Annotated in this window: 49 protein-coding genes (2 of these 49 only partly in view); 45 read left to right on the top strand and 4 right to left on the bottom strand. The window is 30.4% G+C overall.

Annotated features, from left to right (window positions below):
- The 12 genes from rpsM to O9267_RS07010 form a co-directional block, all read left to right on the top strand.
- Positions 1-337: the 3' portion of a 30S ribosomal protein S13 gene (gene rpsM, locus O9267_RS07065; protein ID WP_298177555.1), read on the top strand. Its footprint begins 38 nt before the window's first position; the window shows 337 of its 375 coding nt (coding positions 39-375); its start codon lies beyond the left edge, outside the window; the stop codon is at positions 335-337.
- 8 nt (positions 338-345) lie between these two features.
- Positions 346-729, top strand: a complete 384-nt coding sequence (rpsK, locus tag O9267_RS07060) for a 30S ribosomal protein S11 (protein WP_298177553.1) — start codon at positions 346-348, stop codon at positions 727-729.
- Between the two features lie 87 nt (positions 730-816).
- Positions 817-1,422, top strand: a complete 606-nt coding sequence (gene rpsD, locus O9267_RS07055) for a 30S ribosomal protein S4 (protein WP_298177551.1) — start codon at positions 817-819, stop codon at positions 1,420-1,422.
- Positions 1,423-1,442: 20 nt separating this feature from the next.
- On the top strand, positions 1,443-2,435 hold the full coding sequence (locus O9267_RS07050; protein WP_298177549.1) for a DNA-directed RNA polymerase subunit alpha: 993 nt from the start codon (positions 1,443-1,445) through the stop codon (positions 2,433-2,435).
- 62 nt (positions 2,436-2,497) lie between these two features.
- Positions 2,498-2,995 (top strand): 50S ribosomal protein L17, encoded by a 498-nt coding sequence (gene rplQ / locus O9267_RS07045; RefSeq protein ID WP_298177547.1) that lies wholly within the window; start codon positions 2,498-2,500, stop codon positions 2,993-2,995.
- 86 nt (positions 2,996-3,081) lie between these two features.
- The gene (locus O9267_RS07040; RefSeq protein WP_298177545.1) at positions 3,082-3,774 is read left to right on the top strand and encodes a hypothetical protein; all 693 of its coding nucleotides are present in this window, start codon (positions 3,082-3,084) and stop codon (positions 3,772-3,774) included.
- Between the two features lie 323 nt (positions 3,775-4,097).
- Positions 4,098-5,219: a glutamine-hydrolyzing carbamoyl-phosphate synthase small subunit gene (carA, locus tag O9267_RS07035; protein WP_298177543.1), complete on the top strand. Its 1,122-nt coding sequence runs from the start codon at positions 4,098-4,100 to the stop codon at positions 5,217-5,219.
- Between the two features lie 267 nt (positions 5,220-5,486).
- Positions 5,487-6,776, top strand: coding sequence for a phosphopyruvate hydratase (gene eno, locus O9267_RS07030; RefSeq protein ID WP_298177540.1), 1,290 nt, complete (start codon positions 5,487-5,489; stop codon positions 6,774-6,776).
- A gap of 347 nt (positions 6,777-7,123) precedes the next feature.
- Complete coding sequence (locus O9267_RS07025) at positions 7,124-7,831, top strand: T9SS type A sorting domain-containing protein (RefSeq protein ID WP_298177539.1); 708 nt, start codon at positions 7,124-7,126, stop codon at positions 7,829-7,831.
- Between the two features lie 188 nt (positions 7,832-8,019).
- Entirely contained in the window at positions 8,020-9,990 is a 1,971-nt protein-coding gene (locus O9267_RS07020; RefSeq protein ID WP_298177537.1) for a tetratricopeptide repeat protein, read from the top strand.
- 19 nt (positions 9,991-10,009) lie between these two features.
- Positions 10,010-10,777, top strand: coding sequence for a LytTR family DNA-binding domain-containing protein (locus O9267_RS07015; RefSeq protein WP_298177535.1), 768 nt, complete (start codon positions 10,010-10,012; stop codon positions 10,775-10,777).
- Between the two features lie 55 nt (positions 10,778-10,832).
- A complete protein-coding gene (locus O9267_RS07010; protein ID WP_298177533.1) occupies positions 10,833-12,773 on the top strand; it encodes a T9SS type A sorting domain-containing protein in 1,941 nt (646 codons plus the stop codon).
- An 82-nt stretch (positions 12,774-12,855) separates the two neighbouring features.
- Here the strand turns inward: O9267_RS07010 and O9267_RS07005 are convergent, their stop codons facing one another.
- Entirely contained in the window at positions 12,856-15,042 is a 2,187-nt protein-coding gene (locus O9267_RS07005) for a tetratricopeptide repeat protein (protein WP_298177531.1), read from the bottom strand.
- A 333-nt stretch (positions 15,043-15,375) separates the two neighbouring features.
- On the opposite strand from O9267_RS07005, the gene O9267_RS07000 reads away from it, so the two are divergent.
- The 5 genes from O9267_RS07000 (at position 15,376) to ctlX (ending at position 22,152) form a co-directional block, all read left to right on the top strand.
- A complete protein-coding gene (locus O9267_RS07000) occupies positions 15,376-16,659 on the top strand; it encodes a citrate synthase (protein ID WP_298177529.1) in 1,284 nt (427 codons plus the stop codon).
- Positions 16,660-16,800: 141 nt separating this feature from the next.
- Complete coding sequence (locus O9267_RS06995) at positions 16,801-18,420, top strand: hypothetical protein (protein WP_298177526.1); 1,620 nt, start codon at positions 16,801-16,803, stop codon at positions 18,418-18,420.
- A 20-nt stretch (positions 18,421-18,440) separates the two neighbouring features.
- Positions 18,441-20,141, top strand: coding sequence for a 3-coathanger stack domain-containing protein (locus O9267_RS06990; RefSeq protein WP_298177524.1), 1,701 nt, complete (start codon positions 18,441-18,443; stop codon positions 20,139-20,141).
- 80 nt (positions 20,142-20,221) lie between these two features.
- The gene (locus O9267_RS06985; RefSeq protein WP_298177522.1) at positions 20,222-21,136 is read left to right on the top strand and encodes an arginine deiminase family protein; all 915 of its coding nucleotides are present in this window, start codon (positions 20,222-20,224) and stop codon (positions 21,134-21,136) included.
- Positions 21,137-21,213: 77 nt separating this feature from the next.
- Positions 21,214-22,152: a citrulline utilization hydrolase CtlX gene (gene ctlX, locus O9267_RS06980; RefSeq protein ID WP_298177520.1), complete on the top strand. Its 939-nt coding sequence runs from the start codon at positions 21,214-21,216 to the stop codon at positions 22,150-22,152.
- Positions 22,153-22,233: 81 nt separating this feature from the next.
- On the opposite strand, the gene O9267_RS06975 is transcribed toward ctlX, so the two are convergent.
- Positions 22,234-22,869: a MarC family NAAT transporter gene (locus O9267_RS06975; RefSeq protein ID WP_298177518.1), complete on the bottom strand. Its 636-nt coding sequence runs from the start codon at positions 22,867-22,869 to the stop codon at positions 22,234-22,236.
- Positions 22,870-22,957: 88 nt separating this feature from the next.
- On the opposite strand from O9267_RS06975, the gene O9267_RS06970 reads away from it, so the two are divergent.
- A complete protein-coding gene (locus O9267_RS06970) occupies positions 22,958-23,323 on the top strand; it encodes a CoA-binding protein (RefSeq protein WP_298177516.1) in 366 nt (121 codons plus the stop codon).
- A gap of 174 nt (positions 23,324-23,497) precedes the next feature.
- On the opposite strand, the gene O9267_RS06965 is transcribed toward O9267_RS06970, so the two are convergent.
- Positions 23,498-25,039 carry a sodium:solute symporter gene (locus O9267_RS06965; RefSeq protein ID WP_298177514.1) on the bottom strand — a complete coding sequence of 514 codons (1,542 nt, stop codon included), beginning with the start codon at positions 25,037-25,039 and terminating at the stop codon, positions 23,498-23,500.
- A 150-nt stretch (positions 25,040-25,189) separates the two neighbouring features.
- On the opposite strand from O9267_RS06965, the gene recR reads away from it, so the two are divergent.
- The 23 genes from recR to O9267_RS06850 all read left to right on the top strand — a co-directional run bounded on the left by recR (position 25,190) and on the right by O9267_RS06850 (position 52,825).
- Positions 25,190-25,810 (top strand): recombination mediator RecR, encoded by a 621-nt coding sequence (gene recR, locus O9267_RS06960; RefSeq protein WP_298177511.1) that lies wholly within the window; start codon positions 25,190-25,192, stop codon positions 25,808-25,810.
- Between the two features lie 71 nt (positions 25,811-25,881).
- Positions 25,882-26,667 (top strand): polysaccharide biosynthesis/export family protein, encoded by a 786-nt coding sequence (locus O9267_RS06955; protein ID WP_298177510.1) that lies wholly within the window; start codon positions 25,882-25,884, stop codon positions 26,665-26,667.
- 10 nt (positions 26,668-26,677) lie between these two features.
- Positions 26,678-29,122, top strand: a complete 2,445-nt coding sequence (locus tag O9267_RS06950) for a tyrosine-protein kinase (protein ID WP_298177508.1) — start codon at positions 26,678-26,680, stop codon at positions 29,120-29,122.
- Positions 29,123-29,125: 3 nt separating this feature from the next.
- Complete coding sequence (locus O9267_RS06945; protein WP_298177506.1) at positions 29,126-30,094, top strand: SDR family oxidoreductase; 969 nt, start codon at positions 29,126-29,128, stop codon at positions 30,092-30,094.
- Positions 30,095-30,110: 16 nt separating this feature from the next.
- Positions 30,111-31,502, top strand: coding sequence for a UDP-glucose 6-dehydrogenase (locus tag O9267_RS06940; protein ID WP_298177504.1), 1,392 nt, complete (start codon positions 30,111-30,113; stop codon positions 31,500-31,502).
- A 25-nt stretch (positions 31,503-31,527) separates the two neighbouring features.
- Positions 31,528-32,805 (top strand): nucleotide sugar dehydrogenase, encoded by a 1,278-nt coding sequence (locus O9267_RS06935; RefSeq protein WP_298177502.1) that lies wholly within the window; start codon positions 31,528-31,530, stop codon positions 32,803-32,805.
- Between the two features lie 10 nt (positions 32,806-32,815).
- Positions 32,816-33,862 carry a dTDP-glucose 4,6-dehydratase gene (rfbB, locus tag O9267_RS06930; protein ID WP_298177500.1) on the top strand — a complete coding sequence of 349 codons (1,047 nt, stop codon included), beginning with the start codon at positions 32,816-32,818 and terminating at the stop codon, positions 33,860-33,862.
- 24 nt (positions 33,863-33,886) lie between these two features.
- Positions 33,887-35,398, top strand: a complete 1,512-nt coding sequence (locus O9267_RS06925; RefSeq protein WP_298177498.1) for an oligosaccharide flippase family protein — start codon at positions 33,887-33,889, stop codon at positions 35,396-35,398.
- 140 nt (positions 35,399-35,538) lie between these two features.
- Positions 35,539-36,636 carry a polysaccharide pyruvyl transferase family protein gene (locus O9267_RS06920; RefSeq protein WP_298177496.1) on the top strand — a complete coding sequence of 366 codons (1,098 nt, stop codon included), beginning with the start codon at positions 35,539-35,541 and terminating at the stop codon, positions 36,634-36,636.
- 3 nt (positions 36,637-36,639) lie between these two features.
- Complete coding sequence (locus tag O9267_RS06915; RefSeq protein WP_298177494.1) at positions 36,640-37,773, top strand: glycosyltransferase; 1,134 nt, start codon at positions 36,640-36,642, stop codon at positions 37,771-37,773.
- 11 nt (positions 37,774-37,784) lie between these two features.
- Positions 37,785-38,873, top strand: coding sequence for a glycosyltransferase family 4 protein (locus O9267_RS06910; protein WP_298177492.1), 1,089 nt, complete (start codon positions 37,785-37,787; stop codon positions 38,871-38,873).
- Positions 38,870-39,994 (top strand): glycosyltransferase, encoded by a 1,125-nt coding sequence (locus tag O9267_RS06905; protein ID WP_298177490.1) that lies wholly within the window; start codon positions 38,870-38,872, stop codon positions 39,992-39,994. Before O9267_RS06910 ends, O9267_RS06905 begins: the two co-directional genes overlap by 4 nt.
- A 56-nt stretch (positions 39,995-40,050) precedes the next feature.
- Positions 40,051-41,094 (top strand): EpsG family protein, encoded by a 1,044-nt coding sequence (locus O9267_RS06900; protein WP_366521998.1) that lies wholly within the window; start codon positions 40,051-40,053, stop codon positions 41,092-41,094.
- A gap of 9 nt (positions 41,095-41,103) precedes the next feature.
- Positions 41,104-42,009 (top strand): glycosyltransferase family 2 protein, encoded by a 906-nt coding sequence (locus tag O9267_RS06895; RefSeq protein ID WP_298177489.1) that lies wholly within the window; start codon positions 41,104-41,106, stop codon positions 42,007-42,009.
- Positions 42,009-43,046 carry a GNAT family N-acetyltransferase gene (locus O9267_RS06890; protein ID WP_298177487.1) on the top strand — a complete coding sequence of 346 codons (1,038 nt, stop codon included), beginning with the start codon at positions 42,009-42,011 and terminating at the stop codon, positions 43,044-43,046. The genes O9267_RS06895 and O9267_RS06890 overlap by 1 nt, the downstream gene beginning before the upstream one ends.
- Position 43,047: 1 nt before the next feature.
- Entirely contained in the window at positions 43,048-43,998 is a 951-nt protein-coding gene (locus O9267_RS06885) for a polysaccharide deacetylase family protein (RefSeq protein WP_298177485.1), read from the top strand.
- Positions 43,999-44,092: 94 nt separating this feature from the next.
- A complete protein-coding gene (locus O9267_RS06880; protein ID WP_298177484.1) occupies positions 44,093-45,223 on the top strand; it encodes a glycosyltransferase family 4 protein in 1,131 nt (376 codons plus the stop codon).
- Between the two features lie 3 nt (positions 45,224-45,226).
- On the top strand, positions 45,227-45,829 hold the full coding sequence (locus O9267_RS06875; protein ID WP_298177734.1) for a sugar transferase: 603 nt from the start codon (positions 45,227-45,229) through the stop codon (positions 45,827-45,829).
- A 1-nt stretch (position 45,830) separates the two neighbouring features.
- Positions 45,831-46,439 (top strand): NeuD/PglB/VioB family sugar acetyltransferase, encoded by a 609-nt coding sequence (locus O9267_RS06870; protein ID WP_298177732.1) that lies wholly within the window; start codon positions 45,831-45,833, stop codon positions 46,437-46,439.
- Positions 46,432-47,565, top strand: coding sequence for an aminotransferase class I/II-fold pyridoxal phosphate-dependent enzyme (locus O9267_RS06865; protein ID WP_298177482.1), 1,134 nt, complete (start codon positions 46,432-46,434; stop codon positions 47,563-47,565). Before O9267_RS06870 ends, O9267_RS06865 begins: the two co-directional genes overlap by 8 nt.
- A gap of 58 nt (positions 47,566-47,623) precedes the next feature.
- Positions 47,624-49,621: a nucleoside-diphosphate sugar epimerase/dehydratase gene (locus O9267_RS06860; RefSeq protein WP_366521995.1), complete on the top strand. Its 1,998-nt coding sequence runs from the start codon at positions 47,624-47,626 to the stop codon at positions 49,619-49,621.
- A 46-nt stretch (positions 49,622-49,667) separates the two neighbouring features.
- Positions 49,668-50,438: a polysaccharide biosynthesis/export family protein gene (locus O9267_RS06855; protein WP_298177479.1), complete on the top strand. Its 771-nt coding sequence runs from the start codon at positions 49,668-49,670 to the stop codon at positions 50,436-50,438.
- Positions 50,438-52,825 carry a tyrosine-protein kinase gene (locus tag O9267_RS06850; RefSeq protein WP_298177477.1) on the top strand — a complete coding sequence of 796 codons (2,388 nt, stop codon included), beginning with the start codon at positions 50,438-50,440 and terminating at the stop codon, positions 52,823-52,825. Before O9267_RS06855 ends, O9267_RS06850 begins: the two co-directional genes overlap by 1 nt.
- On the opposite strand, the gene O9267_RS06845 is transcribed toward O9267_RS06850, so the two are convergent.
- Positions 52,815-53,552, bottom strand: a complete 738-nt coding sequence (locus O9267_RS06845) for a CpsB/CapC family capsule biosynthesis tyrosine phosphatase (RefSeq protein ID WP_298177475.1) — start codon at positions 53,550-53,552, stop codon at positions 52,815-52,817. The genes O9267_RS06850 and O9267_RS06845 overlap by 11 nt on opposite strands.
- Positions 53,553-53,686: 134 nt before the next feature.
- Here O9267_RS06845 and O9267_RS06840 point away from each other — a divergent pair, with 134 nt between their 5' ends.
- The 4 genes in view from O9267_RS06840 to asnB are tightly spaced (at most 1 nt apart) and all read left to right on the top strand, a layout consistent with a single transcriptional unit that may run on beyond the window.
- Positions 53,687-54,694 (top strand): N-acetylneuraminate synthase family protein, encoded by a 1,008-nt coding sequence (locus O9267_RS06840; protein WP_298177473.1) that lies wholly within the window; start codon positions 53,687-53,689, stop codon positions 54,692-54,694.
- 1 nt (position 54,695) lies between these two features.
- Positions 54,696-55,856 carry a UDP-N-acetylglucosamine 2-epimerase gene (gene neuC / locus O9267_RS06835; RefSeq protein ID WP_298177471.1) on the top strand — a complete coding sequence of 387 codons (1,161 nt, stop codon included), beginning with the start codon at positions 54,696-54,698 and terminating at the stop codon, positions 55,854-55,856.
- Positions 55,856-56,557 (top strand): acylneuraminate cytidylyltransferase family protein, encoded by a 702-nt coding sequence (locus O9267_RS06830; protein WP_298177468.1) that lies wholly within the window; start codon positions 55,856-55,858, stop codon positions 56,555-56,557. Before neuC ends, O9267_RS06830 begins: the two co-directional genes overlap by 1 nt.
- Before the next feature lies 1 nt (position 56,558).
- Positions 56,559-57,671: the 5' portion of an asparagine synthase (glutamine-hydrolyzing) gene (gene asnB, locus O9267_RS06825; protein WP_298177466.1), read on the top strand. The gene runs 585 nt beyond the window's last position; only the first 1,113 of its 1,698 coding nucleotides appear in the window; the start codon lies at positions 56,559-56,561; its stop codon lies off the right edge, out of view.

The raw sequence follows: 57,671 nt of genomic DNA, 5'->3' as shown, positions 1-57,671 counted from the left end.
AAGAGGTGTTATAGCACTTACCTATATCTTCGGAATAGGAAAAAGTAGAGCTATTGAGATTTTAGATAAAGCTCAAGTTAGCCAAGATATTAAAGTTCAAGATTGGAATGATGACCAAATCGGAGCAATTCGTGACGCGGTTTCTTATTACAAAATTGAAGGAGAGTTACGTTCTGAAACGTCACTAAACATCAAACGTTTGATGGATATTGGTTGTTACAGAGGTATTCGTCACAGATCTGGTCTTCCATTAAGAGGACAAAGAACTAAGAATAACTCAAGAACGAGAAAAGGTAAAAGAAAAACTGTTGCTAACAAGAAAAAAGCAACTAAATAATAAGTAATATGGCTAAGGCAACAACAAAAAAACGTAAAGTTATCGTTGAATCTACAGGTGAAGCTCATATTAGTGCCACTTTTAACAACATTATTATTTCTTTAACAAATAAGAAAGGTGAAGTGATCTCTTGGTCGTCAGCTGGAAAAATGGGTTTTAGAGGTTCTAAAAAGAATACACCTTATGCAGCTCAAATGGCAGCAGAAGATTGTTCAAAAGTAGCGTTAGAAGCTGGACTGAAAAAAGTTAAAGTGTATGTAAAAGGACCAGGAAACGGACGTGAGTCTGCTATCCGTTCTCTTCATAACTCAGGAGTTGAAGTTACAGAAATCATTGACGTAACACCAATGCCTCACAATGGATGTAGACCTCCAAAAAGAAGAAGAGTCTAATTTTTATTTAATAGTATAACCTAGGTAGAATACAGATTATCGGAGGATATGACCTGAATTCATAATCTCTACCTTAAAATTTTTAAAATGGCAAGATATACTGGTCCAAAAACCAAAATCGCTCGTAAATTTGGCGAAGCAATCTTCGGAGATGACAAAGCCTTCGAAAAAAGAAATTATCCTCCTGGACAACACGGGATGGCTAAAAGAAGAGGAAAAAAATCTGAATATGCTGTCCAATTAATGGAAAAGCAAAAAGCTAAATATTCTTATGGAATTTTAGAAAAACAATTCAGAAATTTATTCGAAAAAGCAGCTGCATCTAAAGGTGTAACTGGTGAAATCTTACTTCAATTATGTGAAGCTAGACTTGACAACGTAGTATTCAGAATGGGTATTGCTCCTTCTAGAAGAGGTGCGCGTCAAATCGTTTCTCACAGACATATAACTGTAAATGGTGAGTTGGTAAATATTCCATCTTACCACTTAAAACCTGGCGATAAAGTAGCCGTTCGTGAAAAATCTAAATCATTAGAATCTATCGAGCGTTCATTAGCTAATTCTAGTCATGTTTACGAATGGATTACATGGAACAACGATACTAAAGAAGGTGTTTTTGTTTCTGTTCCTGCAAGATTGCAAATTCCAGAAAACATTAAAGAACAACTAATCGTCGAATTGTACAACAAATAATAATTGACTTAGTCGAAATTATGGCAATATTTAATTTTCAGAAGCCCGATAAAGTTATCATGATCGATTCAACCGATTTTGAAGGTAAATTTGAATTTAGACCTTTAGAACCTGGTTATGGATTGACTGTTGGTAATGCCCTTAGAAGAGTTTTGCTTTCTGCATTAGAAGGTTACGCAATCACATCGGTGCGTATCGAAGGTGTAGACCACGAATTTTCTACTATCTCAGGAGTTGTTGAAGATGTTACTGAAATCATTCTTAACTTGAAACAAGTTCGTTTCAAACGTCAGATTGAAGACATCGATAACGAATCTGTTACTATTTCTGTAACTGGTAAAGACCAACTTACTGCTGGTGATTTTCAAAAATTTATCTCAGGTTTCCAAGTTCTTAATCCAGAACTAGTAATCTGTAATTTAGATAGCAAAATCAAACTAAATTTCGAATTAACAATCGAAAAAGGTAGAGGTTATGTTCCTGCAGAAGAGAATAAAAAACAAAATGCAGCTATTGGTACCATTTTTACAGACTCAATTTTTACACCTGTCAAAAATGTAAAATATGCAATTGAAAACTTCCGTGTTGAACAAAAAACAGATTACGAAAAATTAGTTTTTGAAATCAAAACTGATGGTTCTATCAATCCTAAAGATGCTTTGACTGAAGCAGCTAAAGTTTTGATTCACCACTTCATGTTGTTCTCTGACGAAAGAATTACTCTTGAGGCTGACGAAATTGCTCAGACTGAATCGTATGATGAAGAATCATTACACATGAGACAATTGCTAAAAACTAAGTTAGTTGATATGGACTTATCAGTTAGAGCATTAAATTGCTTGAAAGCTGCTGAAGTTGATACACTTGGTGATTTAGTTTCATTCAATAAAAATGACTTAATGAAATTCCGTAATTTCGGTAAAAAATCTTTAACAGAATTAGACGAACTAGTAGCTGTTAAAAATTTAACCTTCGGAATGGATTTAGCAAAATACAAATTAGATAAAGAGTAAATTACTTCATATTTTGCTCTCCAAAGCGGATTGTAGCAAGATGAAGATTAAAAAAATACGTCATGAGACACGGAAAAAAATTCAACCACTTAAGCAGACAAACTGGACATAGAAAAGCTATGTTAGCTAATATGGCATGTTCTCTTATAGAGCACAAACGTATTAACACTACTGTTGCTAAAGCTAAAGCGTTAAAACAATTTGTTGAGCCGCTTATTACAAAATCAAAACAAGATACTACTCACAACCGTCGTATCGTTTTCGCTAACTTACGTAGCAAATATGCTGTAACAGATTTGTTCAGAGATGTTGCTACCAAAGTAGGAGATCGTCCAGGTGGTTACACTCGTATTATTAAAGTTGGAAATCGTCTAGGAGATAATGCTGATATGGCAATGATCGAATTAGTAGATTTCAACGAACTATACAACGGTGGTAAAAAAGAAGAGAAAAAAGCTAAAAGCCGTCGTGGTGGAAAAGCTAAAAAAGCTGAAACTACTGCACCAGTTGCAGAAGAAAAAGCCACAGAAACTTCTTCTGAAGAAACTACTGAAGAATAATGAATTCAATTTCATAAATATAAAAAGGATAAGCTTTCGAGTTTATCCTTTTTTTTGTTTTCTTTGCAATATAATTAAAATAATTTATGAGAAAATTAATAAACTTATTGTCGGTTTTTTTATGCTTTTCAGCTTTATATGCTCAAAACAACGAGATTGGTAATAATTCAAGCATTCAGAATATTCAAGATATTGTTTTAAAAAAAGGAAACAGGATTAGCTCAGAATCTTCTAAAACTGATTATCTAGGTTCGGTTTATTTGTTTCCAAGTTGGGATGGTCAATTTACTGTTATAGATAAGAATCAAGCTACTTTTAAGCTTTATAATCTTAATTTTAATCTTAAAAATTTGACTTTAGAAACAGCATTGTCAAAAGATTCAGTTTTTCAATATGATACAGAGAATATTGAATATGTTATACATGCCTCTAATAAATATAAGTTCTTTAAAGATGATTTAATGAATGGAATGTTTCTTGAGATTGTAAATAAGGGTAAAGTTAAAGTATACAAAGGTTATGAAGTCTATATAAAAAAAGGGGATTTCAATCCTCTTACGCAAGAACGAATGCAGAATGATTCATATTTACAAAAATATAATTATTATTTTTTTATTAATGGAAAATATGAAAAAGTCAAGCTAAATAAAAGTACAGTTTTAAATTATCTTAAAGATAAAAAGGAACTTGTTAAGGACTATGTTGCAAAATACGATATGTCTTTTTCAAATGATAATGATATTAAAAGTATTTTTAATTATTATCTAACACTAAAGTAAATTTAAAAAAGGATAAACTTTCGAGTTTATCCTTTTTTTATGCCTAAATTCTATGTAAAAATCAGAAGCGAATGGCTCGGGCTTTATTAGTAATGGCATTTCCCGCTTTCCGTTCCAATCTTTTCTTTTTAAAGAAAAAAGAAAAGGATTTGCACTCCAATCGGGGCTAGAAAGCAAACTATTTGATTGTTTATAAACTTTAATAAAACAACTTTAGTATTAAATACGAATATCATAAATTTGCAAAACACAACTAACTACGACGAATGTAACGAAGCAGAGCGAAGTTCCATGAGACCAATAACAAACAATAACTACAACGAATGAAATACACAACACGACCACAAGCCATATTGCTTCTAGCAGACGGAACCATTTTTTACGGAAAATCTATCGGTATTTCGGGAACTACTTTTGGAGAAGTTTGCTTCAATACTGGAATGACAGGTTACCAAGAAATCTTCACTGATCCATCTTATTTTGGACAAATAATGGTAGCAACCAATTCTCATATTGGAAATTATGGAGTAAATGCAAACGAAGTAGAATCTGAAAAAATTATGATTGCTGGTTTGGTTTGCAAAAACTTTAGCTTCAACCATTCACGACCAGATTCTGAAAGTAACCTTTACGATTATTTTGAAAAGCAAAATTTAGTTTGTATTTCCGATGTTGATACAAGAGCCTTAGTAAGTTATATTAGAGATAACGGAGCACAAAACGCTGTAATATCAACTGATGGAACATCAATAGATGAATTGAAAAAGCAATTAGCAAATGTTCCAGATATGAAAGGTTTGGAGTTGGCATCAAAAGTTTCAACAAAAGAACCTTATTTTTTTGGTAACGAAAATGCAACTTATAAAATCGCTACTTTAGATTTGGGTATCAAAAGAAATATCTTGAGAAACCTTGCCAAAAGAGATTGCTACATAAAAGTGTTTCCATACAACGCTTCCTTTGATGATTTAAAAGCGTTTAATCCTGATGGTTATTTCTTGTCTAATGGGCCAGGCGATCCAGAGCCATTGGAGCAGGTGCAAGAAACCGCCAAGCAAATGATAGCTTCAGACAAACCTATTTTTGGAATTTGTCTTGGACACCAAATTATTGGCCTTGCAAACGGAGTTTCTACATATAAAATGTTTAACGGTCATAGAGGAATCAATCATCCTGTTATGAATATATTGACAGGGAAAGGTGAAATTACTTCGCAAAATCATGGATTTGCAGTAAACAGAGAAGAATTAGAAAAACACCAAGATTTAGAAATTACACACTATCATATAAACGACAATACTGTGGCTGGTATGAAAATGAAATCTAAAGATTGTTTTTCTGTTCAGTATCATCCAGAAGCTAGCCCAGGTCCACATGATTCGTCTTATTTGTTTGATGAGTTTGTTGCTGCAATGCAAAAATCCAAAAGTTTACAAGAAGTATAAGGAAACTCTCTTAGCCCTGATTGAAGTGGAAATCCTTAGGTTGCGGTTTTCGCAAAACGAAAACCGCAACCTAAGATTGGAACGTACAGCAGGAATATGGATAACTAATAAATCCCAAGCCATCCGCTTCAAATTATACCATAATGACAATTACTAAAACGATTGCGTTTATAAGTTTTTTAATTGTAATGATTTAGAGTGTTTTAGATTGTTTAAATTTGTGGTATTGACAAAAAAGTGAATTAAAAATTAATAAAATCATAACTAATGAGTATTATAATCAAAGTACACGCAAGACAAATATTGGATTCAAGAGGAAATCCAACAATTGAAGTAGATGTAGTTACAGAAAATGGCGTTTTAGGACGTGCAGCTGTGCCAAGTGGAGCATCAACTGGAGAACACGAAGCAGTAGAATTACGTGATGGTGGAAAAGCTTACATGGGAAAAGGTGTTCTAAAAGCAGTTGACAATGTAAACACAAAAATCGCTCCTGAATTACTTGGAACTTCTGTTTTTGAGCAAAATCTTATCGATAAGATTATGATTGATTTAGACGGAACTGCTAACAAAGGAAACCTTGGAGCTAATGCTATCTTAGGCGTTTCTTTAGCTGCTGCAAAAGCTGCTGCAAATGAATTAGGGTTGCCATTATATCGTTACGTTGGTGGTGTTTCTGCTAATACTTTACCAGTTCCAATGATGAATATCATCAATGGTGGTTCGCACTCTGATGCTCCGATTGCTTTTCAAGAGTTTATGATTATGCCTGTAAAAGCAACTTCATTTACTCATGCAATGCAAATGGGAACTGAAATTTTCCACAACTTGAAAAAAGTTTTACACGATAGAGATTTATCAACAGCAGTTGGTGACGAAGGTGGTTTTGCGCCTAACTTAGCTGGTGGAACTGAAGACGCCTTAGATACTATCAAAAAAGCAGTTGAAAATGCGGGTTACAAATTTGGTGATGAAGTAATGATTGCTTTAGATTGCGCTGCTTCTGAATTTTATGTTGACGGAAAATACGACTACACAAAATTTGAAGGCCCATCTGGAAAAATCAGAACTTCAAAAGAGCAAGCTGAATATATGGCTGAATTAGCAGCGAAATATCCAATTATTTCTATTGAAGATGGAATGCAAGAAAACGATTGGGATGGTTGGAAATATTTAACCGAATTAATTGGCGATAAAGTACAATTAGTTGGTGATGATTTATTTGTAACAAACGTAGAGCGTTTAGCAACTGGAATTGAAAAAGGAATTGCCAATTCAATTTTAGTAAAAGTAAACCAAATAGGAACTTTAACCGAAACAATTGCGGCTGTAAATATGGCTAAAAATGCAGGTTACACATCTGTAATGTCACACCGTTCTGGAGAAACAGAAGATAATACTATTGCTGATTTAGCGGTAGCATTAAACTGTGGTCAAATCAAAACGGGTTCTGCTTCACGTTCTGATAGAATGGCGAAATACAATCAATTGTTAAGAATTGAAGAAGAATTGGGTGATACAGCTTATTTTCCTGGATTGAAGGCTTTTAAGCAATAGTATTTTGTTTAGTATATAAGAATTGTAAATTTATAAAATTGTCATTTCGGCTTAAAAAAATAACATTAGCTTAGTTGTTATGTATCTTTTTGCTGAAATGGCATTTTTTTGTTTATATCATTATGTATTTATATTGAAAATATAAGTATTTTCATATTTTATTATTAATAACATAATAAAAATTCTTTTGTTCTGATTAAATTTTTATTTTTTTTGTAATTTATTTGAATGTTTAATATTTATTTATGTTAATTATTTGTTAATAAACAATAAACAATAAACAATAGTATTGTAAGATAATTAACCAAATAAATTTAACCAAAATGAAAAAAATTATTTTATCTTTAGTGGTAGCTATCGCATCTTTAGCTGGAACACAACAATCTATGGCGCAATCAGAAAGCCGTCTTACCTGCCTTTCTGGAAACAAAGTTGCACCCTCTAAAATTGGGGAGTATTTGGATTATGAGTTAAAATTTGAAAATTCAGAGAATGACATAACCGTTAAGCTTTCTATTGATCAAAATCAGTTTGATATTTCAACTTTGGTTATTTTAAGTTCTTGTTATGATTCTGAAATTACTACCTCTAACAGTAATCCTTTAATACTTTTAAAACCGCATAGATGTTGCGCGAGAGGTTTGCCATGTTGTACTCAGCCCGGAGGTTCAGGAGGTATTTTATTCCGAGTAAAAACGAAAACTGATGTGGAAGTTGGCGATCTGTTACTTTTGAATGCCACTATCAAGATGGATAATTCGTTAGTAATAAAACAAACTAATATAGAGCAAACGGTTTTTACAAACGGTACTTCAGCTTTGGTTGATTCATCTATTACAGCCTATCCAATTCCTGCGGACTCAAACCTAACAGTTACTTGTAACTCAGTAATTAGATCGGTTGATTTACTTAATGAGCAAAACCAAATTATGGAAACTATTTTTGCCGATGAGCCTTCTAAATCTTTTGATATTTCTACTAAACTTGATGGAGTTTATTATGTTAGAGTAACGTCTGACAATGGACAGAAAGTAATTCGTATCGTTAAACAGTAAGTTGCTAATTTGTTATTCAGTTAGCAACGGCGAACAAGAATTTCAAACTCCATCAAAGTTTTAAACTTTGATGGAGTTTTTTTATTTTTTTGATGTTAAAAAATCGAATTCTCGACCAAACCTATCGAATTCTAATTTATATAGGCTTTTTTAAATGGAAAGTTTACTTTTGTTTTGAATAATAGCCTATGAAGTCAAAATTACTTTTAGTTTTTCTTTTTTCTTTTACTTTGCTTGTCACTGCACAAAACAAAGTCATTGATAGTTTGACTATTCAATTAAAAAACACTAAAAGTGATATTGTAAAAGCTAAAACGCTTAATGCAATCGCCGATGAATATAAAACAAGCAATGCAAAGTTGATGCTTGAATATGCTAAAAAAGCATTGCTGCTTTCCAAAAAGATTGGTTTTAAAATAGAAGAAGGAAATGCCTACCATCATATTGGAAATGCTAATATCATTTTAGGTAATTATGCTATAGCACTTGATAATTTTTCTAAAGAGCAGGCTGTTTTTGAAAATGAAATGCCAATTGGTTCTGATCAAAAGATAAATGAAATAAAAGATGGATTAGCACGTGCTTATGGTAGTATTGGTTTTGTATTTATGGAGCAAAGTAATTATGCAAAAGCATTAGAGTATTTTTTTAAAGCTCAAAAAATTTATGAGCAAACAAAAAATAATAAAAAACTTTTAATAGCTTATAATAATATAGGTGTTACTTATAAATCTCAAGGAGAATACTTTAAAGCATTGGTTTATTATGAAAAATGTTTAAGTATACAAGAAAAACTCAATGACAAAAATATTGGTATTACTACTAGCAATATTGGCTTAGTTTATTATAATCTAAAAAATCTAGTGAAAGCAATGGAATATTTTGATAAATCCAATGTTTTTTTTAAAAAGTATCCTGATACAAGAGGATTAGCGGAATTAAATTATAATATTGGACTATATTATAAAGAAAAAAAGATTATAGATAAAGCTATTGAGTTTAATAATAAAGCATTAATTGGGTTTACTAGTATTGGAAATAAATTTGGAGTTGCCAATGCTTATGCAAGTTTGGGAGCTTTGTTTCTCGAACAAAAGAAATACGATAAAGCTTTAGAGTTTACAAACAAAGGGTTGGATTTAGCTAAAGAAATTAAATCAATGGGTAAAATTTATGCATTTGAAAAAACATTGAGCGAAATATATGAAAAGCAAGGAAATACATATGAAGCATTAAAGCATTATAAATTGTATAGTGTTGCTAAAGATAGCGTTGCCAATGCCGAAACAGTTAAAAATACCATACGCGCCGAAATGAATTTTGAGTTTGATAGAAAAGAAATGCTTCAAAAAGAGCAAGAAGCAAAAAGAGAAATTGTTTTTAGAGAGCAAGCAAAATCAAATAAAATTAAAATAATTTTTTCTGTTTTATTAGCACTTTTTGCCTCTGGAATTGCTTTCTTGGTTTACAATAGAACACAACTTAAAAAGACATTAACGCTCGAAAAAGAATTAGCAATTTACGAACAAAAGGCATTACACTTGCAAATGAATCCGCACTTTATATTTAACTGTTTGGGTTCAATTTCAAGTTTTATTGTAAAAAATAGTACCGATGCTGCTATTAAATATTTGGCTAAATTTTCTAAGTTAATGCGATTAACACTCGAATATTCAAAAGAGTCTTTAATACCAATTGATAAGGAAATTGAAGGTTTGCAAAATTATCTTGAATTAGAACAGTTGCGTTTTAATAATTCTTTTCAATTCAAAATTAATAAATGCAAAGAAATTGAAGATGATGTTGCTTTGCCACCTTTGTTATTACAGCCGTTTGTAGAAAATGCAATTATTCACGGAATAAACCCCAAAGTAAATACTGGGCTTATAACGTTGGATTTTTATATTCAAAATAATAGCTTGATATGTATTATTACCGATAATGGTATGGGTATAAATCAATCTAAAGCAATGAAAGAAAATTTGGTTTCAATGCATAAATCAATGGCATTGGATATTACGAAGAAAAGATTGCAAATGGTAGAAGATTCAACCGATCAAGAGGCAAGAGTAACTATTGAAGAGATTGAAGAAAAAGGAGAAATAAAAGGAACAAAAGTAACGGTAGTTTTACCATTACAATATTTGTCAGTAATTTAAAAATATAAGAAAAAAAGATATGATAACAGCTGTACTCATAGATGATGATGTTAATCTTAGAGAAGGAATGAAAGGATTACTAGCATTATATGCTCCCGATATCAAAATTATTGGCGAAGCAGATAGTGTAGCAAGTGGTGTTAATACATTGACGAAAATAGATCCTCAAGTGGTTTTTTTAGATATTCAGATGAATGACGGAACTGGATTTGACATGCTTGAAAAACTTTCTGAAATAAATGGAAAAGTAACTTCACATATAGTTTTTATAACTGCTTACGAACATTATGCAATAAAAGCATTTCGATTTAGTGCTTTAGATTTTTTGCTTAAACCGGTTAGTCCTGACGATTTAGAAAAAGTAATTGATAAGATTAGAAATGTCTTAGAAAAAGATAATGACTATTCACACATCGATTTACTTTTAGAAAACATCAGAAAAAAAGCAGATAATTTCAAACGAATTGCATTGTCAAATTCTGACGGTATCCATCTTTTAGATATTAGCGATATTATAAGATGTGAAAGTGATGATAATTACACTAAGTTTTTTATAAAAAATAGAAAACCTATTCTGATTTCTAAAACATTAAAAGAATATGAAGAACTATTAACGGAACATGATTTTGTCAGAATTCATCAATCGCATTTGATTAATCTGGCTTATGTAAAGTCGTATGTAAAAAAAGATAATGGTTTTGTTCTTATGAATGATGATAGTCAACTACCTATTTCTCAGAGAAAAAGAGAACAATTACAAGATGTTTTATTAAGAAAATTAAATTAAAAAGTATATTTTTGCACCAATAAACAACCCCAAGTTTAACCAAACCTACAAGAAAATGAAAAATATTACCTTCCTACTACTGATTTTATTTTCAGGCATAGCCAGCAGTCAGACAATTCTATTTGACGGCAACAGTTTTAAAAACAAGTTGTTACAGTCAAGTGTGGGCAATTCTATTGCTAAAAATTCTTTAGACGAGAATATAAAAATTGATGCGAACAATGATTTTCAGATTTCGCAACAAGAAGCTATACTTGTTTACAAGCTTGATGTATCGCAATCGTCAATAACTAATTTAGTTGGTCTTGAATATTTTACTAATCTTAGAGAGTTAGAATGTGACCAAAATGATTTTGAAACAATTGATGTATCTACATTAATTCACTTGACATTATTAAAAGTTGAAAATAATAATAACTTACTTTCTATTTATGCCAAAAATGGTATTAATGAAGGATTGAATATTGGAGGTAATACTCCCAACTTGGTATATATATGTGCTGATGAAGGGGAAGTAGAGTCTTTAATCGACGAAGGACCAGGTAGTCCTAATTACATTGTGGATTCTTATTGTTCGTATGCGCCAGGAGGTTCTTTCAATAAAATTTCTGGAAAGATTCTTTTTGATGCGGCAAGCAATGGTATTGATGCAACAGATATTCCACAGGCCAACATAAAATTAGTGTGTACATTTGGAAGTGATAAATTGCAGACTGTTACCAATTCACTAGGAGAATTTATTTTAAATACTAAGGAAACGGGTGTTTTTAATTTTGAACCAGTTTTTGAACATTCAGAATGGTTTTCATTTACTGCGCCTACTTCAACTACTAGCTTCTTAAATACAAATGATAATGTTTTTAACTATGATTTTGTAGTAACTCCAATTGGTCAACATTTTGATGTAGAGGTAGTAATGTTGCCAATTGTGCTTCCGGCTGAAGGGTCATTAACACTTCCTACTTATGAAATAATGTACAGAAATAAAGGGAATCAAACACAGAGCGGTCAAGTTACGTTTTCGTATAATTCTTCATTGTTTAATTCTGTTAGCCCAGAGTTACCATCCAACACTGTTGTGTCTAACCAAAGTGCTGGTTTGTTAACACTTGGTTATACCGATTTGAAACCTTTTGAAAGTAGAGTAGTAAGAGTAAGTTTGCAACCAGCAGTATCTTTTACTAATGGACAGTCGCTACAATTTTCTACCACAATTAATCCTGATGGTGAAGAGCCAAGTACACAGATTGATAATAATTTTGTATTAAATCAAACAATTTCAAATACAAATGACGCTTGCTGGATAAAATGTATGGAAGGTGCGAGTTTACCATCTACAGATATTGGTGAGTACTTGAATTATGTTATAAATATAGAAAACGAAGCTACGGCAAATGCAAATTATGCTGTTGCAAAAATGGTTATTGATACAGCTAAGTTTGATATAAATTCGCTGCAAATTCTTAGCTCTTTTCTTAGCAATCCCTCAGCGCCGATTGAATATAACAAAGCATTAGTTCAAGTTCAAAACAACGTAGCTATGTTCCATTTAAGAAGTAGTATGCAAGGTGGAGAACCTGGTGGTTCAGGTGGAATTTTGTTTAAAATCAAAACACTTGATAATCTTCCTGTTGGGTCAACTGTGTCAAATAACACCAAAATATCATTTGATTATGATTATACCGTTGATACAATTCCATTAATCGTTACAACAAACACAGCTAATACAACCTTTCAAACCTTGAGTGTTTCAATAAATACGATTGATAAGTCAATTTCAATTTACCCTAATCCAGCCAATTCAATCGTTACTGTTGCTAGTGATGGTGTCATTCAATTAATTCAGTTGTATGATGTATATGGAAGATTATTAGAAACAAATATAACATCTGCCGAAAAAGCAAGTGTTGATGTTTCTCAAAGAGCTGCAGGAACTTATTTCTTAAAAATAACTTCTGATAAAGGACAAAAAGTGGAGAAAATTATAAAGAAATAAACTGGAAATGAATTAACTTTTTAACCACTAGTTTGCAATAAAATGTAAATTAGTGGTTTTTATTTTGTTAAAGCTTTTGTTATTAGGATCTTAGCGCGATTTTTAATTTATCAATTTCTAATGGTTTCAATAAAAAATCATTAAAGTAGCTGTTATAATCGTTATTGTCTTTAGCGGCAATATCAGCTGTTAAACCAAATATAGGAGTTTCTTTATTTAAGTTTTCGAGCGTTCTAATGTTTTTTGCAGCCTGATAACCATCCAAAATAGGCATGTGAATATCCATTAAAATATAGTCGTACTTGGTAGTTTGCGATTTTTCTGTGGCAATTAATCCGTTGATTGCATGATCGGTAATGATTTCCCATTTCGACAAAAGTTTTTTAGCAATCATAGCATTTATAGCATTGTCTTCAACAAGTAATACTTTTATGCCTTTAATCTCACTAAGAAAATTTATTTGACTATTGAGTTCAATGTTTTCTGATTTTTTTAATTTCAATTCAAAAGAAAAAATAGAACCTTTTCCAAATATACTTTGAATGTTTATTTCACTTTCATGAAGTTCAATCAATTTTTTTGTAATTGACAAACCCAATCCTGTGCCGTCTTTTTTACGGGTAATTCCATTTTTTAACTGAGAAAAACTTTCAAAAACTTGATTTATGTTTTCTTTTTCAATTCCAACTCCAGTATCTGAAACCTTAAACAATACAATGTCTTGGTCACTAGCTTGTTCCAAAACTTTCACTTCTAATTTAACACTACCAATATCAGTGAATTTTATTGAATTGCCAACTAGATTTCCTAAAATCTGAGTGATTTTTGTTTCGTCTATTAAATAATATTCAAAAAGAGTAGGATCAATTTTTAGTTTAAATTCTATTCCTTTTTCATTAGCTTGTATTTGGTATGTGTTCCAAAAACTTTCTAAAAATAATCTGATTTTACTTGATTGAATATCCAAACTCATTTTTCCTAAATCGAGTTTTGTAAAATCTAAAATGTCATTTATAATTTGCATTAAATGGTTGCAAGAAAATTTCAAAGAATCAATTAGAACTCTATCTTCATGATGCGGATTTTCACTAAGCATTGAAGCAATTGTTGTAACTGCATTCAAAGGCGTTCTAATCTCATGACTCATTGTTGACAAAAATTCTTGTCTAACTCTTGCAGCTTGTTCTGTTTTATTGCTTTTGGCTATGATTTTTGTTTTTTCTTGTTGAAACTCTGCCTCTTTTTGCATGGCTTGCATTCTAACAAGCAAATCGTAGTTTTCTATTATTTTGAAATTTTGAACATTAAGTACACTTTCTTTTTCCTTCAAATATAGTTCTAAATACTCTAGTGCTTTTGTATGGTCGTTTTCAATTTTGTAAATAGAATAAAATAGATGAAGAAATTTAATCTTTATAATTGAAATATTATATAAATCACAAATTTCTAGTCCGGTTTTCAAGTGTTCTTTAGCTAGATCAATTTGGTCTGTTTCAAAATATAATTTAGCTAATTTGTTATGAGTCATAGCTAATCCTAGCTTTTCTCCCATTTCATTATGAATGCTAATTGCTTGCTTGAAATTAGCTTCAGCTTCTGTATATTTTTTTTCTGCAAGATTCACTTTTCCTCTTCCGTATATGGCAAAAGCTAAACCTCTAATATCTTGCGTTTTTTGTTTGTAGGCTATTGATTTTTCAATTGTTTCTCTAGCTAAATCAATATTCCCATTTCTTATATAGATGCCAGATAGATTATTGTAGGCATTAGATTCAAGATTTAAATCATTTACTTTTTTAGCGGCTTTTATAGCATTTTTATAAGATTGAATTGACTTTTGTTCATCACCAGTAAAGTCATAAACAGTTCCTAATGATTTTTCGCATCTGGAAATATTATGAAAGTCATTTTCTTTTTTGTAAATTATAAGTGCATCTATTAGATAGACAACACCCATCTGAAAATTATTTGTTTTATAATAAAAGCCCGCTATGTTGTATTTTGCATCAGCAACTCCTTTTTCATCATTGAATTTCTCAAATAAATGAATGCTTTTTTGCGACAAATTATAGGACTCATCATATTTTCCTAAAATCATATAATAAAGAGATAGTTGCGAAAGTGCTCTTGCCTTTAAATGTTCAAAATTACCATCATTGCATAATACTAATGCTTCTTTAGTTAATTCAATACTAAAGTCAAGATTACTAATCCTGGCAGTGTATGATTTTTCTAAAAGGGTGTTAATTTGGGCTTTAATTTCCTGCATTAGTAGATTTGGGATAAATGCTTTTTTTTAATAAATTGTTAATAAAATACAATATTCATTCTTTTTCTTACAAGCTAAAGGTTGTTTTGTCAATTCAAAAGTAAGAAAAAAATAATTGCTTTCAAAATCAGTTACTTACTTTAGAGCAAATTATCTGTTTTTATTTTGTTTTTTCAATGTTAAATCAGGCTCTCGTTTTAATATTGTATATTAATTTTGCAATAATTATCAAATTATTAACGAAATGCTATCTGATTTTGTTTTTTAATTAAAATGTAATTTCATAGCTTTGTTAAATTATTAATTTATCAGATTTATTTCCAAATTTATATCATGTCAAAAACAGCAATATTAGAATACGACGGCAAAAAATATGAGTTTCCTGTTATTGTAGGAAGCGAAAACGAACCAGCAATAGATATCCAAAAATTACGTGACCTTACAGGCGCTATTACACTTGATCCAGGATACAAAAACTCAGGTTCATGTAAGAGTGATATCACTTTTCTAGATGGTGAAGAGGGAATTCTTCGTTATAGAGGGTATGCTATTGAAGATTTAGCTGAAAAAGCTGATTTTCTAGAAGTTTCTTATTTAGTGATTTTTGGTGAATTGCCAACAAAAGAGCAATTAATTCAATTTGAAACCGATATTAGAAAATACACTTTGGTAAACGAAGAAATGAAAAATATCATTGACGGTTTTCCAAAAACAGCGCATCCAATGGGTGTTTTGTCTTCGTTAACTTCTGCGTTAACAGCATTTAACCCAAAAGTTGTAAATGTTGAAAATGAAAAAGAAATGTATGAAGCCGTTTGTAAAACAATGGGTAAATTCCTTGTTATTGCTACTTGGACATACAGAAAAATCATGGGTTATCCTTTGAATTACTATGATAATACTAAAGGATATGTTGAAAATTTTATGCACTTAATGTTTGAATTGCCAACTGGACCTTATACTCAAAACCAAGTTGTAATTGATGCTTTGGATAAACTATTTATTCTTCATGCTGATCACGAGCAAAACTGCTCTACTTCAACAGTTAGAATAGTAGGGTCTTCTCATGCGGGATTATTTGCTTCAATTTCTGCTGGTGTTTCTGCTCTTTGGGGACCATTGCATGGTGGAGCTAACCAAGCTGTACTTGAAATGCTAGAAGAAATTCAAAAAGATGGTGGTGATGCTGACAAATTTATGGCTAAGGCTAAAGATAAAGATGATCCATTCCGTTTGATGGGATTTGGACATAGAGTATATAAAAACTTCGACCCAAGAGCAAAAATCATTAAAAAAGCAGCCGATGAAGTGTTAAGAACTTTGGGCGTTGATGATCCAATTCTTCAAATTGCTAAAAAATTAGAAGAAGCGGCTTTAGTAGATGAATACTTTGTATCAAGAAAATTATATCCAAATGTTGACTTCTATTCAGGTATCATCTACCGTGCATTAGGAATCCCAACAGATATGTTTACAGTTCTTTTCGCAATCGGACGTTTACCAGGATGGATAGCACAATGGAAAGAAATGCGTGTAAACAAAGAACCAATCGGAAGACCAAGACAAGTTTACACTGGTCATCCATTGAGAGATTTTGTTCCTGTGGATAAAAGATAAAATACTAATTTTCAGTATTTAAAATTAAAAAACTCTGCCGTTTGTCAGAGTTTTTTTGTTTTTAATCGGTTTTAATGTTAAAATTGATTTTTCTTACATTTTTTTTGTTAAATTTAAGCATCTAACTTAAAAAATAAAATTATGAGAACAAGAAAATTCTTTTTATTAATGTTGATTATGCTTTTTTGTTTAACAAACGATGTGTTTTCACAAAATAATGTTGTATATGGTCCAAATTTAAGTTCGCCAGGTGCTAGTAATGTTATACTAGGAGCTTCAACGAACACTACCGCTAACAATTTCGTTTTTCCTGGTCTAAATATTCGTGAGAATGTATTTATTGGGGCTCATTCAGGGGCTAGTACGACTATAAATGGTGGTGGTGGAAATTCAGCAGTGGGTAATTTATTTGCAGGAGCTCGTTCGGGTAATGGAAATACTTTAGGGAGTTGGAATGTATATTTGGGATATGGTGCTGGTGAAAATTCCTCAATCGGTATTAGTAATGTTACGGTTGGACAATATAGTGGTTATGCAAATCAAGGTAGTAACAATACCTTTATAGGAAATCAAAGCGGTAGAGGTTTGCAATTTCCAACGACTCCAACTACAGGAGATAATAATACTTTTTTGGGTAAAGGAACTGGTTCAAATTTAACTGGTGGAAGTGGTAATTTGTTTTTAGGAGTTGATTCAGGTCAGAGCATAACCACAGGCAGCAATAATATTTTAGTGGGATCATATACGAGTGCACCAACACCTACAACCAATAATTTTTTAAATATAGGTAATATTTTATATGGTAAAACTAATAGTGGGATGATTGGTATAGGTACAAATAATCCTAACAATACATTAGATGTTTCAGGAAGAGCAACTATTGGAGTTGGTTATACAGTATCAGTTGCACCTACAAATGGTTTACTTGTGCAAGGTAACATTGGTATTGGTACAACATTGCCAGGTAATAAAGTTGAGATTAATAGTGGAGTGACTGGGACTACTGCTGGAACTTCTGGCTTGCGTTTTTCTAATTTAAAAAGCACTAATACCAATTTGCAAGCAACAAATGGAAGAGTTTTAACAGTTAACTCAACTGGAGATGTTGTACTTACAACTGATGTAGGTTCAGGTGGATCAACATTAATAACTGGCGGAACTAATGTCACTGTTACAGGAACTGGAGTAACAGGAAATCCGTATATTATCAATTCAATAGCAACAGCATGTAATTTGTATACTTGTGATGGTTCAATTGTAACTATTCCAACTAATGTATCTAACCCAATTCCTGGTGTTAGAACAGTTAAATTGGGTAATAATAATTTAATTTTTAGTTCAAACGGCAGTATGTCAGGTAATGGAAGAGTTTATATTGGGGATACAGCTTTGTTCCCAGCTATAACTGCAACAAGTAATTATCGACTTCTTGTAGAAGGCGGAATTTTAACCGAAAAAGTTAAAGTTGCTTTGAGAAGTTCTACTAACTGGGCTGATTATGTTTTTGCTTCAGATTATGAATTGAAACCATTAAAAGAAGTAGAAACTTATATTAAAGAAAACAAACATTTACCTGGTATTTCTTCTGCTAATGAACTTGCAAAAGAAGGTTTAGACATAGCAGACATGCAAGCCAAGCAAATGGAAAAAATTGAAGAATTGACTTTATATGCTATTGAACAACAAAAACAATTGGATAAGCAAGTCAAAGAATTAGATGAGTTAAAGAAACAAGTGAAATTATTACTTGAAAAAAAATAATATAAGTTAAATTTTAAATTATGAAAAATTTATTTATAATTATCTTATTTCTTTTTTCTAAAGTTATATTTTCTCAAGATTTGCAGAATGCAAAATGGACTTTTCCAAATAATTACGGATTAGATTTCATGACACCAACTCCGCAAGGATTTATAACAAATCTTCCTAGTACTGGTTTTTATACCAATCCTGCATCTGTATCAGATCAACAAGGAAATTTATTGTTCTATACAGATGGAATTTCTGTTATTGACAAAAACAATAATATAATGTTAAATGGAAATGGTTTATTAGGCCATGGAAATATTTATTCCCAAAACGTTATTATCATTCCAAATCCTTCTGATATCAATAAATTTTTTATTGTTACTATTTCTTTAGATCAATTATTTATAATAAATGATGTTCCAACACAAAGACATGGACTAAGGTATTCCGAAGTTGATATGACAAATGGAACAGGAATTGTTATAGCAGCAACCAAAAACACTGCATTACCTGATAATAACAATGTTCTTATTAATGATAACTATCCTATTAATTATGGTAAAATTACATCTGCAAAACATAGTAATGGTATTGACTATTGGTTAATTGCGGAGATTGGTTCACAAATATTTACGTACCTAGTAACCGATAATGATATAATTTATAACGATACTTACAATTCGCCATTGCCCCCATTGCTATATTTAACATTTGATATAAACAATGCAAATGGACATTTTACTTCAAGTATACAAGGGCCTATTAAAATTTCTGAAAATAATGATAAGATATTGATTGGATACTCAAGTGTAAATACCGCATCACAAATTGGTGCCTTATATGTAGGTCTTTTTAATAATACCACTGGCGCATTATCTAATTTTGAAGAAGTTTATCAGCCCCAAACAATTGATGGTGAAGTATTTACACTAAATGGTGCTGAATTCTCATATGATGGGAATACAATCCATAGAGTGACGGATGAAGGATTATACTCATCATCCATTATCTTTGATGGATCTAAATGGGAAGAAGGGTCTTTATCATATCAGAATATGTTTTCACGTTGTTTACAAAGAGGAATTGATCATAAAATATATTTTCCTATTTCTAGTTATCTTAATCTTGGAGTTATAAACAATCCTGATTCTAGTCCTTATGATATATCATTATTTAATATTGGGGCATCAACACCACCAAAAACACTTCCTCCATGGGTTCAATGGCAGTCTTGCCACAGATATTTAATAACTTCTAATCCTATAACTACATCAATAAATGAAGAAAGAAATAATTGGATTAAAACTACTAATCTAATTAATACTTCAACTACAGTAATCTATCATGCAGGAGATTTTGTTGAGCTTAATCCTGGGTTTGAAACACAAAATGCATCTAAGTTTACTGCATATATTCAAGGTTGTACCGATAATACAGATTTTGTATATAAAAATCAAATTGACAAAAACCTTGGAGATAGTGAAAAAGTTATTGATAGAAGTTTAATAATATATCCTAATCCTTCATCAAAACTAATAGGGCTAGAGCTGAAAAACTCAACTTTCAATAAAGTACTTATTACTTCAATTGACGGCAAAACAGTATTGGATAAGAGCATTGAAAACAGCGAATCTTTCCAAGTTGATGTGAGTAATTATGCTAATGGAATTTACATTGTTAATGTAATTGATAAAGATGGTCAAGTTTATAATCAGAAACTCATCAAAAACTAATTTAATAAATACTTATAAACAAAAGCTTCGTTAATCAACGGAGCTTTTTTATATTTGTACAAATGCCAAAAGCAAATTATATGTTACAATTAAATGTAAAAAACGAAACTTCAAGATTAAGAGCCGTTGTATTAGGTTCCGCAATAAATAACGGACCAACGCCAACAGCAGACGAAGCTTACGATCCAAAATCATTAGAACACATTCTCGCAGGAACATATCCAGTTGAAGAAGATATGGTTAACGAAATGGAAGCGTTCAACAAAGTATTTCAAAAATATGATGTGAAAGTCTTTCGTCCTGAAATGATTGAAAATTATAATCAAATTTTTACTCGTGATATTGGTTTTGTAATCGACGATGTTTTTATAAAAGCAAACATTCTTCCTGACAGAAACCGTGAATTGGATGCAATTCAATATGTAATTGACCAAATGAATCCTGCTAAAGTCGTTCGTCCGCCCGATGATGTGCACATTGAAGGTGGTGATGTAATGCTTTGGAATGACTATATTTTTATAGGAACATACAAAGGTTCTGACTATAAAGATTATATCACCGCAAGGACTAATATGCAAGGAGTTCAATACATCAAAAATTTGTTTCCAAACAAAATTGTAAAAGAATTTGACTTGGTGAAATCTAAATTAGAAGCTCGAGATAATGCATTGCACCTTGACTGCTGCTTTCAACCAGTAGGAACAAACAAAGGAATCATCTATAAAAGCGGTTTCCGTGAAGAAGCAGATTACGTTTATTTAGTAAAATTATTCGGAAAAGAAAATCTGTTTCATATCACACGAGACGAAATGTATAATATGAATTCCAATGTGTTTTCAATTGCACCAGATGTTGTAGTTTCTGAGAAAAACTTCACAAGATTAAACAATTGGCTAAGAGAACAAGGTTTTACAGTAGAAGAAATTCCATATGCTGAAATAGCAAAACAAGAAGGACTATTAAGATGTTCGACATTGCCTTTAATAAGAGATTAAAAAAATTTGTTTCAAGTTTAATGTTTCAAGTTGGAAAACCTGAAACCTAAAACCTGAAACTTTAAACAAACTATAAAATGAAACAAACTACAAACTCCATATTAATGATTCGTCCAGTAGCGTTTAGAATGAACGAACAAACGGCGGTAAACAATTATTATCAAAAAGTCCTTGACGGATTAACTCCTGCGAATGTCAACGAAAAAGCGCAACAAGAGTTTGATACTTTCGTAAACAAATTAAGAATGGTCGGAATCGATGTTACTGTTGTTGACGATACTTTAGATCCAGACACGCCAGACAGTATTTTTCCAAATAATTGGATTTCTTTTCACGAAAATGGTGATGTGGTTTTATATCCAATGTTTGCCGAAAACCGTCGTGCCGAAAGACGTGAAGATATTTTAGATGTTTTGGAAGCCAAAGGTTATGAAATAAGCGACGGAATTATGGATTATACTTCTGCTGAGGAAGACGGATTTTACCTTGAAGGAACAGGAAGTATTGTGCTTGACAGAGAAAACGGAAAAGCATATTGTGCACTTTCTCCAAGAGCAGATGAAGAATTATTCATTGAATTTTGCGAAGATTTTGATCTAAATCCAATCATATTTGAAGCATTTCAAACCGTTGATGGCGAAAGAAAGCTAATCTATCATACAAATGTTATGATGTGCATTGGGGATACATTTGCCGTAATTTGTGCCGATTGTATAGATGATAAAAAAGAACGCAAAATGGTTCTTGACAGTCTTCGTTCTGACGAAAAAGAAATCATTCTAATTACCGAAGATCAAATGAACAATTTCGCAGGTAATATGTTAGAGTTACAAGGTTCAGACGAAAGAAGATACTTAATCATGAGTTCATCAGCTTACAATGCTTTAACCAAAAAGCAAATCGCCCAATTAGAAGAACACATCACAATTCTACATTCAAGCCTAGATACCATTGAAGCATGCGGTGGCGGAAGTGCAAGATGCATGATGGCAGAAGTTTTTCTTCCAAGAAAATAAATTTATAAATTCTAATATTATAAATTCCAATTTCCAACTGTAATCATATTGGAATTTGGAATTTTTTTATTGGAATTTCACTTATATTCCTCTAATAATACTCAAAACTGCACTAATAATATATTGAATACCAATTGCAACCGTCAAGAAACCAACGATTCTAGAAATTGCCACAATTCCTGATGCTCCCAAATATTTAGCCAAATAATGAGCACTTCTCAATACCAAAAATATTAGAATAGAAACCACGAAAATAGCAAGTGTAGAAGACAAAATTTCAGGAGTAGTTTTATGATCTTGATTAAATGCTATTAATAAGGAAATCGAACCAGGTCCAGCTAACATTGGCATGGCAAGCGGTGTTAAAGCAATAGAGGTTCTACTTTGTAAATCTTCTTCCACTTCTTTGCTAATCCCTTTTCTCTTCTTCGGATTGGCATTTAGTAAACCAAATCCTGAACTTGCAATCAAAATTCCACCAGCAATTCTAAGTGCCGAAATCGTAATTCCGAAAAAACTCAAAACATATTCACCAACAAAAAACGAAATTATCAATATAATACAAACGTTAATTGCCGCCATCAAAGAAACACGAGAACGTTCTACTTTAGTATAATCTTGTGTTAAACCCACAAAAAACGGAATCGCACCAATCGGATTCAATACCGAAAACAGCGCACCAAGCAAAACAAAAAAAGTGTTCAAGAAAATATCCATTCTTTGAAAAGTTTAAATTTTCGGCAAAGATAAATAAAGTATTAATGTCTAAAGTTAATATAAAAACAATTATCCGTAATTTTGCATTATGAAAAATAAGAAAACTTTAGTTCTTGGTGCTTCCACCAAACCCGAAAGATACGCTTTCAAAGCCATAACAATGCTAGTTGACAAAGGTCATTCGGTTATAGCCATCGGTCAAAATCAAGGCGAAGTTGCCGGAATTTCCATAAAAACTAAAAATATTCCGCTTGCCAATATCGATACTGTTACTTTGTACCTCAATCCGGTGCGCCAACGTGATTATTACAATTATATAATCGAAACCAAGCCTAAAAGAGTAGTCTTCAATCCAGGAACCGAAAACCCAGAGTTTTATCAGTTACTCAAAGCCAATTCAATCAAAGTAGAAGAAGCTTGTACATTGGTTTTATTGACAACTAATCAATATTAGGAGCAAGAGGCTCGGGATTTATCAGTGATGGTAATTCCCGCTTTTCGTTCCAATCTTTTATAACTCCGACAGAGTTCAAAACTCTGTCGGAGTTATAAAAGGATTTCCACTGCAATCGGGGCTAGAGAGGTTTCCATTTTAATTTTTGATTAGAAACTTATGAAAGTTCCATTCCTAAAACTTCGTCTGACTAGTAGCAGGTTTGCTAATAATCAATAATCCTATAAAAGTAATCAATCCGTTAACGATGATTAATTCGTTATCAATTACATAATCTCCAAAAAGTGCTGCTGAATTTTTTGCAATTAAAAAACAAACCAAAGGCGAAATCACACAAATAAAAGGAACCAATTTATCGTGAACCGTTTTCGATTTCATAAACAAACCAAAAGCATACAATCCTAAAAGTGGCCCATAAGTATAACTCGCTACTTTAAAAATCATCGTCACCACCGATTTGTCATTCAGCGAATTAAATATAATTATCACCAAAAACATCAATACCGAAAATCCAACATGAACCAAGTGTCTAGTTCTAACTAATTTTTTATTTCTAATTTCAATTTCTTCTTGACTTTTGATATTGCTATTGCTATTGACATTGCCATTTTCTTTATCCATTCCGAGAAAGTCAACGCAAAAAGAAGTTGTCAAAGCAGTCAAAGCCGAATCGGTTGTAGCAAAAGTCGCTGCGGTCAATCCTAATAAAAATACAACTGCAGGAACAATATTCAGGTAATTAAAAGCAATTTCAGGAAATAATAAATCAGTACGTTTTACACCATCAACCATTGGAACTGCAATTCCGTTTTTTTCTGCATATAAGTAAAGTAAAGCACCAACACTCAAAAAGAAAATATTAATCACGACAAAAATTCCTGTGAAAGTGAACATGTTTTTTTGAGCTTCGCCAATGTTTTTGCAACTCAAATTCTTTTGCATCAAATCTTGGTCTAATCCAACCATGGCAATAGTTACAAAGATTCCACCCAAAATTTGTTTCAAAACAAAGTTGCCTTTTAGATAATCTTCATAAAAGAAAATTTTAGAATAATTACTGTTTTTAATTGCTTCAAAAGCTTCTGTAAAATTATAATCCAAACTATTACAGATAAAAATAATCGTCAAGAAAACCGATGAAACTAAGAAAAAGGTTTGCAAAGAGTCAGTAATAATTATTGTTTTCAATCCGCCACGATAGGTGTAAGCAAAAATTAATGCTAATGAAATTAAAACCGTTACCGCAAAAGGAATATTGTAAACGTCAAAAACAAAACGTTGTAACACAATCACTACCAAATACAAGCGAAAAGCTGAACCAATAGTGCGACTTATCAAGAAAATTGTGGCAGCAGTTTTATAACTTACAACACCTAATCTTTGTTCGATATAACTATAAATCGAAGTCAAATTCATGCGATAATAGAGTGGAAGCAAGACCGTTGCAATTATGATAAAACCAATAGCATTTCCCAAAACAAATTGAAAATATTTGAACTGCAAATCAGGATTTCCAACTTCGCCAGGAACCGAAATAAAAGTCACGCCAGAAAGCGCCGTTCCAATCATTCCAAACGCTACTAAATACCATTTAGAATTTTTATTTGCCTTAAAAAAAGCATCGTTACTACTGTCTTTTTTACTAACAAGATTCGAAATAAGAATAAGAACACCGAAATAGATAATGATAATGGCTAAAATAGTTCCTGAAGACATAAATAGTTTTTTTGGTTGTGCTAAAATAGAAATAAAAGAGAATATAGAGTAAAGAAAATAGAAAAAAGACAAAATGAATGTTTAACAAACTTTCTATAATTCTATTCTCTTTTTTCTATTCTCTTTTTCAAAAATAACTACTTTTGCCAAATGGAATTTTCATCAAAACTTCTCGAAAAAGCGGTCAACGAAATGGCACAATTACCAGGAATTGGTAAACGAACTGCCTTACGATTGGTATTGCATTTATTGAAACAACCTAGCGAACAAACTCATTTTTTATCGCAAGCGTTAACTTCAATGCGCGATGAGATTAAATTCTGTAAAAATTGCCACAATATTTCCGATGTTGATGTGTGCGAAATTTGCTCAAATGCTTTAAGAAATCATAAAATAATTTGTGTTGTTGAAGACGTTAGAGATGTTATGGCTATTGAAAACACTAATCAATTTAAAGGAATTTATCATGTTCTTGGCGGGAAAATTTCGCCTATTGACGGTGTTGGTCCAAGTCAATTGAATATCAATTCGTTAGTTGAAAAAGTAAAATTAGGTTCGATAGAAGAAATTATTTTTGCTTTAAGTTCCACAATGGAAGGCGATACTACCAATTTTTATGTTTTCAAACAAATAAAAGATTATAATATTAAAACATCAACAATCGCAAGAGGAATTGCAGTTGGAGACGAATTAGAGTATGCCGATGAGGTAACTTTAGGAAGGAGCATTGTGCAACGAGTTCCATTTGAGAATTCTTTGAAAAATATTTAATTCAATAATATGCACAACTTTTTTGTATTTAGAATTGAAAAACTATCTTTGTTTGCTAAAATCCGTTAAGAATGAGTTTCAGAATTTTTATACTATTATTTTTTGCTGGTTATTTTTTTAATTCTTGTGTGCCTTCAAAAGATATTATCTATTTGCAAAACAAAGAAAATGCAGAGAATGCTCCAGTTGCACAGATTCCTTTTAAACCTTATCGATTACAAGTAAGTGATGTGTTAAGTGTTACAGTTTCTGCTATTGATCCAAAATTAGTTGAGATTTTTAATACTGGTTCTGGTAGTTCTTCTGATGTATCAAGTGATATTCTTTATTACAATGGATATTTAATTGATGATCATGGTAATATAAGGTTGCCGATTCTAGGGGAAGTTAATGTTATTGCACTAACCACAGATGAGGTAAGAGAAAAAATAGAAACTTTATTGTTAAAAGATCATTTTAAAAAAGAAGCTGGAATATTTGTAAGTGTTAAATTAGCAGGTTTTAGATATACCATAAATGGTGAAATTTCTCAACCAGGAACTAAAATTTTAAATCTGAATAAGGTTTCTGTTTTAGATGCTATAGCTAATGCTGGCGATATTACGGTTACAGGAAATAGAAAAGATGTTATGATAATAAGACAATTTCCGCAAGGTGTACAAACATTTTCGATCGATTTGACAAACTATAGTGCGTTACAATCTCCTAATTTTTATTTACAACCTAACGATTATGTTTATGTCAAGCCATTAAAGCAAAAGACTTGGGGAACAGGTACAACTGGAATTCAGTCTTTAAGCTCTATTATTACAATACTGTCTTTGGTTACAACAACTTTTTTACTATTACAAAAATAAACTAATTTAGATGTTAGATATAAAAGATTTTAATTTTCTTGAAAATCATAATAATTTTGACTTCAAAGGCTTTTTGATAAAAGTTACAGGTTATTGGAAATGGTTTATATTTTTTATTCTTTTTTGTATGTTTATAGCATATCAAGTTAATGTAAGAAAACAAAAAATATATGCATTAGAGACAACTATTGGAATAAATGAAGAAGATAATCCTCTTTTTACATCCAATACTAGTTTAGTTTTTAATTGGGGGGGTACTTCAGACAAGGTTGCAACAATTGCGTCAACTCTAAAATCTAGAAGTCATAATGAGATTGTAGTTGAAAAACTAAGTTATTATATTGATTATCTTCAAGATAGAAAGTATTTTGAAGAAAGTGTATATGGCAGCTGTCCTTTTGAAGTTCAAATAGATAAAAAGCTTCCTCAATTAGCAAATCAGCCAATTTCTATTAAATTTATTTCACCAACTCAATATCAAATTAGAGTAGATTTTGAATTAAATACAGTTAATACATATAGATATTCAGATTATTCCTCAAGTATGGTTGGCGTAACTGAGGGAGTTTTTTCAAAAAGTTATAAAATAGGAGAATATATAAATCTTCCTTTTTTAAGTTGGAAATTAGTTCTTAAGAAAAATTCTGAAAATTTTGTTGGTCAAGAATATAAGGTGAGGTTTGATGATTATAATGGTGTAGTTCAAAATTATAAAAATATTAAAGTTGATATTGACGATAAAGCACCCTCAATTTTGAAATTATCTTTGGAAGGTACTAATAAGGCTAGAATAGTTGATTATCTTAATGAAACTGTAAGGGTTTTGATTAAAAATCAGTTGGATAAAAAAAATCTATTTGCTGATAATACCATTAATTTTATTGATACGACTTTGGCATTAATGGAACTTAAATTAAGAGATGCCAATGATGATTTAAAAGAATTTAGTAAAAATAAAAATGTCATTGAGATAGAACAAGGAGGGTTTAATGTTCAAAATAAAATGCTTGAATTAGATTTAGAACGAGATTTAATAGCAAGAAAAATAAATTACTTCAATACATTATCAAATTATCTTAAAAATAGTAAAGATTACTCTAAATTGCCAGCGCCATCCGTTGCCGGTATTGATGACCCTAATATCATAATGAATGTTTCTAATTTAATTGAATTATCAGTTAGACGGTCTGAAATGATGTATAGCGTTAAGAGTGATGTTATGCTAAATAATATTGATAACGAGATAACTTCTGTTAAGAAAGTACTTTTGGAAAATATTGAAGCTGCAAAAAATGCTATACAATATTCTTATAATCAAGTTAATAATAAAATAAATTTAGCGGAAAATGACATAAGACAGATGCCAGATGATAAACAAGAACTTGTCAAGATTATGAGAAAATATAATCTGAGCGATAATATTTATCAAACGTATTTGCAAAAAAGAAGTGAGGCATCAATAGTTAAAGCAGCAAATCTTTCTGATATTCAATTTATAGATTCTGCCAAAGATATTGGTGGAGGATTAGTAGGTCCTAAAACTGGAGTTAATTATGTAATTGCTTTATTGTTAGGGTTTTTACTTCCTCTAATTATCATAATATTTATTTTTGCATTTAATAATTCTATTCAAAATTCTGATGATTTAGCTAGGTTGACAAGTATTCCACTAATCGGTGTAGTTGGAGTAAAAAAATCTAAATCATATTTAGCCGTTTTTGAAAAACCAAAATCGGTTTTGTCAGAATCGTTTAGAGCTATTAGATCATCGTTACAATTTTTATACAAAAAGCAAAACCTTCAAGGTTCAAAAACATTAATGCTGACATCAACGGTGAGTGGTGAAGGAAAAACTTTTTGTTCAATAAATATTGCTACCGTTTTCGCATTAAGTGAAAAAAAGACAGTAATTGTTGGGTTAGATTTAAGAAAGCCAAAGATTTTTGACGATTTTAAATTAACAAATGAAGTTGGAGCTGTTAATTACCTAATTGGTCAAAAGACATTAAAAGAGGTTACTAATGCTACTCAAATTCCATATCTTGATGTAATAACATCAGGACCAATTCCACCAAATCCGTCAGAATTGATAATGGGTGATACAATGCACGAGATGATGGAGGAACTAAAGGCTAAATACGATTATATTATTCTTGATACACCACCGCTAGGATTGGTTACAGATGCTTTAGAACTTTCTATTTATGCTGATGTAACAGTATATGTTATGAGACAAAATATAACCAAAAAAAATATGACTGGACTATTGAATAATGCAGTGAAAAGGGGTGAATTATCAAATGTAAGTATTATTTTAAATGGATTTGAGAACAAGGCAAAATATGGAGCTTCTTATGGTTATGATCATGGATACGGTTCATATACTGAAGATAATTTAGATGAAAGTTTTATAAATACATTTTTTAGAAAAATTAAAAACCGATTTAAAATGTAGGTTATGTCTAATAGTATATTAATTACTGGTGGTGCAGGTTTCATAGGGTCTAACTTATGCGAGTATTTCTTATCTAAAAGGAATAAAGTTATTTGTTTAGATAATTTTTCTACTGGTCATCGGCATAATATTGAGCATTTGTTGAAAAATCCTAATTTCTTTTTGATTGAAGGTGATATTACAGATATTATTGTTTGTAATAAAGCAATGGAAGGAGTTGATTATGTATTACACCAAGCAGCTTTGGGCTCGGTTCCACGTTCTATAAATGATCCAATTACAACTAATGAAGTTAATGTTTCAGGCTTCTTAAACATCTTGGTGGCAGCAAGAGATGCTAAAGTAAAAAGATTTATATATGCAGCAAGTTCCTCAACATATGGTGATTCTGAATCTTTGCCTAAAACAGAAAATATTATTGGGAAACCATTATCGCCTTACGCTATAACTAAATATGTAAATGAACTTTACGCTGAAATTTTCAGTAAAACTTACGGTTTAGAAACTATAGGATTGCGCTATTTTAATGTTTTTGGAAGAAAACAAGATCCGAATGGAGCTTATGCAGCAGTAATTCCTAAATTTGTCATGCAATTGATGAAGCATCAAAGTCCTATTATTAATGGAGATGGAAATTATTCAAGAGATTTTACTTATATTGATAATGTAATTCAAATGAATGAACTTGCAATTGAAACAACAAACCCAAATGCTATTAACACAATTTATAACACAGCTTTTGGTGATAGAAATACATTGAATGATTTAGTTGTATATTTAAAGCAATTTTTATCTGAATATGATGCTGAAATTGCTAATGTAAAAATAGAATATGGTCCAAATAGAATAGGAGATATTCCTCATTCTTTAGCTAGCATTGATAAGGCTAAGGAATTATTAGGTTATGAACCTAAATTTTCAATGAAAGAAGGATTAAAAGAAGCAGTAAATTGGTACTGGAATAATTTGTAAAAAAAGATTATATAAAATGAAAATTACTAAAATTTGTTGTATTGGTGCAGGTTACGTTGGTGGTCCAACAATGGCAATTATAGCGCAAAAATGCCCGGACATTACTGTTACAGTAGTTGATATTAATGAAGAAAGAATTGCAAGATGGAATGACAAAGATGTTGATAATATTCCAATTTATGAACCAGGATTAAGTGCTGTTGTTGGTGAAGCAAGAGGTAGAAATCTTTTCTTTTCAACTAATGTAGAAAAGGCTATTGATGAAGCACAATTAATATTTATCTCAGTAAATACGCCAACCAAAACCTATGGAACAGGTAAAGGTATGGCTGCCGATTTAAAGTATATAGAATTATGCGCAAGACAAATTGCAAAAGTTTCAAAAGATGATAAAATTATAGTTGAAAAATCAACTTTACCTGTTCGTACTGCTGAAGCAATTAAAAGCATTTTAGATAATACTGGAAATGGTGTTCAATTTCAAATTTTATCTAATCCAGAATTTCTTGCTGAAGGAACAGCTGTTGAAGATTTATTGAGTCCTGATAGGGTTTTAATTGGTGGCGATGAATCGGCTGAAGGACAAAAAGCAATTCAAGCTTTAGAAGATGTTTATGCAAGATGGGTGCCAAGAGAAAGAATACTAAGAACTAATGTTTGGTCTTCAGAATTATCAAAGTTGACAGCTAATGCGTATTTGGCTCAAAGAGTTTCATCTATAAATGCTTTGTCAGAACTTTGTGAAAAAACGGGTGCAAATGTTAATGAAGTAGCTAAAGCTATCGGAATGGATAGCCGAATTGGTTCAAAATTCCTAAAAGCATCTGTCGGATTTGGAGGTTCTTGTTTTCAAAAAGATATTTTAAACTTAGTATACATTTCTAAATCTTTCGGATTAGATGAAGTTGCCGATTATTGGGAACAAGTAATTATAATGAATGATCACCAAAAAAGAAGATTTGCCAATAATATTGTAAAAACATTATACAATACTGTTGCTGATAAAAAAATAACTTTTCTAGGTTGGGCTTTTAAGAAAGATACTAACGATACAAGAGAATCAGCAGCGATATATGTTGCAGATAATTTGATAAATGAAAACGCCAAAATTGCGGTTTACGATCCTAAAGTTTCTTTAAAACAAGTTTTAGGTGATTTAGATTATTTAGAAACTCGTTCTTCTGAGAAAAATAGTAAGCATGTTGCTTCATTTGATAATGCATACGATGCTTGTAAAGATTCACATGCCATAGCAGTTTTAACCGAATGGGATGAGTTTAAAACCTACGACTGGAATAAAATTTATGACCAAATGCTAAAACCTGCTTTTATTTTCGACGGTAGAAACTTATTAGATGGTGAAAAATTGAAAGAGATCGGATTTGTTTATCAATCAATTGGCTCATAAGAATTAATCAGAATAAAATATAAAAATGAATATCAAAATTGCAATTATTGGTTTGGGTTATGTTGGTTTGCCTCTAGCAAGACTTTTTGCCACTAAATATCCCGTAGTTGGGTTTGATATTAATCAAAAAAGAATTGAGGAATTAAACGCTGGTATTGATAAAACATTAGAAGTCAATGACGAAGATTTAAAAGCAGTTTTAGTTGCCAAACCTCTAGAATCAATTGGACTTTTTTGTAGTAATAACTTAGAAGATATTCAAAACTGTAATTATTACATTATTACGGTTCCGACACCTGTCGATAAAAATAATCGTCCAGATTTAACACCATTGTATAAGTCTAGTGAAACAGTTGGTAAAGTTCTCAAAAAAGGCGACATTGTTATATACGAATCAACAGTATATCCCGGTGTTACAGAAGATGAATGTGTGCCCGTTTTAGAAAAAATAAGCGGATTAAAATTCAATGAAGATTTTTTTGCAGGTTATTCGCCTGAACGAATAAATCCAGGTGATAAAGAACATACGGTTGAAAAAATTCTAAAAGTTACAGCTGGTTCAACTCCTGAAATTGGTGAAAAAGTGGATGCTCTTTATAAATCTGTAATTATTGCTGGAACACATTTGGCACCTACAATAAAAGTTGCTGAAGCTGCAAAAGTTATTGAAAATTCACAACGTGATATCAATATCGCTTTTGTAAATGAGCTAGCTAAAATCTTCAATATTATGGGGATAAATACTCACGATGTTTTAGCGGCTGCTGGTACGAAATGGAATTTTCTTCCTTTTAAACCTGGTTTGGTTGGTGGACATTGCATAGGTGTTGATCCTTATTATTTAGCTCAAAAAGCACAAGAAATGGGATATCATCCCGAAATTATATTAGCTGGAAGACGACTAAATGACAGTATGGGAGAATATGTAGCTTCTCAAATCATTAAATTAATGATTAGAAAAGGAATTACAATAAACAATGCTGATATATTGCTATTAGGAATAACTTTCAAAGAAAATTGTCCTGATGTTAGAAACACAAAAATTGTTGATGTTATAAACGCCCTTAAAGAATATCATGTAAATATTACGATATTTGATCCATGGGCTAATCCTGCAGATGTTTTGCATGAATATAATATTGTAACAACAACAAAATTGCCAGATGCTAAATATGATTCGGTTGTATTAGGTGTTTCGCACAAAGAATTTTTAGACTTAGATATAGAAAAAGTAAGAAAAGAAAACTCGGTTTTATATGATGTAAAAGGGGTTTTGAAAATTAATGTAGATGGAAATCTTTAATTAAATTGTTATGAAAAAAATTGTAATCACAGGTGGTGCAGGTTTTATAGGTTCTCACGTAGTGAGAAGATTTGTGAAAAGTTATCCTAATTATCATATATTCAACCTTGATGCATTGACCTATGCTGGTAATCTTGAAAATATTGCTGATATTCAAAATGAACCAAATTATACTTTCATAAAAGGTGATATTGTAGATGAAACATTTATAAATAATTTGTTTCAAGAGCATCAATTTGATGGAGTAGTGCATCTTGCTGCTGAATCTCACGTTGACCGTTCTATAACCGACCCGCTTTCGTTTGTAAAAACAAATGTAATTGGAACTATGAATCTTTTAAACGCTGCCAAAACAATCTGGAAAGATAATTGTGAAGGCAAAAGATTTTACCATATTTCTACCGATGAGGTTTATGGTTCGCTTGGTGCTGAAGGTTTATTTACTGAAACCACATCTTACGATCCAAATTCACCTTATTCTGCTTCTAAAGCAAGTTCTGACCACTTTGTTAGAGCTTATGGTGAAACGTATGGTTTGCCTTATGTAGTTACCAATTGTTCCAATAATTACGGTCCATTTCATTTTCCTGAAAAATTAATTCCTCTTTTTATAAATAATATTATCAATAACAAACCTTTGCCAGTTTATGGCGATGGTAAATATACTCGTGACTGGCTTTTTGTAGAAGATCATGCTAGAGCAATTGATTTGGTTTTTCATGAAGGAAAAAATCATGAAACCTACAATATTGGAGGTTTTAATGAATGGCAAAACATTGATTTGGTAAAATTATTATGCCAAATAATGGACAAAAAACTAAACAGACCAGAAGGAAAATCGGCAGAATTAATTACCTATGTAAAAGATAGGCCTGGACACGATTTACGTTACGCTATCGATGCAACCAAAATCAACAAAGAATTAGGCTGGAAACCATCTGTTACTTTTGAAGAAGGTCTTGAAAGAACTATCGACTGGTATTTAGCCAACGAAAAATGGTTAAATAATGTGACATCTGGCGAATATGCCAATTATTATAAGAAGCAGTATAATTAATTTGTTTTATAAATTAAACTCAAAATGAACCAAATAAAAATTGGTGTTATACTTTCCTATGTCAATATATTTCTGACTAATGTCATAGGATTAATATTGACTCCTTTTATAATCCGTTCTTTGGGTTCGTCAGAGTATGGGTTGTATACACTTATAGGTTCTTTTATTGCTTATTTAGCTTTAATGGATTTTGGGTTAACTAATACAATTATTCGATTTGTAGCAAAATATAGAGCTGAAAAAAATTCCGAAGGTGAGAAAAAATTTCTAGGCTCTATTTTTATTATTTATTTTGTCATTTCTGCAATTCTTGTGGCAATCGGAGTTTTTTTTTACTTCAAACTGGATGTTATTTTTCAAAAATCGCTTACGGTTGATGAAATTCGTAAAGCAAAAATAATGTTTCAATTTTTAATTTTTGATCTTGCTATTGCTTTGCCTGGCGGTGCTTTTACAGCAATTTGTAATGCTTATGAATATTTTGCAATACCTAGAATAGTTTCAATTATTAAATATCTTTTTAGAACTATAACAATTTTAGCTGTTTTAACTTTAGGTGGAAAAGCTATTTCACTAGTTATAATTGATACTATTTTAAACGTTCTAACAATTCTAACTGTTTCTTATTTTGTTTTCAAAAAATTAAATGTAAAAATCCATTTCAAAGGACTTGAAATTCCTTTAGTTAAGAACATTTTTAAATATTCCATTTGGATATTCATTTATGTAGTAATTCAAACTTTTCAATGGAATTTTGGTCAATTAGTTTTAGGAATTAATACCAATACTTTACAAGTTGCAATTTTCGGTATTGGTATAATGCTAGGCTCTTATTATGGTGCTTTTCCTGCTGCTATCAACAATGTTTTGTTACCAAGAGCAACTCAAATGATCGTGTCCAACAACAATGCGACTGAACTTTCTAAGGCAATGACACAAATAGCTAGAATAAATATAATGGTTCAGTATTTAATTTTGACTGGGTTTATATTATTTGGACAAGCTTTTATAAAGTTATGGGTTGGTGATGAGTACAAACAATCATGGATTATTGCTCTTATTGTAATGGTAGTTTTAACAATACCACTTACACAAAGTTTCGGAAACTCTATATTGGAAGCTAAAAATAAAGTTAAATTTAAAGCTATTCTAAATCTTATTACAATGACATTTGGAGTGTTTTTTGGATATTATTTTTCATTGCACTATGGAATGTTAGGTATCATTAGCTCAATTGCAGCAGCAATGCTGGTCAATAGTGTTATTACCAATGTGTATTTTGTCAAAATATTTGGTTTTGAAATCAATTATTTTTTCAAAGAGGTTTTTCTTAAACAAACATTGTATCTTGCCTTATTGACATTAGGAATGTACTATTTAATATCACTTTTTTCAATCTCAAAATGGATTGAATTATTAGTTTGCGGTTTTGGATTTGTTGTGATTTATTCTTTATTTTATTATTTTATTTTAATGAACGATTACGAAAAAGGATTGATATTAAAGGCGGTTAATAGAAAGCGTCAAAACAAATGATAAATTAATTTTAATTTTTTTAAGTTCTTAATTTTGAGAGAATTTAGAAAAAATATTTCAGTAATTTTGTCGCCGATAAAAGTGACAGATTATTTGAAATTTCTGTTTACAAGAATCAAAAAAAGTTAGCAATACTAATAATGAAAATTAATACCATAACCTGTCACGAAGTATACAACCATGGAGCAAGTCTTCAGGAATACGCTTTGTTATATTATTTGAATTCTAACGGTCACCAAGCGCAAACATTGCATTATAAACCACCTTATTTATCAGGGCATTTGAGTCTTACTGCTGTTTCAAATCCAAGATTTGATAAACCAATACTAAAGCAATTATATTTAGTAGCAAAATTACCAAGTAGAATAAAGGATTTAAAAAGAAAAAAAGCGTTTGATTTATTTTCTCAAAAGTATATTCCAACTGGTAACGAAGAATACACGTCTAATCAGGAATTAAAAAATAAATTACCTATTGCAGACGCTTATATATGTGGAAGTGATCAAATTTGGAACTCTTTTTTTCAAAATGGTAAAGATCCAGCTTTTTATTTAGATTTTGCTCCAGATGATAAACTAAAAATTAGCTACGCCGCCTCATTTGCCATTGATGCTATCGATGAAGATATAAAACCTTTTGTTAGGGAAAAAGTAGCTAGACTTAATGCTGTTGGGGTACGCGAAACTTCGGGTGTAAAAATATTAAATGAGTTAGGTTTAACAGATGTTGAGCAAGTTTTAGATCCAGTTTTTTTGTTAGAATCCGAACATTGGGAAACTAAATTTGTACATCCAATTTCTGAGAAATATGTCTTTATATATGATTTTGATAGCAATCCATTGATTATGGAAATTGCTTTGAAATTAAAAAAAGAAAAAGGATATAAAATATATACTGTCAATAACAATATTACTTATGCAGATAAGAATTTTTGGTTATATGGACCAGAAAAATTTCTTTCCCTAATTTATCATTCTCAATTTAATATTACCAATTCTTTCCATGCTCTTGCCTTTTCAATAATTTTCAAAAAGCAATTTTGTGTTGTCAATAGAACGGATAAAATAAACACTCGAATGAGAGATTTATTGGGGCTGTTTGGCATTGGAAAAAATTTAATTTCAAAATACTCCGAATTTGAAAAATTAGAAGATATTGACTATCTTTTAATACAACCAACTATTGATAAGTCAATTAGCAATTCAAAAAAATTCTTGTTAGAATCATTAAAAAAATAATCTATGAAAAATGTAGTTTTTATTATTGAATCATTACATCTTGGTGGTGCAGAAACTAGCCTTGTAACTTTTTTAAACAATATTAATCACACTAAATATAATGTTGATTTAATCTTGTTTTCAAAAGACAATTTTTTCATTAGTTATTTGCCTAAAGAAGTAAATGTAATATACATTGATCCTCCAAAATTAAGTCTAATAGAAAGAATAAAATACAAAGTATTAAAAAAACTACACGCGAATAAGTTTCATACAGCCCAAACTTTTTGGCCACTTGTTGAACCTAAATTTGAGGTATTCGAAAAAGAATATGATATTGCGCATGCATATAATCAAGGTTTCACTACCTACTATGCTTCTAAATTCATTAAAGCGACAAAAAAATTCGCGTGGATAAATATTGACTATCAAATGGTAAAGTACAATATACAGTTTGATTATCCCTACTATTCTAAGTATGATAAAGTTGTTGTTATTTCGAATGAAGTTGAAAGAGGATTTTTAGAAGAAGTTAGCAAAGTAAACGGGAAGATAGACACTGTTATCATTAAATTATTTGCTGATGATATTATCTTAGACAAAAGAGCTGATGAAAAAATGCCGATAGAATTCAATCCTAACAAAATTAACATAGTTACTACTTGTAGATTAGCTAAGCAAAAAGGATTGCATCTTGCCATAGAAAGTTGTAAAAAATTAATAGATAAAGGGCATCCAGTTCATTGGTATGTTGTTGGTGAAGGTACAGAAAGAGCTTTTCTTGAAGGTTTGATTTCTCAAAATGGAATCCAAGATCATTTTACTTTGGTAGGAAAAACTATAAATCCTTTTCCATTTATGAAAGCTTGCGATATTTATGTTCAAACTAGTTTATTTGAAGGTTGGGGATTGACTTTAATAGAAGCTGTTTTGTTAAAAAAATTAGTGGTAACTACCAATTTTCCAACAGCTTATGATATTGTGGAAAATAACAAAACAGGATTAATTTGTAATATGAATAGTGACGAAATTGTGGCTAACATCGAAAAATACATTAATGATAAAGACTTCACGAAAATGGTTGAAGCAAATTTATTAGAAAGAAAAAATATCGATAAACAAGAAGCTTTATCAATGTTGGAAGAAATATCAAATTAATTTTGAAAAAATTGTTATACATAACTAACGGAATTCACGGAGCTGCTGGACTTGAAAGAGTTTTATCAATCAAAGCAAGTCATCTAGCTGATACGTTTGGTTATAAGGTACATATTCTTACTCTGAACTCATTTGGGCAGCCTTTATTTTATGATTTTAGTAGCAAAATTCAATTGCATGATATTCAAGTTTCAGGTAATCCTATAAACTATATAAAGCAATATGTTTCGGGAGTTAAGAAAGTAATAAAAGAGGTTCAACCAGATATAATTTCAGTTTGTGATGATGGTTTGAAAGCTTTTTTTCTGCCAAAAATCAATCCTATAAATTGCCGCATTATTTACGAAAGACATGTTTCCAAAATCATTGAACTTGGTATAAATCCTTCGTTTATTCAAAAAGCCAAAGTTGCTATCAAATTCAAATTAATGAATCAACTAGCAAAAAGTTTTGACCGATTTGTGGTTTTAACCAATGATAATGTAGCTGAATGGAATTTAAAAAACATAGCGGTAATTTCTAATCCATTATCATTTAATCCTAAAGAATCTTCCTCGCTAGAAGCAAAAAAAGTCATTGCTGTAGGAAGGCAAAATTATCAAAAAGGATTCGACTTGCTTTTACAATCATGGCAAATTGTAAATCAAAAACATCCCGATTGGCAACTTGATATTTATGGAAAATTTGATAAATCACTAGGTTTAGATAAATTGGCAAAAGAATTAAATATAGATAAAAGTGTTTTTTTTCATGAACCAGTAAAAAATATCGAGCAACAGTATTTGGCATCTTCAATATATGCTCTTTCTTCTCGTTACGAAGGATTCGGAATGGTTTTGATTGAAGCAATGGTTTGTGGCGTTCCGTGCGTTTCGTTTGATTGTCCATGTGGGCCAAGTGATATTATCAAAAATAATGAAGACGGATTTTTGGTAAAAAATGGAGATTATAAAGATTTTGCTTCTAAAGTTAATAGATTAATAGAAGAAGATGCTTTGCGAAAAGAAATGGGAAACAAAGCCAAACAAAATGTATTGCGCTATTTGCCTGAAACAATTGTAAAACAATGGGTTAATTTATTTAATGATCTTCCAAAATGAGAATTCTTTTTACAACAGACCAGATTTATCTTCATGGAGGAATTGAAAAAGTAATGGCAGAAAAAGCCAATTATTTTGCCGATGTTTTAAATTATGAAGTCTATATTTTGACTACTGAACAAAAAGGTTATGAACCATGCTACTTTTTGTCGAATAAAATAAAAAGAGTTGATATTGGAGTTAATTATATTAGGTTCATAAGTTATTTTCATCCAAAAAATATTTCTAAAATTCCATTTCATTTTAAGCAATGGAAAAAGACAATTTCAGCTATAAAACCTGATGTAATTATTTCATGTAATTATGCTTTTGATTTTTATTGGACACCTTTTTTTCTTAGACAAATACCAAAACTAAAAGAATTTCATTCATCAAGATATTTTGAAGAAATTGATCGAAAAAATGCTTCTTTTTTGAAAAAGATGATTTTTTTGATTAATGATTTTATTGAATCAAAGTACACTAAATTAATTTTGTTAAATGATGATGAAGCACAATACTACAGAAGTAATAATCTTGAAATAATTCCAAATCCAATAACAATAAATGATGATTCTGTTGCAATTTTAAATAATCATAAGGCTATTGCAGCTGGAAGAATTGCACCAGTAAAAGGTTTTGAAAAAGCAATATTGGCATGGAAAATAGTAGTTGAACAAAATTCTGATTGGGAATTACATATATATGGGCAAGGAGAAAAGAAATATATTGAAAGTCTTCAAAACTTAATAAATGAAAACAATTTGCAAAAAAATGTGATAATAAAAAATGCTGTTTCTAACTTAGATTTGATCTTATTAGATTATTCAATCTATGTAATGACTTCATTAACAGAATGCTTTCCTATGATATTATTGGAATCATTGGCATCAGGCTTGCCAATAGTTTCTTTTGACTGTCCTCATGGGCCAAAAAATATAATAACTAACAATGAAGATGGATTTATTGTTAAAAACCAAGATATTATTGCTCTTTCCGAAAAAATAAATCTTCTAATTAATGATCATGAATTAAGAATTGCAATTGGTAAAAAAGGAAAGCAAAACAGTTATCGATTTTCAAAAGAAAATGTTATTTTAAAGTGGCAAAATTTATTTAATTCATTAATTTTAAAAAATTGAATACATTAATTCCTTTAGAATATTACACCAAAGTATATTACTATTTTTTATTGATAGTGATATTGCTGGTGTTTTTGCAATCAAAAAGATTTGAGATTCAAAATTTTAAGAATCTAGCTTTTACAAACTCTTTAGGAATTTTCTCTTTTTTTTTAATCCTTTTTTATATGGGACTTCGTCCTGTTAGTGGCGAATACTTTGTTGATATGGCGACCTATGCTCGTCAGTTTCAAGCCTATTCCAACGGTGAACCAATAAATGAAGAAAGAGATGTTTATTTTGAATATTTTACAAAATTCTGTACTACTATAATGTCGCTTGAAGTTTATTTTCAAGTTCTAGCAATTTTATATTTAGTTCCTCTTTATGTTGCGTCAAGAAGAATTTTCAAAGAATATTGGTATTATGCCTTTTTAATGATAATCTCATCCCTAATCTTTTGGAATGCAGGAGTTAACGGAATAAGGAATGGTGTTGCTACTTCTTTCTTTTTATTAGGAATATCTTATTCTAACAAAAAGATAGTAATGGCATGCTTTATGGCAGTTGCTTTTGCATTTCATAAATCTACTTTATTACTAATAGCTATTTATCTTTTTACAACATTTTATAAAAACACTAAATATATTCTAGCTTTTTGGTTTTTATCAATTCTACTTTCTTTAGCATTAGGTGGTTTTTGGGAAAGTTTTTTCCTCAATTTTGGTTTTGGAGAAGATGAACGATTAACTGGTTATTTATCTACAGATCAAGATGATTTAGATATGGCTGTAAAAGTAGGTTTTCGTTGGGATTTCTTGTTGTATAGTGCAACAGGTGTTTATACAGGGTGGTATTTTATTTTCAAAAAGAAATTTGAAGATATCTATTATAATCATCTTTTCAATATTTATTTATTAGCAAATGCAACTTGGATTTTGGTAATTAGAGCCAATTATTCCAATAGATTTGCTTATTTATCTTGGTTTATGTTGGGTGTAATTATTATTTATCCATTGCTTAAAATCAAATTTTTTACCAAGCAACACGAAATTGTGGGTAAAATTATATTGGGTTATTTTTTATTTACTTATCTATTAAATGTTATTTTAGCTAAATAATTTTTGCTTATGAAAACACTAACTATTTTTACACCAACATACAATAGAGCTTATTGTCTTCATTTGTGTTACGAAAGTTTACTTAGACAGACTTCCAATGATTTTGAATGGCTTATAGTTGATGATGGTTCTACCGATACTACTAAAGAGTTGGTGCAAGGTTGGATTAACGAAAATAAAATTCCTATTAGATATAGCTATAAAATAAATCAAGGAATGCATTCTGGACACAATGCGGCTTATAGCCAAATAAGTACAGAACTAAATGTTTGTGTTGATTCAGATGATTATATGCCAGATGATGCTGTTGAAAAAATAATTGCTCTTTGGCGCAAATACGGTAGCGATAAATACGCTGGACTAATAGGTCTTGACGAAACAATTAATAAAACTATAATTGGAACTAAGTTTCCTGATGATGTAAAAGAATGTACTTATGGTGAATTAAAGCCTAAATACGGTGTTGTTGGCGATAAAAAAATAATTTATAGAACAGAAGTTGTTAAACAATTAGAGCCTTATCCAATATTTGAAGGTGAAAAATTTGTGCCGTTGTATTTCCCAATTGTGATTGATAAAGAGTATAAGTTATTATCATTCAATGAAGTTTTTTGTACAGTAGATTATCAGTTAGATGGTTCAACCTTAAACATTTATAATCAATATTTCAAAAACCCTAAAGGATTTTCTTTTTCCCGAAAAATAGAAATGATTTATTTGCCGTTTACTTCCCAAAAAATTAAAAGTTGTATTCATTATGTTGCAACTAGCATTATGACTAAAAATTTTGGCTTTTTGAAAGAATCTCCTAAAAAGATTTTTACTTTTTTGGCAATACCTTTCGGAATAGCTTTTTATATTTACCTTTTAAAGAAAAAAAATAAGACAAGAGACATAACAAAATATGTAAGCTAATGAATGAAATACTAGGGTTAAATCAGGAAACAATTAATTATTACAAGGCATGTTTTGATAATAATGGCGTAGAGAAAGATTTGCCGTCATTAAAATGGCAATTTTTCGAAAATAATGCAGAAAATTTTGTTGATATTGAGTTTGATGCCAATGCTAAAAAAGCGGCAGCAATTTATGCCACATTTGGTGTCAAGTTTAAAATTGGAGACAAAGTTTATCTTGGCAGCCAGTCTCTAGACACAATGACCGATATTGATTATAGAGGTAAAGGATTGTTTATTAAGTTGGCTAAAGATGTTTATAAAAAAGCAAAAGATAATGAAGTTGCTTTAGTTTATGGTTTTCCAAATGGTAATTCAATTCATGGATTTATAACCAAATTAGAATGGAAGAAACTAGATCCGCTTCCTTTTTTAATAAAACCATTAAAAACAAAGTATTTTACCGAAAGGATTAAGTTTTTAAGCTTTTTACCAAATATTAATTTGTCTTTTTCTACACATAAAACCAATAAGAAATATAGTATTAAAGAAGAAAATCATTTTCCAGATAATGTAACTGCTTTATGGAATAAATTTTCAAAACAAATTCAGGTAGCTGTCAATAGGGATAAAGCGTATTTAGATTGGCGCTATATTCATAAACCTGGAGGCGATTACACAATAGCCAATTGTTATGATGCTCAAAATAATTATGTCGGATTTGTAATTTTTACTGTAAAAGAAAAGCATAATGGAAAAATAGGCTATCTAATGGAGTTAATGTATGATTTAGACAATCCTAAGGCTGGAAAATTGCTGCTTAATTATGCTATTAGTAAAATTAAAAACCAAAAAGCAGATTGTATTCTGAGTTGGAATTTAGAGCATTCTCCTAATAATGGTGTTTTTAAAAAGGCATTCTTTATAAATATGCCTGAAAAATTTAGACCAATAGAGCTACATTTTGGAGTAAGAGCTTTCAAAGATGATTTGGCAACTATTGTAGATAATAGAAATAATTGGTACATAAGTTATTCTGATTCTGATACAGTGTAAAATGGGAAACGGTAAGTTTATAATATCTTTAGATTTTGAATTGCATTGGGGCGGACCTGAAAATTGGGAATTGAATCTTTTTAAAGATTACTTCGATACCACTAGAAAATCCATTCCAACTGTCTTATCACTTTTTGAAAAGTATAATATTCATGCAACTTGGGCAACAGTTGGATTTCTATTTGCCAAAAACAAAGAACAATTACTAGCTTATTGTCCTAAAGATAGACCAACTTACAATAATAAAATCTTATCTTACTATAATTTAATAGATGCTAATCAAGTAGGTGAAAATGAGATTGATGATCCATATCACTATGCACCATCTTTAATTTCAAAAATTTTACAAACTCCCAATCAAGAGTTAGGAACGCACACTTTTGCTCATTATTATTGTAATGAAGAAGGTCAAAATAAATTTCAATTTGATCAAGACTTGAAAGCAGCCCAAGCTTTAGCCAAAGAAAATTTTAATGTTGAATTGAAATCTCTAGTATTTCCACGAAATCAATTTAATGAAGAGTATTTGGAAATTGCCAAACAAAATGGGATAAAGGTAGTAAGATCAAATCCTGATGTTTGGTTTTGGAAAAGCACCTCTAAGTTTATTCCTATTGCAAGAGCTTTTGATACACTGTTTCCAATTAGCAAAACAGTTACTTTTCATGAGGATAATATTAAAAAACAAGATGTAGTATTGTTACCAGCAAGCAGATTTTTAAGACCTTATACTGAAAGAGAAAAGCTTATTCAAAAAATAAAGATTAATAGAGTCAAGTCTGAAATGGAATATGCTGCCAAAAATAATAAAGTATACCATTTATGGTGGCATCCGCACAATTTTGGAAATTCTATAGACATGAATCTATTTTATCTTGAAGAGATTTTGAAACATTTTCAAAAGTTAAAAACTCAATTTAGTTTTCAATCTTGCTCAATGATAGAGATGTAGTATTCTTACAATATTTTCATTTTGAGACAATTATAAAAATGATGCCTAATTTTAAAGAGAAATGTCTATTTTTGCAACAATATTTGAGGCTGATATGAGAAAAAAAATATGCTTTATCGTTGCAACACCTATTACAGCAAACGCTTTCTTGTTAAAGCATTTTGAATATTTAGCTCAAGAATTTGATATATATCTTGTAGCCAATTTTGAAGATAATACTAAAATAAAATTTTCAAGCCCATTTGTAAAAGAGATTAAAAACGTAAATATTCACCGAGATATTTCAATATTAAAGGATTTTCAGGCTTTAATAAAGTTAAGAAAATATTTAAAAAACAATAACTTTGATGCTGTTCATACAGTAACTCCAAAAGCTGGTTTAATTGGTATTCTCGCTTCTAAATTAGCGGGTATTAAAACTAGGATTCATATTTTTACAGGTCAAGTTTGGCATACTAAAAATGGAATTTTCAAGACAATTCTTAAGAATATAGACAGATTCATAGTTTTTTGTGCAACCGATATTTTAGTCGATGGACATTCGCAAAGACAATTTTTAATTCAAAATAATATTATTAAGGAAAGTAATTCTGCTGTTCTTGGGAAAGGTTCTATAAGCGGTGTAGATACTAGTAAATTTATTCCTAATCCAGTAATTAAACAAAAATATAGAGATGAATTTAACTTTACTAACGAAGTCGTTTTTTTGTTTTTGGGTAGATTAAATATTGATAAAGGAGTTGTTGATTTAGCTAATGCATTTTTAATTTTAAATAAAGAATTTCCACAATCTAGACTAATTTTTGTTGGTCCAGATGAAGAAAATATTCAAGATAAAATAACAAAGTTGGGCGTCAATAATGCTACAATAATTTTTTACGGAGCAACTTCCAATCCTCAAGATGTATTACAAATGGCAGATGTTTTTTGTTTGCCAAGCTATCGAGAAGGTTTTGGGACTAGTGTTATTGAAGCATCACTTCTTAAGTTGCCAATTATCTGTAGTGATACATATGGTTTAACTGAAACAATACTCGAAAACAATACCGGATTACGTCACAAGGTTAAAGATGTTGATTCAATTTTAAGCCAAATGAGAAAAATGATGAATCCTGATTTAAGGAATAAATTGGGTACTAATGGGCGACAATATGTTTTAGATAATTTTTCGGCGGAAATGATTTCTAAAGAATGGCTAGAGTTTTACAAACAGAAATTATCCTAAATGATATATAAAAAGTACATTAAAAGAATACTAGATTTTATAGCATCTCTAATGGGATTGGTTGTTTTATCACCAGTTATATTGGCTGTGATAATTTTTCTGTTTATTGCAAATAATGGGAAACCATTTTTTTTTCAACTTAGACCTGGTTTAAATGGAAAAATTTTCAAAATCATTAAGTTTAAGACTATGAATGATAAAAAAGATGAAAATGGAAACTTGTTGCATGACTCCCAAAGAATGACAGTAATTGGAAATTTTGTTCGTAAAACATCCTTAGATGAAATACCTCAATTGTTTAATGTCTTAGTAGGTGATATGAGTTTAATAGGGCCAAGACCTTTACTTACAAATTATTTGCATTTATATAATGATTTTCAAAACAGAAGACATGAGATTAAACCCGGAATTACGGGTTGGGCTCAAGTAAATGGTAGAAACGCAATATCATGGGATAAAAAATTTGAATATGATGTTTGGTATGTTGATAATGTTTCTTTTCTGCTTGATTGTAAAATTATTTTTAAAACAATCTTAAAAGTAATAAAGAGTGATGGTATAAACGCTGCAGATGCAGTCACAATTGAGCCTTTTGATGGAAACTAAAGTGAATCTTTATGGAGCTAGCGGACATTGTAAAGTAATTATTGATATATTACACAACAATTCGTTAATAATTGAAAATATTTATGATGATAATTCAAGTAAAAAAGAAATATTATCTTATTCAATAACACATTCCAGTCTTAAGGGATTGAAAATTGATAATTTAATTTTATCGATTGGTAATAATGGTATTAGAAAAAAACTGGCGAGCAGTGTAATAGCAAATTTTGTAAGTGTTTCACATCCTAAAGCGATTGTATCAAAATTTTCCAAGATTGATGTTGGAACTGTAATAATGGCATCAGCAGTTATAAATTCTGATGTAGTAATAGGGAAGCATTGTATTATAAATACAGCTTCAATTGTAGAGCATGATTGTGTTATTGAAGATTTTGCACATATTTCGCCTAATGCTTCATTAGCAGGAGGAGTTTATGTTGGCGAAGGAACTCAGGTTGGAATAGGAGCAATTATAATTCAACAAATAAAAATAGGAAAGTGGGTAACTATTGGAGCAGGAGCTGTTGTTATAAATGACATTCCAGATTATGCTGTAGTAGTTGGTAATCCAGCAAGAATAATAAAATATAACCAAGCAGAAAATGAATAATTCAAAGATTTGGCTTTCTTCACCACATATGGGCGGAAACGAACAAAAATACATTCAAGAGGCTTTCGACGCTAATTGGGTAGCACCTTTGGGTCCAAATGTAACTGGTTTTGAACAAGATTTAGAAATGTATCTTGAAAAAGAAGTTTTTGTTGGAGCACTAAGTTCAGGAACAGCTGCATTACATCTTGGTTTGATACTTTTAGGTGTCAAAGCTGGTGATGAAGTTATTTGTCAGAGTATGACATTTTCAGCTTCGGCAAATCCAATAGTTTATCAAGGTGCTACTCCTGTTTTTATAGATAGCGAATCCGAAACTTGGAATATGTGTCCAAATGCTTTAGAAGAAGCTATAAAAGATAGAATTTCTAAAGGAAAAAAACCAAAAGCAATAATTGCTGTTCATTTGTATGGAATGCCTTTTAAAGTTGATGAAATTAGAAGTATTGCAGATAAATATGAAATCCCAATTCTTGAAGATAGTGCAGAAGCATTAGGAAGTACTTATAAAGGACATAAATGCGGAACATTTGGGGATATTAGTGTTTTATCTTTTAATGGAAATAAAATTATCACAACTTCTGGTGGTGGAGCAATAGTAACTAAAACTATCGAACAAAAAAACAAAGCCGTTTTTTTAGCAACACAAGCCAGAGATAACGCGCCACATTACCAACATAGCGAAATAGGTTATAATTACAGGATGAGTAACATTTGCGCTGGAATTGGTCGCGGTCAAATGGAAGTTCTAGATAAGCATGTAGGATTAAGAAGAAATATGCATGATTTTTATAAAGAAGCTTTTCAAAATAAAGAAGGAATAAAGTTATTTTCTGAACCAAATAGTGATTATTTTTCTAATCATTGGTTGTCAGCTATAACAATCGATTCTGTAAAGTGCAATGGAAAAACAAGAGAAGATTTGCGATTATTATTAGAATCTGAAAATATTGAAAGCCGTCCTTTATGGAAGCCAATGCATTTGCAACCAATTTTTAGAGAATCGCCTTACTATGGTGGAAATGTTTCAGAAAATTTATTTGAAAATGGTTTGTGCCTTCCATCAGGTTCGAGTACAAATGAAGCGGAAAAAGACAGAATAAAAAGATGTTTAAATATTTTTTAAGATTTTTTTAAGAAGTTATTTTTTTTTACTTTTACTTTTTTAATAAAAATATATATAATTGGATAAAAAATTACAAGATAAAGAGAAAACGGGTTTTTCAACTTTTTTTTCTGAAATAAATTTTGATTTTGCCCTTAAAAATTTAGCTTATCTGCCTAGGTGGATAATCTTATTTATTGATATTGCTATTATAGCTTTTTCAACTTTATTAACTTATGTTTTATTGAAAGGTCTTAAGCTTGATTATTTCCAGACAACACATATAGTTATAGCATTACTTTTTTTATTAGCAGTAAATACTATTTATTTTTGGTTCTTCAGAACCTATTCGGGTATTATTCGACATTCATCCAATATTGATGCGATTAAATTGTTGTTTTCTCAGTCTGCAACTTTTGGCACATTACTTTTCTTGAATTTTGTTTTTATATTGCTAAAAATTCAAAAGCCGTACCTCACTACCGGATTGATAATTAACCTTATCTTTTCTTTTAGTTTTTTGTTTCTATACAGAATGATGGTAAAATATATTTTTGAAAAGTATTTTACTGAAATGAGTAAAACAAAAAAAATGAAAGCATTAATTTATGGCTCAGATGCCAATGCTATTGCAGTTGCTAATGCTTTATCTTCTGAAAGTCCAGGAAAATTTAATTTAGTAGGGTTTGTAGATAAAAGCAATCAAAATAGTTCCAAAAGGATCCTAGGCCTACCAATTCTTAAAATTAGAAAAACAATTCCAGTTTTAATGCGATCAATGAATATTGAAGCGTTGATTTTTGCAGATAATAGCTTATCTAAAAATGACAAATCTGTAATTATTGAAGAATGTATTGAGTATAATTTTAAAGTGTTTACGGTTCCAACAATTTCTGACTGGGAAGATCAAAAGGAAATTACTAAAAGTATTAAGAATATTGAGATTCAAGACTTATTAGAACGTAAGCCAATTGTTTTAGATACTAATTCTATTTCGAGTAAGCTTAAAGGAAAATGTATTTTGGTAACTGGAGCAGCTGGTTCTATAGGTAGTGAAATTGTTAGGCAAGTTTTGAAATTCAATCCTGATACTTTAATAATTTTAGATCAAGCAGAAACACCGTTACATAGCTTATCTCTAGAAATTATCGGGCTTAAGGAAAACGTGAATATAAAAAATGTTATTGCAGACGTTAGAAACCTTGAATCTTTAGAAAAAATATTTAAAGAATATAAACCTGAAGTTGTTTACCATGCCGCGGCCTATAAGCATGTTCCAATGATGGAAGAAAATCCCGCTCAAGCTATTTTTACTAATGTATTAGGAACCAAAAATCTTGCGGATTTGTCACATAAATATAAAGTAGAACGTTTTGTTATGATATCTACTGATAAGGCTGTAAATCCAAGTAGTGTAATGGGAGCAAGCAAAAGAATAGCCGAAATGTATGTGCAGTCTAAACATTTCAAACACAAAAAACTTGGATCAGAACATCAAACAAAATTTATAACTACTCGCTTTGGAAATGTGTTAGGTTCAAATGGCTCTGTAGTTCCATTATTTACAAAACAAATTCAGGAAGGTGGACCAATTACCATAACGCACCCTGAAATTATTAGATATTTTATGACTATTCCTGAGGCGTGCCAGCTAGTTTTGGAAGCTTGCTCAATGGGCAATGGTGGAGAAATATTTATATTTGATATGGGAAAACCAGTTAAAATAATTGATCTCGCTAGAAAAATGATTCGTTTAGCTGGCTTTAAACCGGATACAGACATTGAAATAAAAATCGTTGGATTGCGCCCTGGTGAAAAACTTTATGAGGAATTACTAAATAATACCGCTAAAAACTTACCTACTCACCACGAAAAAATTATGATTGCTGAAGAAATATGTGATGAGTTTGTAGTCGTTAATAATGCCATTCAAGAACTTATTGTTGTTTCTAATGATTCAAATGGAGAATTGATTGTAGCCAAAATGAAAAACCTTGTTCCTGAGTTCAAAAGCTTGAATTCTGTTTTCGAATCATTAGATATTGAAGTGAAAGATTCTTATGTTTATACTAAATAATTTACATTAAAAAGACTTTCGTATATTTGCACCATAAAAAAACAGTATGAAATCAATATATAAATGTTTTACTTTTCTAGGGATTCTAGCTCTTTTGTATTCTTGTGCATCTAGAAAAAACATTGCATATCTTCAAGATGTTGATGCTAAAAATAGTAATGAAATAACAACTAGTTACGAAATCAAACTTCAACCAGACGATTTATTGAGTATCATAGTTTCTGCAGAAAACCCTGAAGTAACGGTGCCTTTCAATCTTCCACAAATTCAAGCAAATTATAGTATTGAAAATAATCAAACAGGAATCAAAACTTATTTAATTGATAAAGAAGGTTTTATAGACTTTCCTGTTGTCGGAAAGATAAATCTTGCTGGTTTGACTAGAATTGAAGCTAATAAAAAAATAGCCGATTTAGTAGCTATACATATCAAAAATCCTAGTATAAATTTAAAAATATTAAATTATAAAATTTCTGTTTTAGGAGAAGTAAATAGACCTGGTAGTTTTAACGTGGTTAGTGACAGAATTACTCTTTTAGAAGCGTTAAGTCTTTCAGGTGATTTAACTATTTACGGAAAAAGATCAAATGTGTTGATTATTAGAGAGTCTAATGGAAAAAAAACCTTCAATAGAATAGATCTAACAAATGCTAATTTTATTAATTCACCATTTTACTATCTTAATCAAAATGACATTTTAATTGTTGAGCCTAATAAAACTAAAATTAATTCTTCTACTTTTGGACCAAATGTTGCTGTAACTGTTTCAATACTTTCAATATTGACAACCATTGCAGTTTTAATTTTTAGAAACTAATGCAAGAACACGCTACTTTGGTAAAGGATTCAAAAGAAACTAATCTCAATATTAGGGAAGAGTTAGACAAATATTTAATTCACTGGAAATGGATAGCGTTAAGTGTTTTTGTAGCCTTAGTTCTCGCAATTATTTATCTTAGATATGCTGAACCTCAATATAAAGCAACTGCAACCATTTTGGTAAAAGATGAAAGAAAAGGAAATTTGCAATCTGAACTTTCTGCTTTTGCTGATTTAGGATTAACTTCGGGTATTAAAAATAATGTTGATAACGAAATTGAAATAATAAAATCTAGAACTGTTGTCGAAAAAGCAATAAAAAAATTAGGTTTTACCATTGATTATCTAGCAGATGCACGTGTTAAGCATATCGAGCTTTATAAGGATAAACCAATAGAATTTGTTTTTTTAAATGTTTCTGAAAAATTTTATGAGAAAGAAAAAACATTCAATTTTAAAGGAATAAACCAAAATTCTTTTGAGCTTTTTAAAGACAATAAAAGTTTAGGTAAGCACAATTATGGTGTAAAAATTAAGCTAGAAGATAGTGAATTAATAATATATAAAGTCCTTAGAAAAGGCGTAAAAACCGCATATGATATTTCATTAACGGTTAATGTATACAATTTAAAAAGTGTTGTTCAAAGTTATAAATCTAAATTAAATATTGCTCCAATAAGTAAAAATTCAAGTGTTGTTGAGTTAACAATTAATGATCCAATAAAAGAAAAAGCGGAAGATTTACTCAATACAATAATTGAAATTTATAATGAAGATGCTGTAGCTGATAAAAAATATATTTCTGAAAACACTCAAAATTTTATTCAAGATAGATTGAAAATAATATCAGTAGAACTTGGAGATGTTGAAAAAAATGCTGAGTTATTTAAAAAATACAATAATGTTACTGATATAGTTTCTGAAGCATCTTTATATGTTCAGAGTTCTTCTGAATTTGAAAAATCATTGATTGAAACAGAGACACAATTGCGTGTTATTCAGTCTATGGAAGATTTTATGAAAAAGAAAAAAGAAGGAGAATTAGTTCCAACTAATATATTACCAATTGACGCAAATTCAATTTCTTTAATTATTCAACATAACGAACTAGTCCTTCAAAGAAATAGAATAATAAAGGACGGAACTATAAACAATCCGATTGTTAAAAATTTAGACCAAAAGATTGAGGAAACCAACAACAATATTATTGAAGGAATTGCAAGATTAAAAACTTCTTTAGCAATAAAACGTTCTGATTTGCAAAAACAAGATAACTTGTTAAAAGGGAAAATTTCTCAAATCCCAACGCAAGAAAGAGAATTTAGAATTCTTGATAGGCAACAAAAAATAAAAGAATCTTTATATCTGTATTTATTACAAAAAAGAGAAGAAATAGCAATATCATTGGCAGTTACTGCTTCAAATTCCAAGCTAATAGATAGTGCAATGGCTTCAAATAGACCAGTTTCCCCAGTGCGAAATATGATTTATTTAATAGCTTTTGGGTTAGGATTATTTATTCCACTGGGTATTATTTACCTAATGGGATTATTAGACACTAAAATTAAAAGTCGTCAAGATATTGAAGGAAAAACAACAATTCCGTTTCTAGGAGATGTTCCAAAATCCGAATCTCATGAAGAAATTATTAATACTAACAGCCGATCAAGCTCAGCTGAAGCGATAAGAATTGTTAGAACAAATCTTGAATTCATGCTTAGTAATGTTGCGGTTGATAAAGCAAAAACAATATTTGTAACATCGACTTTGCCAAAAGAAGGAAAAACATTCTTAGCAATTAATTTAGCAAGTACAATAGCATTGTCTGGTAAAAAAGTTTTACTTATTGGGCTTGATATTAGAAATCCTAAAATAGATGAGTATGTAAAACTGCCATCAAAAGGATTAACTAATTATTTGTCAAAAAATGATTCAGATGTTAATGAATACATAATAAAGCAGGATGGTTTTGAAGCATTTTATATTTTGCCTTCTGGAGTAATTCCACCAAATCCAGTTGATTTATTAATGAACGATAAATTGACATTGCTTTTCGATTCTTTAAAACTCCAATACGATTATATAGTTGTTGATACTGCTCCTGTTAGTTTAGTTACTGATACCTTGTTGGTAGCGAAAAATGCAGATGTGTTTGTATATGTAATGAGAGCCAATTATCTAGACAAACGATTCCTTAAAACTGCCGAAACATTCCATCTTGAGAAGAAATTACCTAATATGGCAATTGTTTTAAATGATACATTTTGGGGGAAAACTTATGGGTATGGTTACGGTTATGGTTACGGCTATGGATACGGCTACGGTCAAGATGTTAAAAAAGAAACATGGTATAAAACTTGGTTAAATAAATTAACTAGAAAGTAAAAAACTGATTGTTAGATATTGCATCAGTTAACGCTTTTTCATCTTTTATTAGAATTTTGTTTTGAAAAGCTTTTACATGTTGTTCGTGATGAACATCAGAACCAACAAAGTCAATCATACCCTCTTTTAAAAGAAAATTGGCAGCTTTCATTACTTCACTACCATAGTAACCAACCGTTGAAAGAAGATTTAATTGAAATAAACAACCGTGCTTTTTTAATTTTTTGTATTCTTCTGTAGATTTGTGATAAAAAGCATAACGCTCAGGATGTGCCAAAATAGGTTTGTATCCAGCAACTTGAAGTTTGAAAAGTATATCATACAGTTGAATTGGCGGATTGATGTAAGACATTTCTACCAAAACATAGTTTTCTTTCAGAGTTAAAATCTCATTTTTATTTAATAATTCTACAAAATGATCATTTAACAAATATTCTGCAGCAACCTTTAGCTTAATATCAATTGATTTGTTCGAAAAGAAAGAAAGTGTTTCCTTATAATTTGAAATAATACTTTCTTTTGTGTTATCCCATACACCTCTATATATGTGTGGAGTAGTAATGAATTTTGAAAAACCAATTGACTTTAATTCAGAAACTAAAAACATTGAATTATCATTGTTTTTGGCACCATCATCTATACCTGGTAAAAGATGCGAATGAATGTCCACATAATTAGCAGGAATTAAATCTTTTAAAGTAGTTTTAGGTTTTAGAAAGGATAGCAATTTTTTTAATTTAGTTATTTTACAAATTTAGATTTTTTGTTGTTTAAAAAAGGAAATATTATTATATTTTATAAATTAAAAAATTCTCAAGAATGCTTAAATCATTATATTTGCAAATATTGAAAAATTTATAAATGATTTCCAAACCATATCTTATTGCTGAAATTGGTCAAGCTCATGAAGGTAGTTTGGGAATTTTGTATTCTTATATTGACGCTATTTCTACAACAGGTGTTGATGCGATAAAATTTCAAATGCACATTGCTGAAGCTGAAAGTAGTATTCACGAACCGTTTAGGGTAAAATTTTCTTTAGAAGATGCTACTCGATTTGATTATTGGAAGAGAATGAGTTTTACCAAAGAGCAATGGCTTGAAATTAAGCAACATTGCGAACAAGTTGGTCTTGATTTTGTTTGTTCCCCATTTTCAAATTTAGCTGTTGATTGGTTGGAAGAAATAGGAGTAAAAATATATAAAATTGGTTCTGGAGAAGTTTCTAATTTACTTTTATTAGATAAAATTTCAATGACAAATAAACCTATTATTTTGTCTTCTGGAATGAGTAGTTTTGAAGAATTAGATACAACAGTAACTTTTTTGAAAAACAGGAATGTTGATTTTTCAATTTTGCAATGCACAACTTCTTATCCAACATTGCCAAATCAATATGGATTAAATGTAATTCAACAATTAAAAGAGAGATATAATGTAAAAGTTGGTTATTCAGACCATTCGGCTAAAATTTCAACAGGAATTGCAGCGGTAGCTTTAGGTGCAGAAATCTTGGAGTTTCATGCTGTTTTTGACAGAAAAATGTTTGGGCCAGACAGTAAATCTTCTTTAACAATTGAAGAAATAAAAGATTTAGTAATAGCAACTAATGAGGTTTTTTCTGCCTTGCAAAATCCTATTGATAAAAGCGATAATTCAAAATTTACGGAGTTAAAACAAATTTTTGAAAAATCGTTAGCAATTAATAAAGATTTAAAAAATGGAGATATCATCAGAATAGATGATTTGGAATCAAAAAAACCAAAAGGATACGGAATTAATGCATGTGATTTTAGTACAATTGTTGGGAAAAAAATTAATAAAGATTTAAAAAAATGGAGTTTTTTAAATTTTGAAGATTTAGAATGAAATGTATCAAAAAAGAAAAATTTGTGTTGTTGTAACTGCTCGACCTAGTTATAGTCGTATAAAGACAGCTTTGCAAGCTATAAAAGATCATCCTGAACTTGAGCTACAGTTAGTTGTTGCGGCTTCTGCATTGCTTGATAGATATGGTAGCGCAGTAAATTATATCAATAATGATGGTTTTGAAATTAAAGCTAAGGTTTTTAATGTTCTTGAAGGAGAAAATTTAACTGCAGCAGCAAAGACTACTGGAATCGGAATTTTGGAGTTGTCAACCGTTTTTGATAATTTAAAACCTGATATGGTTATTACCATTGCGGATAGGTTTGAAACAATGGCTACGGCTATAGCAGCATCTTATATGAATATTCCTTTAGTGCATATTCAAGGTGGTGAAGTAACAGGGAATATTGATGAAAAGGTTAGACATTCAATAACTAAACTAGCAGATTATCATTTTGTTGCATCAGAAGGTGCTAGAGAAAGAGTACTAAAGTTGGGAGAAGAAGAAAAATCGATTTTTAATACTGGTTGCCCATCAATTGATTTAGCAAAAAATGTATTGATTAATCCGGAATTCAATTTTAATCCATATCAAAAATATGGTGGTGTTGGTGCTTGCCCAGATTTATCAGAAGGTTATGTAGTTGTAATGCAACATCCTGTTACTACAGAATATGCAGATAGTAGAAAGCATATTAAAGAAACTTTGCATGCTGTAAAAGATTTGTCGCATCCTGTTCTTTGGTTTTGGCCAAATGTTGACGCTGGCGCAGATGGAACTTCTACTGGAATTAGATCTTTTAGAGAAGAGCATAATCCAAAACATATTCATTTTTTTAAAAACATGGAAGGTGAGGATTTCTTGAGACTGTTAGTTAATTCTAAATGTCTTGTAGGTAATTCTAGTGTAGGAATTAGAGAATGTGCTTATTTAGGAGTTCCTGTTGTAAATATCGGGACAAGACAAAATAAGAGAGAAAGAGGCAATAATGTTATTGATGTAGATTATAATAGTGATGAAATTAAAGCTACTATTCTAAAATGGATTGGAAGCCCAAAGCCTGAACTATCAAACGTTTATGGTGGTGGTGATGCAGGAAAAAAAATAGCTGATTTATTGGTCAACTTACCATTAAAATTTCATAAAACAATTACTTATTAATGAAGATTCTGGCTATTATACCTGCTCGTGGAGGTAGTAAAGGTGTTCCAAGAAAAAATAGTAAAATTTTAAATGGGAAACCTTTATTGCAATATACTTTTGAAGCGGCTCAAAACTCAAAATTGTTGACAGATATTATTTTGAGTTCAGAGGATTCTGAAATTATTGAAGTGGCTGATATGATGGGATTAAAAGTTCCATTTATACGACCACAAGAATTAGCAACTGATACTGCTTCTTCTATTGATGTAGTTTTACATGCTATTGATTATATGGAAAACCAAGGTTTTTTTTATGATGCAGTTTGTTTATTACAACCTAGTTCTCCATTTCGGGAAAGTGGCTTTATAGATAAAGCTATTGAGAAATTTATTTCGCAAAAATCTGATTCGATGTTAAGTGTTCTAAAAGTCCCTCATGAATTTAATCCACATTGGGTCTTTGAGCAAGATAAAAATGGAAATCTAAAAATTGCAACGGGAGAAAAGGAAATAATTAAGAGAAGACAAGATCTTCCAAGTGCTTATTATAGAGATGGTAGTGTTTATATAACCAAAATAGACGTTCTGAAAAATCAAAAATCTTTTTACGGAAATAGTATTGGATATATTGAAAGTGATAGTAATTATTCATGTAATATTGATACAATGAGTGATTGGGAACTTGCTGAAAAGAAAGCATTAGAACTTAACAATAAATAACATGTGCGGTATAGTTGGTATAGTTGGAGTAGCTTCTGATAAAAAGCAAGTTATTCAAAAAATGCTTGATAAACAAGAACATCGTGGTCCAGATGCCAAAGACTTTTGGAGCAATGAAGATGTTTGTTTCGGACATAATCGCTTGTCTATTATTGATTTGAATAGTAATGCAAATCAACCAATGTTTTCTAATGATGGTAGATATGTTATTGTTTTCAATGGAGAAATTTATAATTACAAAGAACTAAAAGAAACAATTTGTAATTATTCTTTCAAAACACAATCCGATACAGAGGTTTTATTGGCGCTTTATATTCAGAAAGGGAAAGAAATGCTGAACGAACTGAATGGAATGTTTTCGTTTGCAATTTGGGATACTATTGAAAAAAAGCTTTTTGTCGCCAGAGATCGATTTGGTGTAAAGCCTTTTTATTATTCGTTTCACAACAATAATCTATATTTTGCAAGTGAAATAAAAACACTTTTTGAAGCTGGAATTGAAAAGAAAAAAAATAAAAAAGTTTGGGCAAATTATATAGCATTTGGAAGTTACGGCATGCCAAGTGAAACATTTTGGGAATCAATTAATCAACTTCCAGGCGGTCATTTTTTTGAATATCAAGTCAATCAAACCAAAATTAATCCAATAAAATGGTATCACTTTGTTGGCAATGTTTCTAAACTACCAAAACTAAATGAAGAAGAATTAAAAACTGAATATTTAAGATTATTAATTGATAGTGTTAAGTTACGATTCAGATCCGATGTTCCAGTTGGTTTTAATAGTAGTGGTGGATTAGATTCTTCAACATTATTAGCAATTGTAAATCAAATTTTTCCTGAAAACAAAACCATAGAAGCTTTTACTTTTTATACCAACGATGAGAGATATGACGAAGTACCGTGGGTTGAAATGATGGTTAACAAAACTCAAAATCCGTTAAATAAATGTCTGTTAGAGGTCAATCAAGTTGCCGATTTGATAACTAAGATTTCTTGTTTTCAAGATGAACCATTTGGTGGTTTCCCAACATTAGCCTACAGTAAGATATTTGAAGAGGCAAAAAATAGAGGAATTCTAGTTTTACTTGACGGACAAGGTATGGATGAAGCT

Origin of the sequence: Flavobacterium sp., from assembly GCF_027531705.1 — a bacterium.
GTDB lineage: Bacteria > Bacteroidota > Bacteroidia > Flavobacteriales > Flavobacteriaceae > Flavobacterium.
This window is presented reverse-complemented; position numbering and strand designations above follow the sequence as displayed.

What these genes read in the sequence shown, in the direction of transcription:
- O9267_RS06940 (WP_298177504.1), top strand. Translation starts at nt 30,111, where the DNA reads ATGAAAATTACTAAAATTTGTTGTATTGGTGCAGGTTACGTTGGTGGT.
- carA (WP_298177543.1), top strand. Translation starts at nt 4,098, where the DNA reads ATGAAATACACAACACGACCACAAGCCATATTGCTTCTAGCAGACGGA.
- O9267_RS07020 (WP_298177537.1), top strand. Translation starts at nt 8,020, where the DNA reads ATGAAGTCAAAATTACTTTTAGTTTTTCTTTTTTCTTTTACTTTGCTT.
- O9267_RS06920 (WP_298177496.1), top strand. Translation starts at nt 35,539, where the DNA reads ATGAAAATTAATACCATAACCTGTCACGAAGTATACAACCATGGAGCA.
- O9267_RS06850 (WP_298177477.1), top strand. Translation starts at nt 50,438, where the DNA reads ATGCAAGAACACGCTACTTTGGTAAAGGATTCAAAAGAAACTAATCTC.
- O9267_RS07010 (WP_298177533.1), top strand. Translation starts at nt 10,833, where the DNA reads ATGAAAAATATTACCTTCCTACTACTGATTTTATTTTCAGGCATAGCC.
- O9267_RS06925 (WP_298177498.1), top strand. Translation starts at nt 33,887, where the DNA reads ATGAACCAAATAAAAATTGGTGTTATACTTTCCTATGTCAATATATTT.
- rpsK (WP_298177553.1), top strand. Translation starts at nt 346, where the DNA reads ATGGCTAAGGCAACAACAAAAAAACGTAAAGTTATCGTTGAATCTACA.
- O9267_RS06885 (WP_298177485.1), top strand. Translation starts at nt 43,048, where the DNA reads ATGGGAAACGGTAAGTTTATAATATCTTTAGATTTTGAATTGCATTGG.
- rpsD (WP_298177551.1), top strand. Translation starts at nt 817, where the DNA reads ATGGCAAGATATACTGGTCCAAAAACCAAAATCGCTCGTAAATTTGGC.
- O9267_RS06880 (WP_298177484.1), top strand. Translation starts at nt 44,093, where the DNA reads ATGAGAAAAAAAATATGCTTTATCGTTGCAACACCTATTACAGCAAAC.
- O9267_RS06970 (WP_298177516.1), top strand. Translation starts at nt 22,958, where the DNA reads ATGAAAAATAAGAAAACTTTAGTTCTTGGTGCTTCCACCAAACCCGAA.
- recR (WP_298177511.1), top strand. Translation starts at nt 25,190, where the DNA reads ATGGAATTTTCATCAAAACTTCTCGAAAAAGCGGTCAACGAAATGGCA.
- O9267_RS06975 (WP_298177518.1), bottom strand. Translation starts at nt 22,869, where the DNA reads ATGGATATTTTCTTGAACACTTTTTTTGTTTTGCTTGGTGCGCTGTTT.
- neuC (WP_298177471.1), top strand. Translation starts at nt 54,696, where the DNA reads ATGTATCAAAAAAGAAAAATTTGTGTTGTTGTAACTGCTCGACCTAGT.
- ctlX (WP_298177520.1), top strand. Translation starts at nt 21,214, where the DNA reads ATGAAACAAACTACAAACTCCATATTAATGATTCGTCCAGTAGCGTTT.
- O9267_RS06950 (WP_298177508.1), top strand. Translation starts at nt 26,678, where the DNA reads ATGTTAGATATAAAAGATTTTAATTTTCTTGAAAATCATAATAATTTT.
- O9267_RS06935 (WP_298177502.1), top strand. Translation starts at nt 31,528, where the DNA reads ATGAATATCAAAATTGCAATTATTGGTTTGGGTTATGTTGGTTTGCCT.
- O9267_RS06985 (WP_298177522.1), top strand. Translation starts at nt 20,222, where the DNA reads ATGTTACAATTAAATGTAAAAAACGAAACTTCAAGATTAAGAGCCGTT.
- O9267_RS06990 (WP_298177524.1), top strand. Translation starts at nt 18,441, where the DNA reads ATGAAAAATTTATTTATAATTATCTTATTTCTTTTTTCTAAAGTTATA.
- O9267_RS07040 (WP_298177545.1), top strand. Translation starts at nt 3,082, where the DNA reads ATGAGAAAATTAATAAACTTATTGTCGGTTTTTTTATGCTTTTCAGCT.
- O9267_RS06895 (WP_298177489.1), top strand. Translation starts at nt 41,104, where the DNA reads ATGAAAACACTAACTATTTTTACACCAACATACAATAGAGCTTATTGT.
- eno (WP_298177540.1), top strand. Translation starts at nt 5,487, where the DNA reads ATGAGTATTATAATCAAAGTACACGCAAGACAAATATTGGATTCAAGA.
- O9267_RS07005 (WP_298177531.1), bottom strand. Translation starts at nt 15,042, where the DNA reads ATGCAGGAAATTAAAGCCCAAATTAACACCCTTTTAGAAAAATCATAC.
- O9267_RS06945 (WP_298177506.1), top strand. Translation starts at nt 29,126, where the DNA reads ATGTCTAATAGTATATTAATTACTGGTGGTGCAGGTTTCATAGGGTCT.
- O9267_RS07000 (WP_298177529.1), top strand. Translation starts at nt 15,376, where the DNA reads ATGTCAAAAACAGCAATATTAGAATACGACGGCAAAAAATATGAGTTT.
- O9267_RS06890 (WP_298177487.1), top strand. Translation starts at nt 42,009, where the DNA reads ATGAATGAAATACTAGGGTTAAATCAGGAAACAATTAATTATTACAAG.
- O9267_RS06995 (WP_298177526.1), top strand. Translation starts at nt 16,801, where the DNA reads ATGAGAACAAGAAAATTCTTTTTATTAATGTTGATTATGCTTTTTTGT.
- rplQ (WP_298177547.1), top strand. Translation starts at nt 2,498, where the DNA reads ATGAGACACGGAAAAAAATTCAACCACTTAAGCAGACAAACTGGACAT.
- O9267_RS06955 (WP_298177510.1), top strand. Translation starts at nt 25,882, where the DNA reads ATGAGTTTCAGAATTTTTATACTATTATTTTTTGCTGGTTATTTTTTT.
- O9267_RS07050 (WP_298177549.1), top strand. Translation starts at nt 1,443, where the DNA reads ATGGCAATATTTAATTTTCAGAAGCCCGATAAAGTTATCATGATCGAT.
- O9267_RS06830 (WP_298177468.1), top strand. Translation starts at nt 55,856, where the DNA reads ATGAAGATTCTGGCTATTATACCTGCTCGTGGAGGTAGTAAAGGTGTT.
- O9267_RS06855 (WP_298177479.1), top strand. Translation starts at nt 49,668, where the DNA reads ATGAAATCAATATATAAATGTTTTACTTTTCTAGGGATTCTAGCTCTT.
- O9267_RS06840 (WP_298177473.1), top strand. Translation starts at nt 53,687, where the DNA reads ATGATTTCCAAACCATATCTTATTGCTGAAATTGGTCAAGCTCATGAA.
- rfbB (WP_298177500.1), top strand. Translation starts at nt 32,816, where the DNA reads ATGAAAAAAATTGTAATCACAGGTGGTGCAGGTTTTATAGGTTCTCAC.
- O9267_RS06905 (WP_298177490.1), top strand. Translation starts at nt 38,870, where the DNA reads ATGAGAATTCTTTTTACAACAGACCAGATTTATCTTCATGGAGGAATT.
- O9267_RS06915 (WP_298177494.1), top strand. Translation starts at nt 36,640, where the DNA reads ATGAAAAATGTAGTTTTTATTATTGAATCATTACATCTTGGTGGTGCA.
- O9267_RS07015 (WP_298177535.1), top strand. Translation starts at nt 10,010, where the DNA reads ATGATAACAGCTGTACTCATAGATGATGATGTTAATCTTAGAGAAGGA.
- O9267_RS06865 (WP_298177482.1), top strand. Translation starts at nt 46,432, where the DNA reads ATGAATAATTCAAAGATTTGGCTTTCTTCACCACATATGGGCGGAAAC.
- O9267_RS06965 (WP_298177514.1), bottom strand. Translation starts at nt 25,039, where the DNA reads ATGTCTTCAGGAACTATTTTAGCCATTATCATTATCTATTTCGGTGTT.